The organism is Rhodococcus sp. Eu-32 (assembly GCF_003336925.1).
Classification (GTDB): Bacteria; Actinomycetota; Actinomycetes; order Mycobacteriales; family Mycobacteriaceae; genus Rhodococcoides; species Rhodococcoides kyotonensis_B.
This window is the reverse complement of sequence record NZ_QGNK01000001.1, coordinates 632,646-690,316: the sequence shown is the minus strand read 5'-3', so window position 1 is coordinate 690,316 and position 57,671 is coordinate 632,646. Positions and strand designations below refer to the sequence as shown.

The 57,671-nt window shown below is 65.1% G+C and carries 48 protein-coding genes (2 of these 48 cut by a window edge); 23 read left to right on the top strand and 25 right to left on the bottom strand.

Features of this window, described 5'->3' with window-relative positions:
• Positions 1-1,322: the 5' portion of a carboxylesterase/lipase family protein gene (locus DK926_RS03375; protein WP_114328554.1), read on the bottom strand. 193 nt of this gene lie to the left of the window's left edge; only the first 1,322 of its 1,515 coding nucleotides appear in the window; it begins with the start codon at positions 1,320-1,322; its stop codon lies beyond the left edge, outside the window.
• Positions 1,323-1,430: 108 nt separating this feature from the next.
• Between DK926_RS03375 and DK926_RS03370 the strand changes: the two genes are divergently transcribed.
• Positions 1,431-2,993, top strand: a complete 1,563-nt coding sequence (locus DK926_RS03370) for a trypsin-like peptidase domain-containing protein (RefSeq protein ID WP_114328552.1) — start codon at positions 1,431-1,433, stop codon at positions 2,991-2,993.
• Between the two features lie 576 nt (positions 2,994-3,569).
• Here the strand turns inward: DK926_RS03370 and DK926_RS03365 are convergent.
• Complete coding sequence (locus DK926_RS03365) at positions 3,570-5,345, bottom strand: DEAD/DEAH box helicase (RefSeq protein WP_114328726.1); 1,776 nt, start codon at positions 5,343-5,345, stop codon at positions 3,570-3,572.
• Between the two features lie 127 nt (positions 5,346-5,472).
• Here DK926_RS03365 and DK926_RS03360 point away from each other — a divergent pair, with 127 nt between their 5' ends.
• Both DK926_RS03360 and DK926_RS03355 read left to right on the top strand, forming a co-directional pair.
• On the top strand, positions 5,473-6,090 hold the full coding sequence (locus DK926_RS03360) for a phosphoribosyltransferase family protein (RefSeq protein ID WP_114328550.1): 618 nt from the start codon (positions 5,473-5,475) through the stop codon (positions 6,088-6,090).
• A gap of 177 nt (positions 6,091-6,267) precedes the next feature.
• Positions 6,268-8,058 (top strand): long-chain fatty acid--CoA ligase, encoded by a 1,791-nt coding sequence (locus DK926_RS03355; RefSeq protein ID WP_068428231.1) that lies wholly within the window; start codon positions 6,268-6,270, stop codon positions 8,056-8,058.
• 37 nt (positions 8,059-8,095) lie between these two features.
• Here DK926_RS03355 and DK926_RS03350 read toward each other — a convergent pair whose 3' ends face one another.
• Entirely contained in the window at positions 8,096-8,710 is a 615-nt protein-coding gene (locus tag DK926_RS03350) for an alpha/beta fold hydrolase (RefSeq protein WP_114328548.1), read from the bottom strand.
• A gap of 56 nt (positions 8,711-8,766) precedes the next feature.
• Here DK926_RS03350 and DK926_RS03345 point away from each other — a divergent pair, with 56 nt between their 5' ends.
• Positions 8,767-12,156 (top strand): TM0106 family RecB-like putative nuclease, encoded by a 3,390-nt coding sequence (locus tag DK926_RS03345; RefSeq protein WP_114328546.1) that lies wholly within the window; start codon positions 8,767-8,769, stop codon positions 12,154-12,156.
• Here the strand turns inward: DK926_RS03345 and DK926_RS03340 are convergent.
• Both DK926_RS03340 and DK926_RS03335 read right to left on the bottom strand, forming a co-directional pair.
• On the bottom strand, positions 12,153-13,370 hold the full coding sequence (locus DK926_RS03340; protein ID WP_243636623.1) for an alanine racemase: 1,218 nt from the start codon (positions 13,368-13,370) through the stop codon (positions 12,153-12,155). The two genes, DK926_RS03345 and DK926_RS03340, sit on opposite strands and share 4 nt — an antisense overlap.
• 44 nt (positions 13,371-13,414) lie before the next feature.
• Positions 13,415-14,047, bottom strand: coding sequence for a helix-turn-helix domain-containing protein (locus DK926_RS03335; protein ID WP_068429073.1), 633 nt, complete (start codon positions 14,045-14,047; stop codon positions 13,415-13,417).
• 76 nt (positions 14,048-14,123) lie between these two features.
• Between DK926_RS03335 and DK926_RS03330 the strand changes: the two genes are divergently transcribed.
• Together DK926_RS03330 and DK926_RS03325 are read left to right on the top strand one after the other, a co-directional pair.
• Entirely contained in the window at positions 14,124-15,452 is a 1,329-nt protein-coding gene (locus tag DK926_RS03330) for a D-arabinono-1,4-lactone oxidase (RefSeq protein ID WP_114328544.1), read from the top strand.
• 22 nt (positions 15,453-15,474) lie between these two features.
• Complete coding sequence (locus DK926_RS03325) at positions 15,475-16,944, top strand: molybdopterin-dependent oxidoreductase (RefSeq protein WP_114328541.1); 1,470 nt, start codon at positions 15,475-15,477, stop codon at positions 16,942-16,944.
• Here DK926_RS03325 and DK926_RS03320 read toward each other — a convergent pair.
• Entirely contained in the window at positions 16,931-17,869 is a 939-nt protein-coding gene (locus tag DK926_RS03320; RefSeq protein WP_114328539.1) for an adenosine deaminase, read from the bottom strand. The genes DK926_RS03325 and DK926_RS03320 overlap by 14 nt on opposite strands.
• A gap of 10 nt (positions 17,870-17,879) precedes the next feature.
• Positions 17,880-18,671: an enoyl-CoA hydratase/isomerase family protein gene (locus DK926_RS03315; protein WP_114328536.1), complete on the bottom strand. Its 792-nt coding sequence runs from the start codon at positions 18,669-18,671 to the stop codon at positions 17,880-17,882.
• Positions 18,672-18,755: 84 nt separating this feature from the next.
• Here DK926_RS03315 and DK926_RS03310 point away from each other — a divergent pair, with 84 nt between their 5' ends.
• Positions 18,756-19,901 (top strand): acyl-CoA dehydrogenase family protein, encoded by a 1,146-nt coding sequence (locus DK926_RS03310; protein WP_068428216.1) that lies wholly within the window; start codon positions 18,756-18,758, stop codon positions 19,899-19,901.
• 69 nt (positions 19,902-19,970) lie between these two features.
• On the opposite strand, the gene DK926_RS03305 is transcribed toward DK926_RS03310, so the two are convergent.
• Positions 19,971-23,354 carry a pyruvate carboxylase gene (locus DK926_RS03305; protein WP_114328534.1) on the bottom strand — a complete coding sequence of 1,128 codons (3,384 nt, stop codon included), beginning with the start codon at positions 23,352-23,354 and terminating at the stop codon, positions 19,971-19,973.
• A 260-nt stretch (positions 23,355-23,614) separates the two neighbouring features.
• On the opposite strand from DK926_RS03305, the gene DK926_RS03300 reads away from it, so the two are divergent.
• The 3 genes from DK926_RS03300 to DK926_RS03290 are packed head-to-tail and all read left to right on the top strand — an operon-like array spanning position 23,615 to position 27,095.
• Positions 23,615-25,354 carry a PEP-utilizing enzyme gene (locus DK926_RS03300; protein WP_068428210.1) on the top strand — a complete coding sequence of 580 codons (1,740 nt, stop codon included), beginning with the start codon at positions 23,615-23,617 and terminating at the stop codon, positions 25,352-25,354.
• Positions 25,351-26,301, top strand: a complete 951-nt coding sequence (locus DK926_RS03295) for a TIGR03619 family F420-dependent LLM class oxidoreductase (protein WP_114328532.1) — start codon at positions 25,351-25,353, stop codon at positions 26,299-26,301. Before DK926_RS03300 ends, DK926_RS03295 begins: the two co-directional genes overlap by 4 nt.
• The gene (locus tag DK926_RS03290) at positions 26,298-27,095 is read left to right on the top strand and encodes an SDR family NAD(P)-dependent oxidoreductase (RefSeq protein ID WP_114328531.1); all 798 of its coding nucleotides are present in this window, start codon (positions 26,298-26,300) and stop codon (positions 27,093-27,095) included. The genes DK926_RS03295 and DK926_RS03290 overlap by 4 nt, the downstream gene beginning before the upstream one ends.
• On the opposite strand, the gene DK926_RS03285 is transcribed toward DK926_RS03290, so the two are convergent.
• The 4 genes from DK926_RS03285 to DK926_RS03270 are packed head-to-tail and all read right to left on the bottom strand — an operon-like array spanning position 27,056 to position 31,679.
• Positions 27,056-27,931 (bottom strand): TIM barrel protein, encoded by an 876-nt coding sequence (locus tag DK926_RS03285; RefSeq protein WP_243636609.1) that lies wholly within the window; start codon positions 27,929-27,931, stop codon positions 27,056-27,058. The genes DK926_RS03290 and DK926_RS03285 overlap by 40 nt on opposite strands.
• A 13-nt stretch (positions 27,932-27,944) precedes the next feature.
• Complete coding sequence (locus DK926_RS03280) at positions 27,945-29,072, bottom strand: substrate-binding domain-containing protein (RefSeq protein ID WP_165839487.1); 1,128 nt, start codon at positions 29,070-29,072, stop codon at positions 27,945-27,947.
• A gap of 20 nt (positions 29,073-29,092) precedes the next feature.
• Positions 29,093-30,121, bottom strand: coding sequence for an ABC transporter permease (locus DK926_RS03275; protein WP_068428200.1), 1,029 nt, complete (start codon positions 30,119-30,121; stop codon positions 29,093-29,095).
• 10 nt (positions 30,122-30,131) lie between these two features.
• Positions 30,132-31,679: a sugar ABC transporter ATP-binding protein gene (locus tag DK926_RS03270; RefSeq protein WP_165839486.1), complete on the bottom strand. Its 1,548-nt coding sequence runs from the start codon at positions 31,677-31,679 to the stop codon at positions 30,132-30,134.
• 160 nt (positions 31,680-31,839) lie between these two features.
• Here DK926_RS03270 and DK926_RS03265 point away from each other — a divergent pair, with 160 nt between their 5' ends.
• Complete coding sequence (locus tag DK926_RS03265) at positions 31,840-32,370, top strand: VOC family protein (RefSeq protein ID WP_114328525.1); 531 nt, start codon at positions 31,840-31,842, stop codon at positions 32,368-32,370.
• A gap of 18 nt (positions 32,371-32,388) precedes the next feature.
• On the opposite strand, the gene DK926_RS03260 is transcribed toward DK926_RS03265, so the two are convergent.
• Positions 32,389-32,862, bottom strand: a complete 474-nt coding sequence (locus tag DK926_RS03260; RefSeq protein WP_068429065.1) for a nuclear transport factor 2 family protein — start codon at positions 32,860-32,862, stop codon at positions 32,389-32,391.
• A 13-nt stretch (positions 32,863-32,875) separates the two neighbouring features.
• Complete coding sequence (locus tag DK926_RS03255) at positions 32,876-34,348, bottom strand: aldehyde dehydrogenase family protein (protein WP_206031161.1); 1,473 nt, start codon at positions 34,346-34,348, stop codon at positions 32,876-32,878.
• A gap of 227 nt (positions 34,349-34,575) precedes the next feature.
• Here DK926_RS03255 and DK926_RS03250 point away from each other — a divergent pair, with 227 nt between their 5' ends.
• The gene (locus tag DK926_RS03250; RefSeq protein WP_114328521.1) at positions 34,576-35,202 is read left to right on the top strand and encodes a hypothetical protein; all 627 of its coding nucleotides are present in this window, start codon (positions 34,576-34,578) and stop codon (positions 35,200-35,202) included.
• Entirely contained in the window at positions 35,199-37,742 is a 2,544-nt protein-coding gene (locus DK926_RS03245; protein WP_114328519.1) for a putative PEP-binding protein, read from the top strand. The genes DK926_RS03250 and DK926_RS03245 overlap by 4 nt, the downstream gene beginning before the upstream one ends.
• Positions 37,743-37,806: 64 nt before the next feature.
• On the opposite strand, the gene DK926_RS03240 is transcribed toward DK926_RS03245, so the two are convergent.
• Genes DK926_RS03240 through DK926_RS03230 form a run of 3 tightly spaced genes read right to left on the bottom strand, consistent with a single transcriptional unit; the run spans position 37,807 to position 41,305 of the window.
• Entirely contained in the window at positions 37,807-39,231 is a 1,425-nt protein-coding gene (locus DK926_RS03240; RefSeq protein ID WP_114328517.1) for a 2-oxo acid dehydrogenase subunit E2, read from the bottom strand.
• 3 nt (positions 39,232-39,234) lie between these two features.
• Positions 39,235-40,257 carry an alpha-ketoacid dehydrogenase subunit beta gene (locus DK926_RS03235; RefSeq protein WP_114328515.1) on the bottom strand — a complete coding sequence of 341 codons (1,023 nt, stop codon included), beginning with the start codon at positions 40,255-40,257 and terminating at the stop codon, positions 39,235-39,237.
• Positions 40,258-40,276: 19 nt separating this feature from the next.
• Entirely contained in the window at positions 40,277-41,305 is a 1,029-nt protein-coding gene (locus DK926_RS03230) for a thiamine pyrophosphate-dependent dehydrogenase E1 component subunit alpha (protein ID WP_243636608.1), read from the bottom strand.
• Positions 41,306-41,509: 204 nt separating this feature from the next.
• Between DK926_RS03230 and DK926_RS03225 the strand changes: the two genes are divergently transcribed.
• Positions 41,510-43,054 carry an AMP-binding protein gene (locus tag DK926_RS03225; RefSeq protein WP_114328513.1) on the top strand — a complete coding sequence of 515 codons (1,545 nt, stop codon included), beginning with the start codon at positions 41,510-41,512 and terminating at the stop codon, positions 43,052-43,054.
• Positions 43,055-43,077: 23 nt separating this feature from the next.
• Positions 43,078-43,677 carry a histidine phosphatase family protein gene (locus tag DK926_RS03220; protein ID WP_068428172.1) on the top strand — a complete coding sequence of 200 codons (600 nt, stop codon included), beginning with the start codon at positions 43,078-43,080 and terminating at the stop codon, positions 43,675-43,677.
• Between the two features lie 12 nt (positions 43,678-43,689).
• Here DK926_RS03220 and DK926_RS03215 read toward each other — a convergent pair whose 3' ends face one another.
• Positions 43,690-44,706, bottom strand: coding sequence for an NADP-dependent oxidoreductase (locus DK926_RS03215; protein WP_114328511.1), 1,017 nt, complete (start codon positions 44,704-44,706; stop codon positions 43,690-43,692).
• On the bottom strand, positions 44,703-46,373 hold the full coding sequence (locus DK926_RS03210; RefSeq protein ID WP_243636607.1) for a PEP-utilizing enzyme: 1,671 nt from the start codon (positions 46,371-46,373) through the stop codon (positions 44,703-44,705). The genes DK926_RS03215 and DK926_RS03210 overlap by 4 nt, the downstream gene beginning before the upstream one ends.
• 210 nt (positions 46,374-46,583) lie before the next feature.
• On the opposite strand from DK926_RS03210, the gene DK926_RS03205 reads away from it, so the two are divergent.
• Both DK926_RS03205 and DK926_RS03200 read left to right on the top strand, forming a co-directional pair.
• The gene (locus tag DK926_RS03205; RefSeq protein ID WP_068428168.1) at positions 46,584-47,360 is read left to right on the top strand and encodes an SDR family NAD(P)-dependent oxidoreductase; all 777 of its coding nucleotides are present in this window, start codon (positions 46,584-46,586) and stop codon (positions 47,358-47,360) included.
• Between the two features lie 31 nt (positions 47,361-47,391).
• Positions 47,392-48,186 carry a maleylpyruvate isomerase family mycothiol-dependent enzyme gene (locus DK926_RS03200; protein WP_114328509.1) on the top strand — a complete coding sequence of 265 codons (795 nt, stop codon included), beginning with the start codon at positions 47,392-47,394 and terminating at the stop codon, positions 48,184-48,186.
• On the opposite strand, the gene DK926_RS03195 is transcribed toward DK926_RS03200, so the two are convergent.
• The 5 genes from DK926_RS03195 to DK926_RS03175 form a co-directional block, all read right to left on the bottom strand.
• On the bottom strand, positions 48,179-49,015 hold the full coding sequence (locus DK926_RS03195; RefSeq protein ID WP_114328507.1) for a ThuA domain-containing protein: 837 nt from the start codon (positions 49,013-49,015) through the stop codon (positions 48,179-48,181). The two genes, DK926_RS03200 and DK926_RS03195, sit on opposite strands and share 8 nt — an antisense overlap.
• A 16-nt stretch (positions 49,016-49,031) precedes the next feature.
• The gene (lpdA, locus tag DK926_RS03190; RefSeq protein WP_114328505.1) at positions 49,032-50,432 is read right to left on the bottom strand and encodes a dihydrolipoyl dehydrogenase; all 1,401 of its coding nucleotides are present in this window, start codon (positions 50,430-50,432) and stop codon (positions 49,032-49,034) included.
• A gap of 7 nt (positions 50,433-50,439) precedes the next feature.
• Positions 50,440-51,201, bottom strand: coding sequence for an SDR family oxidoreductase (locus DK926_RS03185; protein ID WP_114328503.1), 762 nt, complete (start codon positions 51,199-51,201; stop codon positions 50,440-50,442).
• 69 nt (positions 51,202-51,270) lie between these two features.
• Positions 51,271-51,978: a histidine phosphatase family protein gene (locus DK926_RS03180; protein ID WP_114328502.1), complete on the bottom strand. Its 708-nt coding sequence runs from the start codon at positions 51,976-51,978 to the stop codon at positions 51,271-51,273.
• A gap of 68 nt (positions 51,979-52,046) precedes the next feature.
• The gene (locus DK926_RS03175; RefSeq protein WP_114328500.1) at positions 52,047-52,688 is read right to left on the bottom strand and encodes a TetR/AcrR family transcriptional regulator; all 642 of its coding nucleotides are present in this window, start codon (positions 52,686-52,688) and stop codon (positions 52,047-52,049) included.
• Positions 52,689-52,824: 136 nt separating this feature from the next.
• Here DK926_RS03175 and DK926_RS03170 point away from each other — a divergent pair, with 136 nt between their 5' ends.
• From DK926_RS03170 to DK926_RS03155, 4 genes are all read left to right on the top strand, one after another.
• Entirely contained in the window at positions 52,825-53,541 is a 717-nt protein-coding gene (locus tag DK926_RS03170) for a TetR/AcrR family transcriptional regulator (protein WP_243636606.1), read from the top strand.
• Positions 53,542-53,617: 76 nt separating this feature from the next.
• The gene (locus DK926_RS03165; RefSeq protein WP_114328498.1) at positions 53,618-54,373 is read left to right on the top strand and encodes a ThuA domain-containing protein; all 756 of its coding nucleotides are present in this window, start codon (positions 53,618-53,620) and stop codon (positions 54,371-54,373) included.
• Between the two features lie 99 nt (positions 54,374-54,472).
• Entirely contained in the window at positions 54,473-54,778 is a 306-nt protein-coding gene (locus tag DK926_RS03160) for a hypothetical protein (protein ID WP_068428148.1), read from the top strand.
• Positions 54,775-56,154, top strand: a complete 1,380-nt coding sequence (locus tag DK926_RS03155) for an aromatic ring-hydroxylating dioxygenase subunit alpha (protein ID WP_068428146.1) — start codon at positions 54,775-54,777, stop codon at positions 56,152-56,154. Before DK926_RS03160 ends, DK926_RS03155 begins: the two co-directional genes overlap by 4 nt.
• A 191-nt stretch (positions 56,155-56,345) precedes the next feature.
• Here the strand turns inward: DK926_RS03155 and DK926_RS03150 are convergent, their stop codons facing one another.
• Complete coding sequence (locus DK926_RS03150; RefSeq protein ID WP_068428143.1) at positions 56,346-56,549, bottom strand: cold-shock protein; 204 nt, start codon at positions 56,547-56,549, stop codon at positions 56,346-56,348.
• A gap of 124 nt (positions 56,550-56,673) precedes the next feature.
• On the opposite strand from DK926_RS03150, the gene DK926_RS03145 reads away from it, so the two are divergent.
• Entirely contained in the window at positions 56,674-57,375 is a 702-nt protein-coding gene (locus tag DK926_RS03145) for a GNAT family N-acetyltransferase (protein WP_114328496.1), read from the top strand.
• A gap of 4 nt (positions 57,376-57,379) precedes the next feature.
• Positions 57,380-57,671: the 5' end (the start) of a glutathione S-transferase C-terminal domain-containing protein gene (locus DK926_RS03140; protein ID WP_114328494.1), read on the top strand. It continues 716 nt past the right edge of the window; only the first 292 of its 1,008 coding nucleotides appear in the window; it begins with the start codon at positions 57,380-57,382; the stop codon falls past the right edge of the window.

Here is a 57,671-nt window from a genome sequence, read left to right as displayed (position 1 = left end):
CGACCGCCGAGTTTGTACGTCGGATCCTTCGGGATGACACCGAAGTTGCCGAACACGCACGGCACCTCGGTACCGTGCGTCGCGCCGATTCCGGTCAGCCTGAACAGCGGCGATGCATGGTCGAACCGATAGACGTACGTCGGAGCGACCCGGCTGTGCGCCTCCGCGATCCACAAGGTCGGCATGCGGAACGCCGCGTCCCGGGAGATCTCCATCGCCGTCTTCTTCGATGGATAGTGCGGGTACGCGAGCGCGATCTCCGCCTCCTCGTCCTCCGGCAACTGTGGGTGATCGGCGGCGATGGCCTGGAACATCTCGTGAATCTTGTCGGGTGTGATCGGCATCAACGGCGACTTCATCAACTTGAACAGCGACGCTTCGTCCCGGTTGGTCCCGATCAGCAGAGGCACCTGCACCTGCCTCCCCTTCTGGAACGACGCCACCGGATAGTGCGGCACGATGTCGCCGTCCACAGTCGGTGCCACCGCCAACGTTCCGGGCACCTTCGACGGAATGTCCCGAACCAGCTCGGCGCCGACCCGAACGAAGTCGTCGACGGACAGCTCGCGCAGCCGGTCCGCCTTCACCTCGGCCAGTTCGAGGAAACGCTCCGCGATCGACGACGCTCGCGCTGCGCCGTAGACCGACGTCGCAGGCGAGCTCTCCGCGATCGCACGATGAAACAAACCGTCGGCAGCAGGCGACGTCAGCAGGGTCGTGACGGCGCCGCCCCCTGCGGATTCACCGAACAGCGTCACGTTCGACGGGTTGCCGCCGAATGCACCGATGTTGTCGCGCACCCATTCGAGCGCAGCGATCTGGTCACGGAGACCCAGGTTCGTCTCGAAATCCCCGAACGACGAGAAGTCCAGGAAACCCAGCGCCCCGAGGCGGTAGTTGATCGTCACGAGCACGACGCCGCCCCGCCGAACCAGGTTGCGGCCGTCGAACATACGTTGCGCAGACGACCCGATGAAGTACGCACCGCCGTGAATCCACACCATGACCGGAAGCCCGCTCGCGCTCTGGCCCACCGGGTCATTCCGCAGGCTCCAGTCCCGCTCCGGTGCCCAGACGTTGAGGGTCAGACAGTCCTCGCCGAGCGTCAACCCCGGATCGATCGGCATCGGACCGCGCGCGCTCTGCGGTGCGATGTGTCCGAACTCGGTCGCCGCCCGCACGCCCGTCCACGGTTCCGGCGGCCGAGGTGCCCGCAGTCGGAGATCACCGACGGGCGGTGCCGCATAGGGCACCCCTTTCCAGATGGCTACCCCGTCGTCGACGACGCCGTCGACCTGGCCGTACCGAGTCTGCGCGATCACCGTGCAATCATCCGTCACCGGACGGCATCATGAGCGGTGTTGCGGGTTCCTCCCGAGTCCAAGTCGCTTACAACCGGTCTCCAAGTGGACCCGGCCACAGTTCCTCCCATGACTACAACAGCCCGCAGAGCCTCTGCATCCGCTCTGGCGTTGATCGCCGGCGCCACCCTCCTGTCCGCATGTTCCTTCTCCATCGGCACCGGTGGCGATGCCGAGGCAGCTCCCGACGGCGCCGTCGAGTTCGACGACCTGCAATCCGCGACGATCCAGCTCGAAGCGCTCGGCACCTTCGTCTCCCCACAGGAAGGTGGATACGAGGCTGCGGGACGCGGTTCGGGATTCCTGATCTCGTCCGACGGTTACGCACTCACCAACAACCACGTCGTCACCGGTGCAGGCACCCTGAAGGTCTGGCGCGGCGGAGACCAGAGCGACACACTCGGCGCCCGCGTCGTCGGCTCGTCGGAATGCCTCGATCTTGCCGTCGTAAAGCTCGAAGGCGACGACTTCCCGTTCGTCGCCTTCCACGAGGGCGAGATCGACACCGCCGACGAAATCTACGCTGCCGGTTACCCTCTCGGCGATCCGACGTTCACGATGACCAAGGGCATCGTGTCCAAGGCCGACACGGCCGGTGACACTCCGTGGGCCTCCCTCGATCACGTCATCGAGCATGACGCGAAGATTCGCAGCGGCAACTCCGGTGGCCCGTTGGTCGACCCGGACGGCCGACTCGTCGGCGTCAACTACGCGGGCAACGACAAGTACGACACCAACATGGCCATCCATCGCGACGAAGTGCAGAACGTCGTCGAGGATCTCAAGGACGGCAAGAACGTCCTCAGCCTGGGCATCAACGGCGAGGCACTGACCGACGACTCCGACACCGGCCTCGGCGTCTGGGTCAACTCGGTCGCGTCGGGATCCGCTGCCGACAAAGCAGGCATCGAAGCCGGCGACCTGCTGACCAGCATGGAAGGGGTCACCCTCGGAACCGACGGCACGATGGCCGACTACTGCAGCGTCCTGCGCACCCACGGTCAGGACGCGACGCTGTCCGTCGAGGTCTACCGCCCCTCGACCGATTCCTACCTACGTGGTCAGATCAACGGCGACGCGATCGAGGAAACGACCACCGTCTCGTCCCGGGTGTCGACTCCGCAGAACGACAGCAGCGTCTCGCGGACCAGCACCGGCGGGTTCACGACGGTCGAGGACAACGACGGTGTCGTCAGCGTCGACGTCCCGGCGGCGTGGAACCAGGTCGACGGCAACAAGTTCGTCGACGACCGGAACAACTACTTCTACGGCGTCGAAGCGAGCTCGAATCTCGAGCAGTACCAGGGCGGGTGGGGCGCGGTCGGCACGTCGGTGATGGCGTCGGACACCGCGGTGTCCAACTCGTCACCGGAGGATCTGCTGAACTGGGCGACGAAGTCTCTGCCGGAGTCGGGATGCGTCTCGACCGGCCGCGAGGACTACAGCGACGCGCTGCACACCGGCCGATTCGAGGTGTGGACCGGATGCGGCGAGACCGCAGCAACGTACATTCTCGTTGCGGCCAAAGCAGATTCGGGTCGCTACCTCACCCTGGTGGCCGTACAGGCCAACAGCGAGGCCGACCTCGACGCGGCGGACCGCGTGATGAACAGTTTCACGGTCGCGCTGTAGACAATTCCGACAGATCGAGGTTGTGCATTCGATTCACGATCGAATGCACAACCTCGAATTCGGCGTCCACGGCATTCTCCGCAATACTGACGTTTCGGTTTTCTTGCTGACTTCGATTTTCAGGAGTCTTTCGTCACCGCCGTGAACGATCGGTGAATTCGACAAAGCGACCTACGCCCCTTTTGTTAAAGCCGGAGGTACTTTTCGTTACACCCTTTTGCGTGGTGGACCGAGCGTCTAGCGTGGGGTGCGGCGCACCGATGCGCCTGCTCCACACCCCTCATTGCAAGGAGTCACCATGTTCGACCTCGCATTCCTGTCCGATTTCTTCGGCGCCTTCTCCGACCTGTTCGGCGCATTGGACTTCTTCAGCGGATCCGCTGAACAGTAAAACGACTGCGCTGTTTCTATTTACAGCTCGGTCCGCGATAAACCGGATGCCTCGGATCGAATTCGATCCGAGGCATTCGTATATCCGGCCGGAAACCGGGCGACCCCGCGCATCGATGAACCATCCACACCGTCTAACAGCTGTGGCGGGCCATCGATGCCGAAAGGGAGGGAACGGCGAACAGATCAGTTGCGCGGACGCTTACCCCGCCGGTCGCCGCCGAACTTGCCACCGCCGCGACCACCGCGGCCTCCTCCGGGAGGACCCTGGTCGGGCTGCAGCTGAATCAACACGCCGCTGATTCTGGTGCGCCGCAAGGCTTCCATGGTCTCGTCGGCCAAATCGGCGGGAAGTTCGACGAGCGAGTGATCGGGCCGAATGCTGATGTGCCCGAAGTCGCTTCGACGCAAGCCGCCCTCGTTCGCGATGGCGCCGACGATCGCACCGGGCACGACGTGATGCCGCTTGCCGACGGCGATGCGGTACGTCGCCATCGCCTGTCCGGTCTTGCGGTGATGCGAGCTGGCCGCATCCTCGTCGAAGCTGCGGAGCGGGCGCGGTTCGCGCTTCTCGCGAGGCGCACGCGGCGGGGCGGGCGGCTCCGGCTTGAGCAGGAACTCCTCACCGTCCCGTGACTGGACGGCCAGCGCGGCGGCGATGTCGGCGAGCGGCACGTCGTGCTCGCGCTCGTAGTCCTCGATGAGCTTGCGGAACAGACCGAGGTTGGGCGAGTTCAGGCTCTCGGTGATCGAGTCGCCGAACTTCTGGACGCGCTGCGCGTTGACGTCGTCGACGCTCGGCAGTTGCATCTCGGTGATGGGCTGACGCGTCGCGCGCTCGATGGCCTTGAGCAGATGCCGCTCCCGCGGCGCGACGAACAGCAGTGCCTGACCGGCGCGGCCCGCGCGACCGGTACGGCCGATGCGGTGCACGTACGACTCGGTGTCGTGCGGGATGTCGTAGTTGATGACGTGCGAGATGCGGTCGACGTCGAGACCACGGGCCGCGACATCGGTGGCGACGAGGACGTCGATCGTGCCGTTCTTCAGCTGACCGATGGTCCGCTCGCGCTGCGCCTGCACGATGTCGCCGTTGATCGCGGCCGCCGAGAATCCCCGTGCGCGCAACTTGTCGGCGAGTTCCTCGGTGGCCTGCTTGGTGCGGACGAACATGATCATCGCTTCGAACTCTTCGACCTCGAAGATCCGAGTGAGCGCCTCGAGCTTGCGCTGATGCGCGACCTGCACGTAGCGCTGCGTGATGTTGGGCGACGTGGTGGTCTTGGTCTTGACGGTGATCTCGACCGGGTCGTGCAAGTACTGCTTCGAGATCTTGCGGATCGCGGGCGGCATGGTGGCCGAGAACAACGCGACCTGCTTGTACTCGGGGGTGTCCGACAGGATGCGCTCGACGTCGTCCTGGAAGCCCATCTTCAGCATCTCGTCGGCCTCGTCGAGGACGAGGTACTCGAGCTGCGACAGATCGAGCGTCCCCTTCTCGAGGTGGTCGATGACGCGTCCCGGCGTTCCGACGATGATCTGCGCGCCCTTGCGCAGCCCCGACAGCTGAATGCCGTAGGCCTGGCCGCCGTAGATCGGGAGGATGTGCAGACCGGGGATGTTGGCGGCGTACTTGCCGAACGCCTCGGCTACCTGCAGCGCAAGCTCACGCGTCGGCGCGAGAACCAGCGCCTGCGGAACCCGACGTTCGACGTCGAGGCGCGACAGGATGGGGATCGCGAACGCTGCGGTCTTACCCGTTCCGGTCTGCGCGAGGCCGACGACGTCACTACCGTTCATCAGCGGCGGAATCGTGGCGGCCTGGATCGGCGACGGAGATTCGTAGCCGACGGCATGCAGAGCCTTCAGGACTCTCTCATCGATACCGAGGTCCGCGAACGTCGCCTGTGCGCTGTCGTCGGACGAAACCGGGCTGGTGGAACTGGACTCGTCAGACGTCACGGCGGCATCCTGATTCGGCTCTGTTGTGCTCATATACAACCGAGTTTAGTCCCTGTCATGAACCGCCGATGACCTCGTGGCTGGATTGTCGAACGAACGGCCGTCCGGCGTTCTAGCGTCGACAGTGATGATGTTCGCCGATCGTATGGAAGCCGGCCGCATCCTGGCCAAGGATCTCGGTCACCTCGCAGGGCAGAATCCGCTGGTACTGGCGCTGCCACGAGGCGGCGTGCCCGTCGCGGCCGAGATCGCCTCCGCGCTCGGGGCCAAACTCGACGTCATTGCTGTCCGCAAGCTGGGAGTACCGGGACAGCCCGAACTCGCGATGGGCGCGATCGGTGAGAACGGCACGCTGATCCTGAACCGCGACGTCATCGATCACCTGAGGATCACGGCCGACGACATCGACCACGTCCGACGTCAGGAAGAGATCGAGCTCGCGCGGCGTGCGCAGCGGTGGCGACGCCACGGCCCACGCTCGCGTCGGGGCAGGCTCGCGGTGATCGTCGACGACGGGATGGCGACCGGTGCCACCGCGGAGGCAGCCTGCCGCGTCGCCGCTGCCGAAGGTGCGGCGGGAATCGTGTTGGCCGTCCCGGTCGCGTCGCCCGACGCGGTTGCCCGCATCCAGCCGCTCGTGAACGAGGTCCGGTGCCGCGTCGACTCCCACCTCGACGGCGTCGGCGCTGCGTACGGCGACTTTCACCAACTGACGGACGACGAGGTCACCGCCCTGCTTCTGTGACCGAACCGACACTCGGTGTCGAGAATGTGACCCGTTACAGTTATTGTGCATTCGAGTCACACCTAACTCCGCAGGACAGGTCGGAAATTCGCAAACCGGACAACCATCGGTAGTGCACTACGGCTCGGAATGTGATGAAATGCACACCTATACGTCAGTTTTTCGGAGGGGATTCAAGTGCGCGAATATTCTGTGCCGGCATCATTCACCATTCCTGATGATGTCTCGATGGCCGATACCGTGTTTCGGTACGAGAAGGAGTCCCCCAACCTGGTGCCGTTCCAGCGTCTCGTGAACGGCTCCTGGGTCGACGTCACCGCGAAGCAGTTCGCGCAGGAAGTGGCAGGCGTCGCCAAAGGCCTCATCGCATCGGGCATCGAACTCGGCGACCGTGTCGCCATCCTGTCGGCCACCCGCTACGAGTGGGTCGTCCTCGACTACGCCATCTGGACCGCAGGTGGCTGCACCGTTGCCATCTACGAGACGTCCGCACCCGATCAGGCGCAGTGGATTCTCGAGGATTCCTCGTCCAAGCTCCTCGTAGTCGAGACTCCTGCCCACGCGGAGGCGTTGAAAGAGGTCACCGAAGGCGCCGCCGAGCTGCGTGAGGTTCTGCAGATCGATGCAGGCGCGCTCGACGAGCTGACCACCCGCGGCGTGGACGTCAGCGACGAGGACCTGCATGCCCGCCGCGGTCAGGTCACCGCGTCGTCGCCCGCGACGCTCATCTACACGTCCGGAACCACCGGTCGGCCCAAGGGTGTGCAGCTCACCCACTCCAACTTCTACGCCGAGACCAAGGCCGTTCAGCTCGCACTCGGCGACGCAATGAAGGAGGGCAGGCGGACGCTGATGTTCCTCCCGATGGCACACGTGTTCGCCCGTGCAATCTCGTTCGGCGCATTCGAGTCCAAGACGACCGTCGGACACACCTCCGACATCTCGACGCTGCTCGACCAGTTCGCCCTCTTCAAGCCCAACTTCATCCTGTCGGTGCCGCGTGTGTTCGAGAAGGTCTACAACTCGGCGAAGCAGAAGGCGCACGACGGCGGCAAGGGCAAGATCTTCGACAAGGCTGCCGCGACCGCGATCGAGTGGAGCGAGGCAAAGGACAAGGGCGGCCCCGGCCTGGTGCTGAACCTCAAGCATGCGCTGTTCGACAAGCTCGTCTACTCGAAGCTCCGCGCTGCACTCGGTGGCGAATGCGACCGCGCGGTGTCCGGTGGCGCAGCACTCGGTGCGCGGCTCGGCCACTTCTTCCGCGGCGTCGGCATTCCGGTCTACGAGGGATACGGACTCACCGAGACGAGCGCGGCCGTCACCGTCAACACCACGAAGGACCAGCGCGTGGGCACCGTCGGTAAGCCGATCAACGGCCACGCGGCGAAGATCGCCGAGGACGGCGAACTGCTCGTCAAGGGACCGGTCGTCTTCGGTGGCTACTGGCACAACGACAAGGCGACCGCCGAATCCATCGTCGACGGCTGGTTCCACACCGGCGACCTCGGCTCGATCGACCAGGACGGCTTCGTCTCGATCACCGGCCGCAAGAAGGAAATCATCGTCACCGCGGGTGGCAAGAACGTCGCACCCGCTGTGCTCGAGGACGCACTACGAGCGCACGCCCTCATCAGCCAGTGCCTCGTCGTCGGCGATGCCAAGCCGTTCATCGGCGCGCTGATCACGCTGGATCCCGAGGCGCTTCCCGGGTGGAAAGAACGCAACAGCATCGCCGACGGCATCGCATTCGACGAACTGTCGAAGCACGCCGACCTCGTCGCCGAGATCGACAAGGCCGTCGCCGACGCAAACAAGAAGGTCTCGAAGGCCGAGCAGATCAAGAAGTACAAGATCCTCGAGGTCGACTTCACCGTCGAGACCGGCGAACTCACGCCGACGATGAAGCTCAAGCGCAACATCATCCACCAGGAGCGTGGCGCCGAGATCGAGGCGATCTACGCCAAGTAGTCCTTTTCGTGTGACGTGCAGGTACCCGGCCTGCACGTCACACGTGAGAGAGCAGGAAATCCGCGGCTTCGAGCGTGACCGTGCGGTGGACCTTCTCGTGCAGGAGATCGTGGCCGGCGTTCTCGAACTCCCTCAGCCGGGCACCGGGGACGGACGGGATCCACTCGCGCACCGCGTCGATCGGGGCCATCCGGTCGTCGACACCGTGCATCGCCAGCAACGGCACGGTCGACGAATTCAGATCCCCGGCCTTACCTGTCGTCGACGTCGGCGTTCCGCACAGCACTGCGGAGACGAAATGATCCGGATCCTTGTGGAGGGCTGCAATCGCCGTCGCCGCGCCGAGGGAATGACCCATCAGAGCCATCGGCACGCCCGCGCGCTCGGACCTGGCGATCTCGGCGAGCTGTAGCGCGTTGTCGGCCAGACCACCGATCTGCGACGCGTCGGACAACTCTCCTTCGGTCAGTCCGTGGCCGACGTGGTCGACGGCCCAGACGTCGATGTTCTCGCCGTTGAGCACACGGGCGAGACGGTGGTAGTGACCGCTGTTCTGTCCAAGACCATGAAGAAACACCAGGACAAGACGTGGATGAGCTGTGGTCCACGAGCGGTAGTGGACAGCACCGGTGACTCCTTCGAAAAACGGCATTCGACTATTTTGCCTGGCTCGGTTCGATGTCGCAGCAGTCCCCTACAGTTGTCCGCGTGTTCCTCCTCGACGACCGGGTGGTCTTCAGCGCGAGCGACCTCTCCGCGGCAGCGGTGTGCGAGTACGCGCTGCTGCGCACGCTCGACGCGCACCTCGGCCGGGTCGAGGCAGGCGTCGCTGCTGCCGACCCGATGCTCGAACGCACATCGGCGCTCGGATTCGCGCACGAACGTCGGCAACTCGAGGCGTTCCAGAAACAGTTCGGCGCCGGTGTGTCGATCATGCCGCGGCCGGAGCGCACGCGTCTCGCCTACGCCGACGCGAACGCGGCCACCGTCGAAACGGCGTTGTGGGGCTACGACGTCCTGTACCAAGCGACGTTCTTCGACGGACGATTCCTCGGATTCTGCGACTTCCTCGTCAAGGAGGATCGTGGCTATTCGGTCTACGACACGAAGTTGTCCCGGCACGCTCGGGTGCCTGCGTTGCTCCAGCTCGCCGCGTACGCCGACGCACTCGAGCGGAACGGCATCGAGGTCGCCGACTCGCTGCACCTGATGCTCGGTGACGGCACCACCACCGATCACGCGCGCAAGGACCTGCTGCCGGTCTATCGTCGTCAGCGCGCACACCTCGAGGACATTCTCGACGAGCACATCGCCGACGACGAACCCGTCGACTGGGCCGATCCGCGGTACACCGCGTGCGGCAGGTGCGACGCGTGCGAAGAAGAAGTGGTCGCGCGCGACGACCTTCTTCTCGTGGCGGGGCTGAGCGGTGGCCATCGAGCACATCTGATCGACGCGGGCATCACGACGACGAGAACACTTGCAGCACACGACGGTTCCGTGGACGGTATCTCGCATCGCATTCTGACCAACCTGCGTTCGCAGGCGGCTCTGCAGCTCGCGCAGGCCGACAGCGGCGTCGCCGAATACGAGATCTTCGACGCCGACGCACTCGGTTCGATCCCGGAACCGGACCCCGGCGACATCTTCTTCGACTTCGAGGGTGACCCGTTGTGGGCAGAGCCGGGTTCCAACGACTGGGGCCTCGAGTACCTGTTCGGCGTGCTCGAAGCCGACGGCACCTTCCTGCCGTTCTGGGCACACGACCGCGCGCAGGAACGCCAGGCGCTCGGAGACTTCCTGGACTACGTCGTCGAACGGCGTCGACGCTTCCCCGGCATGCACGTCTACCACTACGCGGCGTACGAGAAGACGGCCCTGCTTCGACTCGCCGGACGTTACGGCGTCGGCGAGGACGTCGTCGACAATCTGCTGCGGCAGAACGTGCTCGTCGACCTCTACCCGATCGTCCGGTCCTCGATGCGGATCGGCGAACGCTCGTACAGCATCAAGAAACTCGAACCGCTCTACATGCCTGCCGATCGCGACGGCGACGTCACCGACGCGGCCGCGTCGATCGTCGAATACGCCAACTGGTGCGACCTGCGCGACGAAGGCCGCACCGAGGAGGCGGACGCCGTCCTGTCGGCCATCGCCGACTACAACGAGTACGACTGCGTCTCCACCATCCGGCTGCGAGACTGGTTGCTGGAGAGGGCATCCGAGGCAGGCGTCACGCCAGATCCGATCTCCGAGATCCCCCTCGAGATCGACGATCAAGCGTCACCACTCGAACAGTCGCTTCGAGACTTCGCCGGCATCGGCGAACGAGACGCGGTGCAGCAGGCCGTCGCGCTGTACGGCGGATCCATCGGATATCACCGTCGCGAGCGGAAGCCGTTCTGGTGGGCTCATTTCGACCGGCTGCAGAAGCCGATCGACGAATGGGCCGACGCTGCAGACGTTTTCGTGGTCGAGTCGGGAACGATCGAGTCGGAGTGGGCGAAGACGTCCCCACGGCAGAAGTTGCTCCGGCGACGTCTTCGCCTGATCGGCAACGGCGGCGTGGAGAAGTCCGTGCGACTGCTGTACGACCTGCCTGCCCCGGACGGCCTCGAACAACCGCACCCGACGTATCGCTCGTGCAGCCGAGGCGATGTCGTGGAGGTCGGGGACACGTTCGTCGTCGTCGACGAGAAGCTCGCCGCCGGTGCCGACCCGTACGCCGACCTCCCGATGGCCTTGGCTCCGACGTCGCCGATTCCGTCGGCGAGCCTGGAAGCCGCCATCACCGCTGCCGCCGAGGAGGTGCAGCGCGGACTGCCGGACCTTCCGCGGACCGCCGTCGCCGACCTGACCTCCCGAGCGACACCGAGAACACTGTCCGGCAACCCACTTCCGACGCTCGTCGGCAGCGACTACATCGGGGCCATTCGCACCGCCTTGCTCGATCTGGACAACTCGTACCTGGCCGTCCAGGGGCCTCCCGGAACCGGCAAGACGTACACGGCCGCAGCCGTCATCTCGACCCTGGTACGCGAGCATCGGTGGAAGATCGGCGTTGTCGCACAGTCGCATTCGGTCGTCGACAATCTACTGCAGGGCATCGCGAAAGCCGGTGTTCCTGCGCAGCAGATCGGCAAGAAGAAGGCACCCGACGGACTCACCGAACTCCGTGAAGGCGATTACCCGTCGTTCATCGGGGATGCCGTCGACGGCTGCGTCGTCGGCGGCACGGCGTGGGACTTCTCCAACTCGAATCGCGTCGAACCCGGCTCGCTGGATCTTCTCGTCGTCGACGAAGCGGGACAGTATTCACTCGCGAACACGATCGCGGTCGCGCAATCCGCTCGAAATCTGTTGCTGCTCGGCGATCCTCAGCAACTACCACAGGTCAGTCAGGGCACGCACCCCGAACCGGTCGACGAGTCCGCTCTGGGCTGGCTGTCGGCGGGGCACGGCGCACTGCCCGAGGACCGCGGCTACTTTCTCAGTCGCACATGGCGCATGCACCCCGACCTGTGCGCACCCGTGTCGGCTCTGTCGTACGAGGGCAAGCTCTTCTCGAACGAGGCGCACACGCTGCAGCGGAACCTCGTCGGACTCCGCGCGGGCCTGCACACCGTGTACGTCGACCATCACGCGAACACCACCGACTCCCCCGAGGAAGCCGACGAGATCCGTCGACAGATCGAGAAGCTCGTCGGCAAGCAGTGGACCGACCCGAAGAACCACGACGGAAGCCGGGGCCTCGAACCCACCGACTTCATCGTCGTCGCGCCCTACAACGCGCAGGTGGCCCGCATTCGAGAACATCTCGACGACGCCGGTCTTGGGGACGTGCTCGTCGGAACCGTCGACAAGTTCCAGGGCCGTGAGGCACCGATCGCGATCGTGTCGATGACCGCGTCCAACCTGGGTGAATCACCCAGGGGCGCAAGCTTTCTCCTGTCGAAGAACCGACTCAACGTCGCGATCTCGCGCGGACAGTGGGCGGCATTGCTGGTGCAGTCGTCGACGCTGACGCAGTATCTCCCGTCGACACCGCACGGCCTCGAATCGTTGGGCGCTTTCATGGCACTCGGCGAGACCGGCTAGCCGAAGTTCTTCCCCTCGCCCCGGTAGGTCGGCACGGTGGTGACGCTGCCGTCGGACTCGACGATGTGCAGCGCGTCGAACCGCTCGCACACCTCGCCTGCCTTGGCGTGCCGGAACCAGATACGGTCGCCGATCGAGATTCCGGCCCCGGCAACGGGTGTCTGTACCTCGCCTGCACCCTCGTTGCGCAGCAGTTTCAATCCGCCCAGCAGGAGGCCGCGCGCCGCGGACGAGACGGCGACAGGCGTCGGCACCCTCGATTTCGACGCAGGCCCCGACGCGATGTACCCGCCGCCGAACGCCGTCGCCACCGAGCGAGTGGGCGTCCGAACGACCGGAAGTGCGAAGTACAGAGCAGGATTGGGCGCGAACGCCTTGTAGCGGTCGAACAACGTCGGCACGAACAGACCCGAACCTGCAGTCACCTCGGTCACGACCGGGTCCGCACTGCTCACCTCGAGCGAGCCGGTCCCACCGCTGTTGACGAACTCCAGACCTCCGACGACGCCCGTCACTGCGTCGACGACAGCTCCTCTGCGCGTGCGTAACTCGGCGGCCGACGCGCGCTTGACCAGCTCGATGGCCACACTCGAATCGGGCAACCCGGCAATCTGCGCTTCGTAGAACATGATTCCGACGACGCGGAAGCCGCGGTCCTTCGCCCGCGCCGCGAACCGGGCGACCTGGTCGGGCTCACGGAGCGGCGAGCGACGCACCCCGAGATGCAGTGGCCCGATCCGCAGGGACGCGTCGACGTCGATGCAGATTCGCGGCTTGATCCGGTCGGAACCGGCGGCGGCACGGATGATGTCGAGATGGGCCACGTCGTCGACCATCAGGGTGATCCGCCCGGACAGCACTCGGTCGCGGGTGATCTCGGCGATGGAGTCGGCGTCGACCGTCGGATATCCCATCAGTACGTCCTGCGCACCGAGCCGGGCGAGCCAGAGCGCTTCGGCGGGCGAGTAGGTCATTATCCCGCGAAAGCCGCCTCCTGCAGTCAGATTGGGACCGAGGACCCGTTCGAGCACGGCTCGGGTTCGCACCGACTTCGCCGCGACGCGCACCGGCATGCCGCCTGATCGACGGCACAGGTCGGCGGCATTGGCGTCGAGCGCGACGGCGTCGACCGCCGCGAACGGTGGTCGGAGCGACTCGGTGGCGCGTGCGATGCGGTCCAACGCGGTACGGCCGTGCACGGTTCGTGGCAGCAGTGATGTCACGGAGTTCCTCGTCCTGTCGTCCGAAGGCAGTGTCCTCACACTTCTACAGCCTTCGAGGCGATGATGCCGGACAGATCGTCGAGAGCGGCGATGACCGCCACGTCGTCGTGGTCGACCAGCCACCGCAGGATCAGCCCGTCCACCGTCGCCATGCCGAAACGCGCCACGGCCTCGATGGGCTCGATCCACCGCGTGCCGGTGAACTCCGAGCAGCGTTGGAAGAACAGCAGGGTCTCGTCGTCGCGGATGCGGTACTGCCCGGTCGCGATGGACGCGGCCAACTCCGACCCCAACGCACGATGCCGTAGCAGGTAGGTCTTGATCTCGTAGGACAGAAGCTGCCGGTCGGCGGTCTTCTCGACGATCGGCCAGATGGCGCTGAGCCCGCTGTGCACGAGTTCTCGCAGACCCGGAACCCCCGGCAGATTGACGGAGTCGGTGAACGCAGCCTGCAGAGCTCGCGTCACGTCGACGACGAGGCCCTCGCCCATCGCGATGACGAGCGACTCCTTCGATTCGAACAGGTAGTAGACCGCCCCCTGGCTCACCCCCGCTTCGTCGGCGACACCGCGGACGGTCAATGCCTCGATTCCGACCCGTTCGGCGCGATCGAGGGCAGCCGAGACCAGCTGTGCACGCCTCGTGTCCGCCGACAGCCGGGTCTGCATGCCCCGATAGTAAGCGGGCAGCCCCTCTGCGGACTGGCGATTGACCGTGTCGACGGTGCACATTCATAGTTGTGCGATGAACGGAGTCGAGTGGCGGAACTGGGCCGGAAATCAGAGCGCTCGCCCGCAGGAGTCGGTGAGTCCGAAAACCGTCGAGGAAGTGCGACGCACGGTCTTCCATGCCGGCGAGACCGGACTGCGCGTCAAGTGCGTCGGCGCCGGCCATTCGTTCACGTCGATCGCGGTGACCGACGGAATCCTCGTCGACCTCGACCGGTTGCAGGGCATCGAATCCGTCGTGCCGATGCCCGACGGTTCTGCGTCGGTGACGGTGTTCGCCGGGACGCGTCTGCGCGCGCTGACCGCATGGTTGTGGGACCTGGGCCTTGCGATGACGAACCTCGGCGACATCGACGAACAGTCGATCGCGGGTGCCATCTCGACGGGGACGCACGGGACCGGACGACGATTCGGCGGCATCGCGACTCAGGTACAGGCACTGGAGATGGTGACCGCCGACGGCAGCGTCGTGACGTGCTCCCGCGACTCGGAGCCGGACATGTTCGACGCGGCCCGCGTCGGACTCGGCGCGCTGGGCATCATCACGAAGGTCACGTTGCGATGCGAGCCGGCGTTCGCGCTGCATGCCGTCGAGGCGCCGTCGACGTTGACCGGAACGCTGTCGTCGCTGCCGGACGTCGTCGAGCAAACGGATCATTTCGAATTCTACTGGTTTCCGCACACCGACCGGGTGCTGACGAAGACGAATACTCGGTTGCCTGCCGACAGTCCGTTGGCGCCGCTCGGTCGTGTCAGGGCTTTTCTCGACGACGAGTTGTTGGCGAACCGTGCATTCGAGATCGTCAACCGCGCGGTGACGCGTTTCCCGGCTGCGATTCCGCGAGTCAACGCCTTCTCGTCGAGGGCACTGTCGGCGCGCGAGTTCACCGACCGGAGTTATCGCGTGTTCGCGTCGTCGCGCACCGTTCGGTTCCGCGAGATGGAATATGCGGTGCCTGCGGAGTCGATCACGTACGTGGTGCGCGAGGTGGATCGGTGGCTGCAGTCGTCGGGCTTCGCGGTGGCGTTCCCCGTCGAGGTGCGCTTCGCGGCCGCCGACGACATCTGGCTGTCGACGGCGAACGGCCGCGACAGCGCGTACATCGCGGTGCACCAGTATCACCGGCGGGAGCACCGCGAGTACTTCGACGCGGTGGAGAAGATCGCCCGCAGCGTGGGCGGGCGGCCGCACTGGGGAAAGCTGCACTCGCAGACGGCGAACGATTTCGCCGAGATGTACGAGCGTTTCGGTGACTTCGTCGCGATGAGGGACAAACTCGATCCGGGCGGGATGTTCGGGAACGAGTATCTGGCAGCTGCGCTGCATGTGAGCAGAAATGCATAGAGGGCTATACATTTCTGCTCACATGTTGTCCGGACTTCTCGCTGCCGCAGTCGTTCTCGGCGTCGGCGAACTCGTCGCCGTGCCGTTCGGGCCGAACTCGTCACCGTTCTTCGCAGTCGGATCCGCCGTCGTCGACAACACCCCCGAAGCAGTACGGGAGTGGGCGATCGACACGTTCGGCACGTCGGACAAGACTGCCCTGTTCGTCGGGATGGCGGTCGTCATCGCGTCGATCGCCGCTGCGGCCGGCGTGTTGAGACGGCCGTGGGGAGCAGTGCTGTTCGGGGTGCTCGGGGCGGTCGGCGTACTCGCCGCCGTCACACGCAGCACCGCCACTCCCCTGTCCGCGTTGCCGACGATCCTCGGCGTCGCAGCGGGAATCGTCGTACTGAACGCCCTTCTGCGAACCGAAGAACCCGTCGCCGACGGTATGTCGCGGCGTAGTTTCCTCAGCCTTGCCGTCACCGCCGGAGTCGTCGCCGTCGCGGCAGGCACCGCAGGCCGGCTTCTCGGCCAGGCGCGTGACGTCACCGCCAACCGACTCGGCTTCAGGCTCCCGACGCCGACGCGTCAGCCGCCGATCCCCGCGGGCGCGGATCTGCGGATCGACGGGCTGACGTCGTACATCACGCCGAACGACGAGTTCTATCGCATCGACACCGCACTTGTGGTGCCGCAGGTGGCGTCGGAGGACTGGTCGCTGCGCATCCACGGGATGGTGGACCGAGAACTCGAGATCACGTTCGCCGACCTCGCGACGAGGCAGGCCGTCGAACGCACCGTCACGCTCACGTGTGTGTCCAACATCGTCGGCGGCGATCTCGTCGGGAACGCCACCTGGATCGGCTACCCGCTGAAGGACCTGCTCGAGGAGGCCGGAATCCAGGACGGCGCGGACATGGTGCTGTCGTCCAGTCACGACGCCTTCACCGCGGGCACGCCGCTCGAGGTGCTGCTGGACGGCCGCTACGCGCTCCTGGCCGTCGGCATGAACGGGCAACCGCTCCCCGTCGAGCACGGCTATCCAGCACGTCTCGTCGTACCCGGCCTGTACGGGTACGTGTCCGCGACGAAGTGGGTCACCGACCTCGAGATCACTCGATTCGACAAGGCCAGCGCCTACTGGACCGACCGCGGCTGGGGTGAGCGCGGCCCGATCAAGACCGCGTCGCGCATCGACACCCCCAAGCCAGGAGCAGCGGTCGACGCGGGAACGGTCGTCGTCGCAGGCGTCGCATGGCATCAACACACCGGAATCTCCGGCGTCGACGTGCAGATCGACGACGGAAACTGGGTGGCAGCAACACTGTCCGAGGAGTACTCGACGGACACGTGGCGACAGTGGACCTACGAGTGGGCCGCAACGCCCGGCCAGCACACCATCCGTGCCCGCGTGACCGACGGGAACGGCGACATCCAGACGTCGATGACGGCCGACACCGTGCCCGACGGGGCAACCGGCTATCCGAAAGCGTTCGTCACCGTCCGATGAAGGACGCCTTGATGCTGTTGTCGTACAGGATCTCTCGCTCACGAGCCGTCAGACCGAGCGCGGTCTCTAGGGCGGCGAAGTTGTCGTCGACATAGCCGCCGAAGTACGCCGGATCGTCCGAGTTGACCGTGACGATCAGACCGCGCTCGATCATCTGCCGGATGGGATGCTCTGACAGATCCTCGTACACCTTCAACCGCACGTTCGACAGAGGGCAGACCGTCAGCGGAATCTCCTCGTCCACAAGACGATTCACGAGAGCGTCGTCCTCCAGACAGCGGACACCGTGATCGACGCGTTCCACACCCAGCAGGTCGAGGGCCTGCCAGATGTACTCCGCCGGGCCCTCCTCCCCCGCGTGCGCGACGACGTGCAAGCCCTCGGCTCGCGCCTTCGCGAACACGTCGACGAACAACGACGGCGGGAAACCGGCCTCCGCGGAATCGAGGCCGAGCCCGATGATCGGGGCCTGCATCGCGAGCAGATTGTCGAGCAGCTTGTTGGCATGCAGCACCGGTTTGTCCCGCAGAATCGACGCGATCAGCCCGCTCTTCACCCCGAATTCCCGCTCGCTCGACGCCACCGCATCGGACAAGCCCTCGACGACGGCCTCGAGCGCGACACCTCGCGCCGTGTGCGCCTGCGGATCGAAGAAGATCTCCGCCTGCGTCACACCACCTGCGGCAGCACGACGGAAATACGCGCGCGCAAGATCACCGAAATCCTCGGCAGTCCTGAGCACCGACATGTTGGCGTAGTACAGATCGAGGAACGACTGCAGATCCGTGAACTCGTACCGGGCCGCCAACTCGTCGATGTCGTTGTACGGCAACGCAATTCCGTTGCGCTCGGCGAGTGCGAAGATCTGCGGAGGCTCCAGCGAACCTTCGATGTGCATGTGCAGTTCGGCGAGCGGGGTAGTCATCGCAGAAAGTCTACTTACCGGTGTACGTCGCCTTTCCCGGGCCGTTCGCCAGGAAACTCTTCACCGCACCTTTCAGGTCCTCGGTCTCGAACAGCGCCCCCGACACGTCCGCGGTGATCTCGTCCGCATGAGCGACACCACCCGAACGCCACGCTGCCACGATCTTCTTGGTGGCAGCGTGAGCCACCGTCGGTCCGGCGGCCAAGCGCTCGACCAGGGTACGGGCAGAGGCGTCGACGTCGTCGTGGATGCTGTTGACCACGCCCCACTCCTTCATGGTGGCCGCGTCGTAGAGGTCGCCCGTCATCACGAACTCGCGCGCACGTCCGGAGCCGGCGCGTTCGGCGAGGCGCTGCGGGCCACCCATGGACGGGGTGAGGCCGACGACGATTTCCACGAGGCCGAACTTGGCCTTCGGTGACGCGACGATGATGTCGCAGGCAAGGGAGATCTCGAACGCGGCCGTCAAGGTCAGTCCGTGAGCCGCGTAGACGACCGGGCACGGCAACGCTTCGAGCGGATGCGCGATCTCGTCGAACAGGCGACGCCACAGATCGGCGCCCTGTTGGGCCGACAAGCCGTCGAAGACATGCACGTCGACGCCCGCCGAGTTGACCTTGCCCTCGGCCCTGAGCAGCACCGCGCGGGGTGGATTCGCCGTCAGATCGGCGATGTTCGCGCACACGGCGTCGAACATCGCTTGATCGAACAGATTGAGGGGCCCGTGGTCGAAGGTCAACACTGCGACCTCCGCACCGGCATCGGTGGTGTACCTGACGAGCGAAGTGGGTTGGTCAGCCATGGTGTCAGAGTGCCATACGCTGCGCGACGCGTAGTTACCGACGAGTATATTGCGTCTCGATTACCGTTACCTGGAGGAACACACATGAGGCGCAGCCTGTTCGAGAAGGACCACGACGCGTTCCGCGAATCCGTCCGCGAGTTCGTGACACGCACCATCACTCCCGTCGAGGAGAAGCTGATCGAGCAGCGCTTCATCGACCGGGAGATCTGGCTCGAAGCAGGGCGCAACGGCTTCCTCGGCCTCGAGGTGCCGGAAGAATACGGCGGCAGCGGCGCCGAGGACTACCGCTTCAATGCGGTCCTCGGTGAGGAACTTGCTCGATCGAGCGCCGCCGTGGCGTCGTGCTTCGGCATTCATTACGACATCGTCGCCCCGTACCTCGTCCAGCTGACGACCGAGGAGCAGAAGAAGCGCTGGCTGCCCGGCTTCTGCAGTGGCGAACTGCTGACGGCGATCGCGATGACCGAGCCGTCGGGCGGATCGGACCTGGCGTCCCTGAAGACCACCGCAGTGAAGGACGGCGACGACTTCATCATCAACGGGTCGAAGACGTTCATCACCAACGGCAACAGCGCCGACCTCGTCATCGTCGCCACCAGGACCACGCCCGAGAAGAAGGCGCGCGGCATCACGCTGTTCGCCGTCGAGAACGGAACCGAAGGCTTCTCGCGCGGACGCAAGCTCGACAAGGTCGGTCAGCCCGAATCGGACACGGCCGAGCTGTTCTTCGAGAACGTGCGGGTGCCGTCGTCCAACATGATCGGCGAGTTCGACGGCGGCTTCATCCACATGATGCAGCTGCTGCCGCAGGAGCGCATCAGTGCGGCGGTGGCGAACCTCGGTCACGTCCGGCCGATCCTCGAGGAGACGCTCCAGTACGCCAAGGACCGCAAGGCATTCGGTCAGGCGATCGGCTCGCTGCAGTGGAACAAGTTCCTGCTCGCCGAGCTGGTCACGAAACTCGATGTGGCACAGGCGTTCGTGGACAACTGCATCGTCGCGCACGGCAACGGTGAACTGACCGCCATCGACGCCGCCAAGGCCAAATGGTGGACGTCGCAGGTGCAGAACGAGATCCTCGACCACTGCGTCCAGCTCCACGGCGGCTACGGCTTCATGAACGAGTACCGCGCTGCCCGAGCCTGGAAGGACGCTCGGGTCACCAAGATCTGGGCAGGATCGAACGAGATCATGAAGGAACTGATCGGCCGGGATCTGGGGCTTTAAGCGCCTTCGGCGCACGTGCGCGCGAATGTATAGCCCTCTATACATTCGCGCGCACGAGGCGAAGCCGCCCTAGCCGACCACCAACAACAGATCGCCGCCATCCACCTGCGCGCCGGCCGCGATCGGCACCCGCGTGATGACACCGGCCCTCGTCGACGTGATGGACGCTTCCATCTTCATGGCCTCGATCGTGCCGACGGTATCGCCCACCTCGACCGTGTCGCCCTCCTTCACGGACAGCGTGACGACGCCGGTGAACGGGGCGGACAGGTGTTTCGGGTCCGCGCGGTCGGCCTTCTCGGCCTGCGTCGTCGACGACTCGACGCCGCGGTCGCGCACTCGAACCGGACGCAACTGCCCGTTCAAGATGCACAGGACGTTCCGCATCCCATCCGTGTCCGGCTCCGAAATCGCCTCGAGGCCGATGATCAACTCGACGCCCTTCTCGAGTTGCACGCGGTGTTCTTCGTCTTGCCTCAGGCCGTAGAAGTACTGATTCGTCGACAACTGAGACGTGTCTCCGTACTCACGTCGATGCTTCTCGAACTCGCCGGCCGGACCGGGAAACAGCAAGTGGTTGAGCGTGTTCCGCCGTCGGTCACCCGGCTCGCCCAATGCAGCGATGTCGCTGTCGGTCAGCTGCGTGACGGCGGGTCTGTCCGGACGACCGACGAGCGCGCGGCTACGAAGCGGCTCGGGCCATCCGCCCGCGGGCTCACCGAGTTCGCCGCGCAGGAAATCGACGACCGAATCCGGGATGTCGAGGCGCTGCGGCTGCTCGGCGAATTCGGCTGCGGTCGTGTCCGAACCGACCAACGCAAGTGCGAGGTCGCCGACCACCTTGGACGACGGCGTCACCTTGATCAGTCGCCCCAGTTCCCGATCGGCACCTGCGTACGCGGTCTCGATGTCCTCGAATCGATGCGACAGTCCCAGCGCAGCTGCCTGCTGACGCAGATTCGACAACTGACCACCGGGAATTTCGTGCGTGTAGACGCGGCCCGTCGGGGCCGGGATGCCGGACTCGAACGGTGCGTACATCGAACGCACTGCCGCCCAATACGGTTCGAGGTCGCACACCGAACTCAGGTCGATACCGGTGTCACGGTCGGTGTGTTCGGTGGCAGCGACGATGGCAGACAACGCAGGCTGGCTGGTGGTTCCCGCCAGCGCGGCGCTCGCACCGTCGACCGCATCGACGCCTGCCTGCCATGCCGCGAGGTACGTCGCCAGCTGACCGCCCGGCGTGTCGTGGGTGTGCAGATGGACCGGCAGGTCGAAGCGCGAACGGAGCGCCCCCACCAACGTCGCTGCAGCCGCGGGGCGGAGCAAGCCTGCCATGTCCTTGATGGCCAGGACGTGCGCGCCTGCGTCGACGATGCTGTCCGCCAGCCGGAGGTAGTAATCGAGCGTGTACAACGTCTCGTTCGGATCGGACAGGTCACCGGTGTACGACATGGCGACTTCCGCCACTGCGACACCGGTGTCACGAACGGCATCGATCGCCGGTCTCATCTGATCGATGTTGTTGAGCGCGTCGAAGATTCGGAAGATGTCCACGCCTGTCGCGGCAGCTTCCTGCACGAATGCGTGCGTGACGCGGTCGGGATACGCCGTGTAGCCGACCGTGTTACGTCCCCGGAGCAACATCTGCAGGCAGATGTTGGGCATCTCCTCGCGCAACCTCGCGAGCCGCTCCCAGGGATCCTCGTGCAGGAATCGAAGGGCGACGTCGTAGGTGGCTCCGCCCCATGCCTCCACCGAGAACAACTGCGGCGTCAACCGGGCGACATGAGGTGCGACGGCAACGAGGTCGCGTGTCCGCACACGCGTCGCCAGCAACGACTGATGAGCATCTCGGAACGTCGTGTCGGTCACCGCCAGCGCCGACGATGCACGAAGATGGGCTGCGAAGGCGTCGGGACCCAGAGCCGCGAGCCGGTCACGTGAACCTGCTCGAGGTGCCGCCGCCAGATCGACAGGTGGGAGTTTGTCGACAGCGTAGATCGACGACGGGCGTTCTCCATGCGGACGATTGACGGTCACATCGGCCAGGTACCGCAGAATCTTCGAACCGCGGTCGGCAGAGACGTTCTGCGTCGACAGTTCAGGGTGTTCCTCGATGAACGTCGTGGTGACGCGCCACACCGCGAAGTCCGGATCACCCAGCACCGCCTGCAGGAAGGGAATGTTGGTCGCCACGCCGCGCACACGGAACTCCGCCAGAGCGCGCCTGGACCGTGCACATGCCGTCGCGAAATCACGTCCGCGACAGGTCAGTTTCACCAACATCGAGTCGAAGTGCGAACCGATCTCGGAACCGACTCCGACGATGCCGTCCAGCCGGATACCCGAGCCGCCCGGAGTGCGGTAGGCGGTCACTTCGCCTGTGTCTGGCCGGAATCCATCGGTCGGGTCCTCGGTCGTGATGCGACATTGCAGAGCAGCACCGTGAATCGAGATGTCGTCCTGCGTCAGTCCCAGATCCGACAGAGTCTCACCCGACGCGATACGCAACTGCGACGCCACGAGATCGACGTCCGTGATCTCCTCCGTCACCGTGTGCTCGACCTGGATGCGGGGATTCATCTCGATGAACACGTACCTGCCGTCGGGGCCCAGAAGGAACTCGACCGTGCCGGCGCACGTGTAGCCGACATGCTTCGCGAAGCGGACGGCGTCGTCGCACATCAACTGTCGCAGAACAGGATCGAGACCGGGCGCGGGAGCGACCTCGACCACCTTCTGATGCCGCCGCTGCAGCGAGCAATCTCGCTCGAACAGATGGACGACCTCGCCCGTCGAGTCGCCGAGGATCTGCACTTCGATGTGGCGTGGGTCGACCACCGCCTGTTCGAGGAAGACGGTTCCGTCCCCGAATGCCGTCTCGGCTTCGCGGGATGCAGCGCCTATCGCATCGCGCAACTGCCCGGGCTCGGCGACGCGTCGCATGCCGCGGCCTCCCCCGCCCGCAACGGCTTTGACGAACAACGGAAACTCGATACGTTCGGCGGCGGCGACCAACTCGTCGACGTCGTCGGACGGAGGGGTGGACGCGAGAACGGGCAGGCCCGCAGCCTTCGCCGCTGCTACCGCACGCGACTTGTCTCCGGTCAACCTCAGAACCTCCGGCGACGGTCCGACGAACGTGATGCCCGCGGACGCACACGCCGCCGCCAAATCCGCGTTCTCGGAGAGGAATCCGTAGCCGGGATAGACGGCGTCCGCACCCGACGTCCTCGCCGCGTCGAGAATCGCGTCGACGGACAGGTACGCGCGCACCGGATGGCCCACTTCACCGATCTGGTACGACTCGAACGCCTTGGCGCGGTGCGCCGACTTACGGTCTTCGAAGGGATAGACGGCGACGGTGGATGCGCCCAGCTCGACCGCTGCACGGAACGCACGGACGGCGATTTCTCCGCGGTTGGCAACGAGGACTTTCTCGAACATGGTGGCCCCTCTCGGGTGAACCTGAGCCGGCGGGCGCCGCGACGACGGCGGCGCGAGCGATCGTCGCTCACCGGGATACGACCCGAGTCTCGCACATCTATCGAATCGATACTAGATCTGAACTAAAGTTACTGAAATCAGATCTTCTCTCGATTTTCCTGGTCAACTTGCCGCGGGAAATCTCTGTACATGGTTTCATTGGCACGAACTTTCTATAGTGTGACTTGAAATACAGTCCAACCCCCTCCGAGGAGGACTCGATGAGCGACGAGCAGACACCCGACCGCTGGATCACCGACTGGGACTTCAGCGAGCGCTACCCCGTGTACACGCGGGCCAACGCCGGTGAAGTTCTTCCCGATCCGTCCAGTCCACTCAACGTGACCCTCGTGTGGAACAAGGGCCTCAACATCGGTTGGCGCGAGGGATACGTCGACCATCTCGGCACGCACCTGGCCTCCGAGATCGACGAGACCATGCCCGAGATCATCGGCAACTTCGGCGGGTACCACTACACGAACTTCTCGATGACCGAGCTCAACGGCGCCCGTCTGCCGGGGCTGACCGTTCCGGTGTGGAACACACTGTGGGTGGGCGATCACCCGGACATCCCCGAGTATGTCGAAAAGCCCTGGCACAACAATGCCGAGCTCACCGAAGGTCTCGAGAAGAAGACTGCGTGGGCGCTCACCACGGACACGTTCCCCGAGGCGGAAGAGGCGAAGAAACGTGCCGACCTCGCACGCGCAAACCGCCCGGACGTCCGCGAGCTGACCGATCAGGCGCTCGTCGACCACGCTCGGTCGTTCGTTCCCGATCTGATCTTCTGCTACGCCTATCACCCGGTGACCACGACGCTGTCCACCATGGGCCCCGCGGTCGCCGGCGCGCTTCTGGAAGCCATCGGCGAAGCCGACAAACTCGGCGATCTCCTGAGCGGACTCGGTGGAGTGGATTCCGCCGCCCCGTCCTACGCCCTGTGGAAGATGGGCCGCCTCGTCGCCGGGTCCGAGGAATTGACCCGACTGTTCGACGACGGTCTCTCGACTCTTCTGGACGCGGTGGACGCGAGCGACTCCTCCGATGCGAAGCAGTTCCGCATCGAGTTCGACGACTTCCTGTACAAGTACGGCTCTCGCGCACCGAACGAGTGGGACATTCGCTCGGACAGTTGGGAATCGAAGCCCGTTCTCGCTCTTCTCGCCGTGAACGGGATGCGCCTCAGCCCCGAAGAGTCGGACCCCGAGAAAATTCGCGAGCGGAACGAGGCCAAGAGGATCGCACTCACCGCCGAACTCGCGGACAAGATGCCGGACGACGCGACGCGACAGAGCTTTCTCGACGCCGCCAAGTCCATCACGAAGTTCATGCCGTGGCGTGAACGCACCAAGACTGCGTGCGTGAAGGTCATGGGGGAAATGCGTACCGCCCTGTACGAATTGGGAGGGCGCATGGTCGCGCGCGGCGTCATGGACGACCACCACGACATCACGATGCTGCTCGACGACGAACTCGACGCCTTCGTCGCCGATCCCGAGTCCTTCGCGTCGACCATCGCCGAACGTCGCGAGCAGTACCTCGCATTGTTCGACCTGGAACCGCCGTTCTTCCTGTTCGAACCACTTCCGTTGTCGCAGTGGCCCAAGCGGAAGGAACACAAGGCACAGGCGGCAGTGCCGGGTGACGCGCTGACGGGCGTCGGCGGCGCGCCCGGCACCGTTCGCGGACGTGCGCGGATTCTCCACGATCCGTACGACGTGGGCGATCTGGCCGAGGGTGACATCATCGTCGCGCCACAGACCGACCCCGCGTGGACCCCACTGTTCGTCTTCGCCGGCGGCGTGGTCGTCAACGTCGGCGCGACGATCACACACTCGTCGATCGTGTGCCGCGAGCTGGGCATTCCGTGTGCCGTCTCCGTGCAGGATGCCACGGCACGCATTCCCGACGGTGCCATGATCGAGGTCGACGGCAACACCGGGACGGTGACCGTCCTGTGAGCCTTCGTATCGGGCTGTCGCTTCCCCAACTCGGCGAGCACGTCGACACCGTCGCAGTACGCGAATTCGCCGTCGCTGCCGAGGAACTCGGCTTTGCCAGCCTGTGGGTCCAGGAACACCTGTTCTATCCCGAGGCCAACGAGTCGGTGTACGGCGGTCGACACACGACGAGCGTCCATCCGGCGTATCGGTCGGTGTTCGGCGCCACGGAACTGATGGCCTTCGTCGCCGCGTGTACCCGAACCGTCTCCATCGGCAGCAGCATCCTGGTCGCCGGCTACCACCGACCGGTGGAGCTGGCACAGCGGCTGGCCACTCTCGACGTGCTGTCCGGCGGCAGGCTCGTCGCCGGACTCGGCGCCGGCTGGTCGGACGAGGAGCATGCTCAGATGGATGTCGATCCACGTACGCGGGGCCGTCGTATGAGCGAACTGGTCGAGGCGGTCCGCGCGTGCTGGGGTCCGGATCCGGTCCAGTTCGACGGCTACTTCTTCACCATTCCGCGATCGGCGGTTCGACCGAAGCCGGTGCAGACACCGCATCCACCGCTGCTGTCGGGTTTGCGCTCCGCAGCAGGCTTGACGAGGACGGCGGCACTGTTCGACATCTGGAACCCCAGCAGCGGAACTCCCGAAGCCCTGCTGGACCAGCTCGACACCATGGCGGGGATGCGGCCGGAGGGAATGAGTCCGGTTCGATTGTTCCTTCGTTCGTACCTCCAACGGCCGACGGACGCGGTCGGATCGGGCGGGCAGGGCATCACCGGCGTCGAGAACGACATTCGAACAGCCCTCGTCACAGGTGCCGAACAGCTGATCGTGGAACTCAACTTCTGGGACGAGATGCGCTCGTCGGCCGACTGGGTCGCGGCGCCCTCTCGACTCGCCCCGCTTCTCGAGAAAGCCGACGAACTGTCCGCGCAGCTCGCGACTGCGGACGCACCGTGACCTCCACCGCGTCACGAGATTCCCGACCGCTCGTCGCCGTCGTCACCGGCGCAGCATCCGGGATCGGCCGCGCGACAACGGAAATCCTCCTCGAACGAGGAGGTTCCGTTGTCGCGTTCGACACCACGCCCGAAGCCATGGAGTGGTTGGCCGGGATCGACCGGGCCGTCCCGTTCGTCGGCGACGTGACGCACCCTGCCGACAACCGCGCAGCCGTCGCCGAGGCGGAGCGTGCGTTCGGCCGACTCGACGCTCTCGTTCTCAACGCCGGTGTGCCCGCGTCCGGTTCGATCGAGACGCTGGACATGGACGTGTTCGACCGGTCCATCGACGTCAACCTACGAGCCGTCGTACTGGGTGTGCGCGAATCCATTCCGGCGTTCCGGCGAGCAGGTGGCGGATCCATCGTCATCACCGCGTCGGCCACGGCGTTGGGTGGCGAACCGAATCGATGGCCCTACGCGGCAGCCAAGGCCGGCGTCGTCAATCTCGCGAAGTCGTTCGCACTCGATCTCGCGAACGACGGCATTCGAGTCAACTCGGTCTGCCCGGGACCGATCGGCACGGGGATGACCGAACGCATCGCAGTCGGCACCCCCGAACGGTACGAGGCCTTGAAAGCCATGGTGCCGCTTCATCGTTGGGGGACCGCACGTGAGGTCGGGGAAGTGATCGCGTTCCTCGCGTCACCGCTGGCGTCGTTCGTCACCGGTGCCGCGATTCCGGTCGACGGTGGCGCCACGTGCGGCAGCGGTCAAACGGTACCGTTGCCCGCCCCTGCCTCGGTGGGATGAACGAACACCGATTGGTCGACGTCATCGTCCGCGCGTGTCAGCAGCGCACGTGTCGACGCGCCTAGATGACTTGTCCAGCCGCCGGGGTCCTCGATGCCTCGTGTCGACGGGGCCTCGACACTGACCGCAGCAGTTCTCGGAAGTGCCCGCACGATATCCAGCAGCGGCAGTACGCCGTCCCCCGGCGCCAACCGGTCCGTCCGCGCTTCCGAGAGGGCCTCGTGTGGATCGGCCGCCGGCCCCGCGAACGACGCGTCGCAGATCTGAAAGTACGGAAAGCGCTGTCTCGACACAGGATTCAGATCGCTCGGCGTCGATCCTGCGCGTGCGAAATGCAGAGTGTCGACCAACAGACCGGCATCGATACCGTCGAGTACTTTCGTGGCTGCCCGTACGTCACGAACGGACGAGAACACCATCGGTTCCAGACAGCACCGAAGGCCGTATTCCGAGGCCGACGCTGCCAGGTGTGAGAGAACAGCAGCGGCACGAGGCAGATCGTCGTCCAGCACCGTGACGAGGAGATACTCCGCGCCGAGCTCCGCCCCGGCCTCCATCACGGCCGTCCAGTCGTCGCTCGTGCTCCCGGCATGCAGCTTCACCACTTCGACGTCCAACACTCGTAACCCGTTGTCGGACAACGCACTCCTGGTGTCACGCAATGCCGCCGATCCTGACGGGAGCGCGTACCCTCTGCTCTCCCCCGACTGCGCGACGCGGACGCCCACGGCGTCGAACCCGCCCGCGGCGGCGAGTTCGACGAACCGATGGGGCGGTACGTGTAGAGCCGACAGATGCGACAGCGACATGACGCGTCGACCGGCTGCCTCGTTCACGTATCGCGGCCTGTCACTTCTGCCAGAGAGTCTCGAACTGTTGCTGATAGTCGGCAACCCCCGCGTAGTATCCGGTGGCCTCGTCGAGAACCGCCGAGTCGATGTTGTCCGCGTTCAACAGTTGAGTGGGCAGGAATGCGGCGTCGGCCACTGCGATGTCGTCGCCGTTGAACTGTCGGGCAAGCGTGTCGAGAACGCGCCAGCCGAGAATCTGGACCGGAAAACCGACCCACACGCTGTTGTCGCCGTCCTTCAACGACTGGAGGTTGTCGGGAGTGGGTGTCTGACCGGCGAACGTCACCTGGTCCTGCAGACTTGCACCTCGCAGAGCTGCGTCGACGCCGAGCACGAGGTCACCGAACGAGAACAGCGCGTAGTTGATCGTCGGATCACGCTGCAACGTACTGACGACGCTCTGAGGAGTCTTCGTCCCGAGATCGGTGACCTGCTGATTGACGAGCTGGACCTTGCAGTCCGGGCACTGTTCCTTCAGCTGCGCGGTGAAGGCGTCGGTGAACACGTTCAGGATCGAGTAGTCCGTGATGGAGAAGATCGCGACGTTCGCGTCGCCGTCACTGTCCGCGATCACCTGGCTGGCCACCATCTTGCCCCACTCCTGCACCTGGGCGTCACCGTCGAGCGCGGTGGAGATCACCCCGGGCACCGGTGGTCCGGCGATACTGTCCGCGATCACGGGAATGCCTGCCGCTCGGGCCGATTCGATCTGCTTGGACAACATGGTCAGCGGAGTGCCCGAGACGTGAATGGCGTCCGGCCGGAGCGCGATGGCCTGGTCGACGGCCTTGGGCGCAGCTTCGGCGTCGGTGCCCATCAAGATGCGCTGGTAACGCCAACCGAGTACGTCGGCCGCCTGCTGGATCGCGTCGTTCTTGGCACTCGAAATCGGTTGCGGCGTCTCGATACTGATGACGTATTTTCCTGAGTCGGGCGCTCTGCTGAGGGGCGTGTCGAGAACGAGATCGGTCGGCGCCGCCTCGTACCGATCGGCGACCGCCTGCGCACCGGCCACGTCGGCCGCTTGCCCGGTACCTTCGTCGGCCGAACTGCTGCTGCAGGCCGATGCCAGCAGGCATGCGGAGACGACGGCGACGAAGGCCCTGGTCCTGGTTCCAGTGAACACACGCGTTCCTTTCGAGGAGTTCATTTGCGACGAGCCGTGCGCGCGGCGAGTGCCACGGCGACGATGAGTGCCAGACCGTTGAAGAGGTCGTTGACGAAGCTGGGCGAGCCGGCGAGCTGCAGCCCTTTGACGCCGGTCGCGAGTAGATAGATGGCGATGAGCGTGCCGAGGACGTTGACCCGTCCGGCACGAATCTGAGTGGAACCGAGGAAGACTGCCGAGAACGCCGGAAGTAGGTAGGACGGGCCGATGTCGGGAGCCGCCGTACCGAGCTTGGCCGCGAGCACCACACCCGTCAGTGCGGCCACCGTGGCGGATGTGACCAACGCGCCGAACATTATTCGTTCGACACGAAGACCGGCCAGGCGTGCCGCCTGGCGGTTGCCACCGGTTGCGTACAGGTACCGCCCCAAGGGGGTCTTCTCCAGAACGACGTACATCACAGCGGCCACGACGATCATGTAGAAGAACGGCAACGGCAGCCCGAGGAACGGCTTGCTGCCCATGTCGAGGAATCCATCGGTGAATCCCTCCGTGATCTGCTTTCCGTCCGTGACCCAGTAGGTTCCGGCCAGCAGAATGCTCGACATACCGAGGGTCGCGATGAACGAATCGACGCCCAGCTTCACCACCACGAAGCCGTTGACGGCACCGATCAGCGCGCCACACAACAGCGTCGTGACGACGGCTACCGGTGCACCGATGCCCTGCGACAGCTGATAGGACACCATCGCGACCGAGAAACCCATCACTCCCGCGATGGACAGATCGAACACACCTGCAGCCAACGGGACGATGAGACCGATCGCGAGCATGGCCGTGATCGCCTGGTCGCCCGCGATGATCCTGAAGTTCCCCTCGGTCAGAAAGGTGTCGGGAATCCATATCGCGAACAACACGATGATGGCAACCCAAACGTAGAGGCCGCTGAAACGATCGAGTCCGAGCTTGGGCAGACGCTTGCGGTCACGGGTCGGCGTCGGAGTACCGCCACCCGACGGAGAGCTGTGCGGCGCGGCCGACGTTCCCTCGTGCGATTGTGTTGTCATGGTGATCCTTTCACCGGTTGTCCGCGGACGCGGTCGAACTCGCCGTCGATGCAGGCTTCTTCAAAGTCGATGCGGTCAGCCGATCCGGGTCGATCCGTGGCCGCGTGAACTCGTCCACGACCCGTCCACCCGCCAGGACGATCACCCTGTCGCACAGGCGGGTCAGCTCCCCGTGGTCGGTCGAAACGACGAGGACGGCGGCGCCGCTGTGCGCTGCCGAGTCGACGAGGGTGTGAATGTCGGCTTTCGCTCCGACGTCCACGCCCTGGGTGGGTTCGTCGAGCAGCAGCACTCGCGGGTTACGTCGAAGCCACCGTGCCAGAACGACTTTCTGCTGGTTCCCACCGCTGAGGGTGCCGAGCGTGCGCTCCGTGTCGCCGGCCGGTCGTACACCGAGCCGCTCCAACCAGTGTGCGACATCGGACTTCTCCCGCCTCGTCCGCGAGAATCCGTATCGCGAATAGGCCCACGGGTCGGCGACCGACACGTTCTCACGTAGCGATGCGGTGACGAACGCCGCATTTGAAACACGTTCGGCGGGTACGCATCCGACGCCGGCCGACATCGCGAGATCCGGACGACCCTGCTCGACGACGCGGCCCTCGACCGCCACGACCCCGGCGCGAGCCTCCGCCCCGAACAATGCGGGCACTACTTGTTCACGTCCGGAACCGGTGATTCCGGCGATGCCGAGTACTTCGCCCGAGCGAACCGAGAAATCGAGGTCCGCGAGCGCCCCACAGGACAGTCCGCTGACCTCGAACACCGGCGAGCCGACACCAGTCGTCGTCGCTTCCGGCTCGGCCAGGAATTCCTCCACGCGACGGCCGATCATGAGGTCGACCAACCCTGCCTCGTCGAGTCCGTCGAGATCTCGCGTGGTGACGATCTTTCCGTCCCGCATGACGGTGACGCTGTCGCACAACGAGAACACTTCCGTCAGGTGGTGCGAGACGAACAGCACCGCGACTCCGCGGTCCCTGATGCGACGAACCAGATCGAAGAGGCGAACCGCCTCTGCAGCAGGCAGATTCGCAGTCGGTTCGTCGAGCACGAGGACAGTCGTCGCCCCGGACCGGTCCTGGACGGCTCGTGCGACTGCCAGCATCGTGCGTTCGCTCATGCTGAGCGTGCCGGCGAGCTTGTCGAGCGGTAAGTCGAACCCCAATTCGGCCAGCGCCGCACGTGCCCGCGCGCGCTCGGCTCGGGAGTCGATGGTTTTGAAGGCCGTGGTCGCGTAGCCGTGCCCGAGAGCGAGGTTGTCGACGATGTCGAGGCTTTCGACCAATCCGAGATCCTGATGTACGAAGCGCAGTCCTGCGGCCTCGCCGCTGCCGGGAACACCCAGGTGCAACTCGGCCCCGCCGACCTCGATGCGCGCCCCGTCGTCCGGGTCGTGATAGCCCGCAAGCACTTTGATGAGCGTCGACTTGCCGCAGCCGTTCTGTCCGACCAATCCACGGATTTCTCCCGGCGCGAGCGATAGATCGATACCGTCGAGAGCACGCTGGCCCACGAAAGTCTTCGAGAGCCCGGTGATACAGAGCGCGTCTGCCATGACACCTACCCCTGTGAGGTGGGTTACTTTAACCCAGCATTTGTTACCTAGGTCATACTCAACTATGTACAGAGATAAGTCCAGCACGAGTTTTCGGCTCGAACCTCGGGCCGCGAACGCGTCTCTATCAGTAGGCATCGACAAGAAACGGATGGACAACATGGTGAGAGCCGACGAGTTCCAGTTGGGCACGGTCGTCCAGACCGCGTACCTCGTGGACGACGTACGCACGGCCGCTGCACGATTCGCGGCGGCCACCGGCGCCGGGCCGTTTCTGGTGCGTCGCAACCGAATCACCGACGCAGTCGGTCCGGACGGTCGCCCCGCGATGTTCGATCACAGCTCGGCGTACGGCCAATGGGGTCGCACGCAGATCGAACTGGTGCAGACGCATGCGGCAGCGCCGACCGAATTCGCCGACGCCACGACAGAAATCGGACGTGTCCACCACGTTGCGATGATGGTCGAATCCTTCGCCGAACAGCAGAAGAAGTTCAGCGACCTGGGCTGGCGGGCGTTGCTGACGGCAACGACATCGAACGGCAACGCCTTCGCATTCCACGACGCACGCGCCGAGCTCGGGCACCTCGTCGAGATCTACGAGGCTCGCCCGAGCATCCTGGCGCTGTACCGACGGGTCGCCGAGGCCGCCGTGGACTGGGACGGCTACGAACCGGTGCGGGAGATGTGATTGCCGGCGAAGCCCGAATCAGGCGGACCGAAGCAACTCCGCCGCCCGTTCGCGCGCCATCGTGAGAACCTGCGGGTTGCCCGTGTTCCACAGAACCGTCAACTGCTTGCGGCAGATCTTCCACTCCCCACCGACTCGTACGACCGAATCGGTGTAGTAACCGCCGATCGTGAAGACGGCGTCGCCCGCCGTGTTCGGAAGCACGTGTTCGGCCCGGACGTAGGACACGACAGTGCCGTCGTCGCCGTCGACCGTGATGTCCAGGTTGGACAGAAAATGTTGCGACGCAGCGAGACCGGGAAACAGCATGCGTCCCCGCTGAACCCAGTCCTCGGCTTTGAACAGGCCTCCGTTGCCCGGGCGGTAGCTCGTGTAGTCGATCTCGATCTCGTCGGTGAAGACCGATCGATACAGCTCCCAGTCCCGAAGGTCGATAGCCCGGGCGAACCGTGCCATCAGTTTCGTGATGTCCCGATGGGCGTCGCCGGCCATGTCACCGTCCATGTCAGTTCGCTTCCGTACGCAGTTGGAGGGAGATCTTCTCGAAGTACTCGTCGAGACCTTCCGGCCCCAACTCGCGGCCGATGCCCGACTTCTTCATCCCACCGAACGGGGCCGACGCGTTGAAGCGACCGCCGTTGATGGAGACCTGGCCCGTCCTGAGCCGACGTGCGATCGCGATGGCCGCGTCGTCGTCGCCCGCGAACACCGCTCCCGACAGGCCGTAATCGGAATCGTTCGCGATAGCGACGGCGTCGTCGATCCCGTCGTACGCCAGAACGGCGAGCACCGGTCCGAACACCTCCTCACGTGCGATCGACGAGTTGTTGTCGATGCGGCTGACCACGGTGGGCCTGACGTAGAACCCGGACCGCAGGTCGTCCGGCAGGTTCGCGACCTCACCCGGTCCCCCGACGACGAACTTCGCCTCTGCCGGCACCTCCGACAGGTACCGCAGCACGGACTGTCGTTGCTCGGCCGACGCCATGGGCCCGATGTCGGTGGATTCGTCGAGCGGGTCTCCGACCTTCTGCGACCCCACGAGTTGCGCCAACTTCTCTTCGACGTAGTCGAGCCGGTCGAGAGGAACGAGCAAACGCGTCGTGGCCGTACACGTCTGCCCGTTGTTGACATAGCAGCCGCGGACGGCTGCGCTGAGGGCTGCGTCGACGTCCGCATCCGGGGCGACGACGAACGCGGACTTACCCCCGAGCTCCAGCGTCACTTTCTTGATACCAGCTGCGGCGACCTGACCTACTCGGGCGCCGGCCGCCGTGGAACCGGTGAGGCTGACGAGGTCGACGTCCGGATGGCCGGCCAGCCGTTCTCCGACCCGTCCTCCCGGCCCGGTGACGACGTTGAAGACACCCGGCGTCAGACCGATCGACTCGACGATCTCCGCGACTGCGAACGCGGCCAGCGGCGCAACGCTACTGGGCTTGACCACCGTCGTGCAGCCCGCCGCGATCGCAGGCGCCACCTTGGCCGCCAGCTGGTAGAGCGGATAGTTCCACGGCGTGATCGCACCGACGACACCGACACCGACCTTGAGGATCAGCGAGGTCCCCCGGCGCTCCTCGAGCGTGGTGTTCTCGAGGATGTCCGCCATGGATCGGAAGATCGTCACACCGAGACCCACCTGGACCGAGCGCGACCGGGCGATCGGCGTACCGACTTCTCGAGTCATCGTCTCGGCGAGCTCCGTCTCGCGCGCGACCAACCCGTCGGCGATCTGTCGCAGAACCGACACTCGCTCCTCGATCGGCGACTCGGACCAGGAGCCGAACGCGGCACGAGCCGCGGCAACCGCGTCGTCGACGTCCTGCTCCGTCCCGGACGGAACGCGGGCGAACACGGTGCCCGTCGCCGCCTCGAGCACGTCGATCGTGCCGCCGTCGACGGAGGGGACCCACTTACCGCCGATGTAGAGCTCGTGCCGATCGTCCATCCCGCGCCTCGCTTCGTCCGTCCATGCCATGCCCCGTTCGTGGAGTGGCAACCATCACATCGAGCGTAAACGACTTTACGTACTCGATGTCAAGAAACGAGACATTCCAAAGTCTGTACATATTTAGCTGTTTCTTTCTTGACAACTACTCCTGATCGGCTAGGTTATGAGCACCGTCACAGTTCCGTCGACGGTGTGAACACACCACACGATCACGTCGGTCCCGAACCGGGACCGGAAATGCCCCGAGGAGCACCATGAACGACCTCGCGACCAACACGTCCGCTCCCACCGCAGCGCCGAGCGAGGTGGTCGATCTGGTGATCAAGGGAATGATTCGTGGCCCCGTCACTCCGGAACTACAAGCGGTGATCGACGCGGGCGACGCAGTGGCCAAGGGTCCGGTGGTCATGCCGACCCAAGCGGGCATCGACAATGCCCATGCACTCGTTCGGCTTCCCGACGCTTCGGCCGAGCGCACCGTCGTCGACGATCTTCTGCATGTGTTTCTTCCCGTCAATCGCCGCCTTCGCGAGCTGTGCACCGCATGGCAGTGCCGTCCCGACGGCTCCCCGAACGACCACTCGGACGCGCAGTACGACGCCAAATTGCGTGACCAACTCGAGGACATTCATTCCGACGTGTCCAAGATGCTGCGCCGCGCGGGCAAGCAGTGCCCCGTGCTCCTCGACTACCGAGAGCGTCTGATCGGCGCCCTGACGCGTTTCGACGACGGCGACACCGCGTCGCTGACGTCACCCCTGACCGACGGCTATCACACCGTTTGGATGTGGCTCCACCAGCACCTGCTGATGATGCTGGGTCTCACCCGCGCCGAGGACGAGGCACTCGAGGAGAAGCTCGTCTCCGGTAGCACCGAATGACCGTGTCGGACACAACCGTTCAGGCGCTGACTCGATCGGCCGTTCCGTACGGACAGGGCCGCGCTCGCGGACTCGGTGCCGACGTCATGGGCGTCCACGGCGTCGAGATGGACAATTTGGTCGCCCTCGGCCTTCCGGTGGTTCCCGGTCTCACCGTACCGATCGGGTCCGGCGCCGGACTGCAGAATCGCGAGACTGCCGACACCGTCATCGACCTGCTGGAGAAACTCGCGGTGCGCGGCATCTGGCCTGCGGTTCGACAAGAGCGCAGACCGATGCTGATGCATCTGCGCTGCAGCGCGCCGGTTCCGGTCTCCGCTCTCCCGCCCGCAATTTCCGTCATCGGGCTGTCGAACCGCAACATCGACGCGTTGGTCGACGTGATCGGACGCGACCGTGACATCTACGACTCGTGGGCCGCGAATCTGCGGTTCGTCGCCGAAGAGGCTCTCGACGTCGACGCCGACGACCTCGACGACGTGGAAGACGATCATCCGGACAGCAGGACGCGTGTGCCCGCACTCCTCGATCTGATCGAGAACTCCACGGGCGCAGCGTTTCCCGTCGATCCCGCCGAACAGCTCGGTCTCGCGGCGAAGGCCATGCTGAATCGCTGGGCGTCACCTCGTGGCCGTCGAGCCCGAAGCGCGCTGTCGCTACCCGAGGACACGGGAATCGCATTGCACGTCCGAGCTCTCCGGCTCGGGTCCTGGAACGAATCGGGCTACGGCTCCGCCATCAGCCGAGACCTGGAGACCGGTAGATACGCGCCGCACGGCGTCTTCCATCTCGGAGTTCGCCGTGCCGACCCCAACCCCGGGCCCGGCGATCCGCTCACCCAAACTCCCGGCGGCACCCAGATACTCGATCAGATCTTCGCCACCCTGGAACCGCATCTGCGGGCTGTCGCCGAAGTGGAGTTCGAGGTCCGCGACCGGCAACTCGCCCTGCTCAGCGCAGGGCCGCTGGAACATCCGGGTCCCCGCGCCATCACGCACCTGGCCGTCGATCTCGCGAACGCGGGCTCGATGGAACGAAGCGATGCCGTGCGGATGTTGAAGCCGGACCTCATGCAGGACCTGCTGCACGCTCAACTTACCCTGACAGGACGGGAACAGCTTCTCGCGCACGGGCTTCCGGCGTCGCCAGGTGCTGCCGTCGGCGAAATAGCTCTGTCGAGCGACGCCGCACTACGGCTCGCCGCCGAGGGACGGAACGTCGTACTCGTCTCGGCGGAGACCACACCCGCGGACGTACCGGCGCTGCTCGCCGCCACCGCGGTCATCACGTCGAACGGCGGTCTGGCATCGCACGCGGCGGTCGTGGCACGTGGTGCAGGCCGACCTGCGGTCTGCGGAGCGACGACGCTACGAATCGACACGGCGTCGAGCACGGTCACCGCAGGCGACTTCACGCTGCACGAAGGCGACGTCGTCTCGGTGAACGGCCGTACCGGCGACGTCTACATCGGTTCCGTTCCGATCCGGCCTGCGGAACCGTCCGACGAGCTGGAGGTTCTACTCGGCTGGGCCGACGACATTCGCCGGCTTCGCGTACGGACGAACGCGGACAACGCGGAGGACGCGGCAACCGCGTTTCGCCTCGGTGCCGAAGGAATCGGTCTGTGCCGCACCGAACATCAGTTCCTCGGAGACCAGCTTCCTCTGGTGCAGAGACTCGTCCTGGCCGACGACGAAGCCGAAGAGATCGAGGCGATCGCGGCGCTGACCGCCGCCCAGGAGTCGGACTTCACGGCACTGCTTCGGGTCGTCGGCGATCGGCCCATCACCGTGCGTCTGCTCGACGCTCCCCTGCACGAATTCCTGCCGTCGGACGGTAGTTACGGTGACCCTGCTCGAGCAGAACGTGCCGCGGCAGCACACGAATCGAACCCGATGCTCGGTCTGCGCGGAGTGCGCTTCGCGATGGTGCAGACCCGCTTGTACCCCGCGCAGGCGGAGGCCTTGTTCCGGGCGTGGGTGACCGTGAACGCCGAGGGCCGATCTCCGAAACTCGAGGTCATGATCCCGCTGGTCTCGCTGCCCGGGGAACTGGCGGAAGCCATCGCGCAGGTCGATCGTGCCGCCCGAACCGTGTTCGAGGACACCGGGATTCAGGTTCCGTACGATGTCGGCAGCATGGTCGAGACTCCGCGCGCGGCCTTGCTCGCAGGCCACCTGACGGCCGACGCACAGTTCCTCTCCTTCGGCACCAACGATCTGACGCAGCTCACCTACGGCTTCTCACGGGACGACGTCGAGAAAGCCATGCTTGCTCACTACCTCGACCACGGACTGGTGACGGACAGCCCGTTCGCCGTTCTGGACCGCGACGGCGTCGGTGCCCTCGTCTCCATGGCTGCCGACGCGGCGCGCGCTGCGCGCCCGAACGTCAAGCTGGGAGTGTGTGGTGAGCACGGCGGTGACCCCCGGTCGATCTCGTTCATCGACTCGGTGGGACTGCACTACGTATCGTGCTCGCCGCGACGTGTCCCGGTCGCGCGGCTGGCTGCCGCCCACGCGACGCTCGAACACCGCTGACACGCAGCAGATACAGAACATCGGCCGAGTCCTCTCGAGGACTCGGCCGATGTTCTGTGTTCGGCTACCCTGCGAGCAGAGCGTACGGCCGAGACAGGATCGACGCGATCGTGCGCAGGAACTCCGCAGCGGGCGCCCCGTCCACTGCCCTGTGGTCGAACGTCAGGCTCAACGTGAGTACCTGGGTGCGGACCGGAGTCTCACCCTCCCAGCGGAATCCGTCCTTCACCCGACCGACTCCGAGAATGGCGACGTTGCCGGGATTGACGACGGGTGTGAAGAAGTCGACGCCGTAAGCACCGAGAGTGCTGACCGAGAACGTCGCACCTTCCATGTCGCTCAGCCCGAGGGTGTTACCCCGCGCCGCGGCAGCGAGAGCGCTGGTTCGTCCGGAAATTTCGCCGACGGACAGCGAGTTCGCGCCTCGAACGACAGGAACCACCAGTCCGCCCGGAACTGCCACCGCGACACCGATGTCGATCGTGTCGAACAAACGGATCTCGTCACCTACGATGCCCGCATTGAGGATCGGGTGCTGGACCAACGCCAGAGCTGCGGCCTTGACGACGAAGTCGTTGAGACTCGGTGGTCGCGAACCGTTTTCTGCCAGTTCGGCTTTCAGGCTGTCACGCACGGCGACCAACGCCGTCACGTCGACTTCGTATCCGTGCGTCAGCTGCGCCATCGTCTGCAGACTGTCGATCATGTTCCGCGCGATCGCGCCTCGCATGCCCTTCAGCGGGACGACCTCGCCTGCCCGAGGGCCCGCAGGCGCTGTGGATTCCGTCGTGCCGGTGGACAGGTGGCCTGCAGCCCGTTCGACGTCGGCGGTCGTGACGCGTCCGCCGACCCCACTGCCGGCGACGGTGCTCAGATCGACACCCAATTCGTGTGCACGGCGGCGAACGAGCGGGCCGACGAAGTGCGCGCTCGAAGCCTGTGCCGACGAACTCTTCTCGCGCTGCGGAACACCGGGTGCCGGCTCCGGCTCCGGCTCCACGACGGACACAGCCGCGACGTAGTCCTCGACGTCCTCCGATACGATTCGGCCGCCCGGTCCGGTACCCCGCACCTCGGCAAGGTCGACATCGGACTCCGCGGCGACGCGACGCGCGTTCGGCGAGGACTTGATCCGCTCACCCTGTTTCAGCGGGCCGTCGGTCGACGCCGCGGGCGACGCTGCGGTCGTCGAAGAATCCTTCGGGTCCGCCGGAGACGCGCTGGATCCGTCGGCACCCGTCGGTGCGACTTCGCCGTCGGCGAGCAACCACCCGATCACGGCACCGACCGGCAACACCTCGCCGACTTTCGCCGTCGTCGCCAAGATCCCGCTCGCCTCGGCTTCGACGTCGACCTCGACCTTGTCGGTTTCGAGCCGCAACAGCACGTCGCCCGTTCCGATGTGCTGACCGGCCTGGGCCAACCATTCACCGATGACGCCTTCCTGCATCGTGAGCCCCAACTTCGGCAGCACGATCTCCTGAGCCACGGGTCAGTTCCTTTCGAGCAGACGACGAACCCCGGCGACGATACGGTCGGCGTCGGGTACGTACGCGTTTTCGAGTGGGGTGCTGAACGGCACCGGCGTGAACGGGGCACCGAGTCGCAGGACCGGCGCGTCGAGGTAGTCGAACGCCTCCTCTTGGATCTGCGCGGCAACTTCGGCGCCGATTCCACCGAACGTCACGGCTTCGTGCACGACCAGGATGCGGTTGGTCTTCGACGCCGACCTCACGATGGTGGCAGTGTCGAGCGGCTGCACGGTACGCGGATCGACCACCTCGACCGACACTCCGGACTCGGCAAGGGCATCCGCGGCGGCGAGAGCTTCGGTGACCATGCGTCCGAACGCCACGATGGTGACGTCGTCTCCCTCTCGCGGAACCGCGGCCTGCCCGAGAGGTATCGAGTACGACTCTTCCGGCACCTCGCCGCGCGCCCCGAGCAGCACCTTGTTGAGCATGAACACGACGGGGTTGTCGTCGCGGACCGCCGACACGAGAAGACCCTTGGCGTCGTACGCGTTCGACGGCATGACGACCTTGAGGCCCGGCGTGTGGGCGAGCCAACTCTCGAGACTCTGCGAATGCTGTGCACCGGCGCTGACGCCGGCACCGTAGGCCACCGTGATCACCATCGGCACCTTGACGTCGCCGCCGTACATGAACTTCATCTTGGCGGCTTGGTTCACGACCTGATCGAGAGCGACGGCCAGGAAGTCCATGAACATGATGTCGACGATGGGGCGGAGACCACGCGCGGCGGCGCCGACGCCGAGGCCGATGAGCCCCATCTCGGCGATCGGCGTGTCGACCATGCGTCGCTTGCCGAACTCGGCCAACAGCCCGTCGTACATGTGAAACACGCCGCCGTACGCAGCGACGTCCTCACCGATGACGAACACGTCGTCGTCCTCGCGCATCGTCTGCGCCACAGCCTCGTTGAAGGCTTTGACGTACGTGGTGACCCGGGGCGCGTCGACCGGGTCGGTATTCGGAGCTAGTGCAGTGGACATCGGTGTCGGCTCTTTCGGGTCAGTCGCTGTAGACATTGAGTGCGAAGTCGGCCACGTCCGGGAACGGACTGGCCTCGGCGAAGGCAACGGATTCGGCGATGTCGGCATCGACCTCGGCCCAGACCGTCGCGAACTCGGCCTCGGTCACGATGCCTTCCGCCACGGCGCGGGCCTCGAGCAGCTTGATCGCGTCCTTCTCACGCCAGGCCGCGACCTCTTCCTGTGTTCGATAGGTCTTGCGCAGACCTTTCACTCCCTGGTGGTCGTAGTACCGGTACGTCTTTGCCTCGACGAGCGTCGGACCGCCTCCGGCGCGAGCGCGTTCGACCGCGCGCCCGACGGCGGCGCGGACGGCGATCGCATCCATGCCGTCACAGATCTCGCTGGGAAACCCGTACGCGGCCGCACGGTCTGCGACGTTCTCGAGCTTCATGTGATCGCGCAGCGCGGTGAACTCGGCATAGCCGTTGTTCTCGCAGACGAACACGACCGGAAGTTCCAGGATGCCCGCCATGTTCGCGGCCTCGTGGAACGCGCCGATGTTGCTGGCGCCGTCGCCGAAGAACGGAATCGCCACGGAGTCCTCGCCGCGGTATTTCGCTGCGAACGCGGCTCCGACCGCGATCGGAATACCGCCACCGACGATGCCGTTGGCGCCGAGCATGCCGATCGACAGGTCGTTGATGTGCATCGATCCGCCGCGGCCCTTGCAGTACCCGTCGACGCGTCCGAACAACTCCGCGAACATCTGACGGAACTGTGCACCTTTGGCGACGGCATGGCCGTGCCCGCGGTGCGTCGACGAAATCTGATCGGAGTCGCGCAGATTGCTCATCGCGCCCGCCGCTACGGCCTCCTGCCCGACGTACAGGTGAAGGAAGCCGGGGAGCTTGCCGCCCTCCATGAGCCGGCCCGCCTCGGTCTCGAACTGTCGGATGCGGACCATGCGCCTGTGCAGGTCCAGCACCACCTCTTTGCTCGGCGTCGGATCGTCGGAGCCGACCGGCTCCACGGCCTCGTGGCCGGCGTTGGTCGCGGTTGCGGTCACCACGTGCACCTCATTCTGGCTCTCGGAGCGAGTTTGTTGATTCCACGTTCAGTATCACCGACAGACTAGCTCAGTGTAAGTAGAATCACTATCGAGTTAGTTGCTCGGTTCTTCTCACGCCTCTTACTTGACTTGACGTTCAGTAAATCGCACGATGAGCGCGAGCACGCGCACTTTCGACGACCTACCTGTGGAGGACGGCAGATGCTCGACCGCATACGAGATCGCGCGACCGAGGACCCGAACGGTCTCGCCCTGGTCGACGACCGTCGCACCATGACGTGGGCGGAGGTCGTGACCAGCCTCGACGCCCTTGCGGAGCGGTTCGTCGACGTCGCCCCACGGCCGGACGATCGCATCGCCGTGGTCGGCGAGAACTCCATCGAGACTCTGCTGACGCACGTCGCGTGCATCGGGGCAGGAGTGGGGACCGTTGCTGTGTCACGGCAGCTCAAGTCGAACGAGATGGCCGATCAGTTGGTCGATTCGGGGAGCGTCGCCGTCGTGACGGGCCCGGTCGGTCTGGAGTCCGCGACGGGCGCCGCGAACGAGTCCGGATCGAAGACGGTCGTGGTTCACGGTCACACTGCGGTACCCGGCACCGTGGCGTGGGCGGACTTCACTCGGCCGGCGGACGGACGCATTTCGGCGGCGCCCGAATCCCGTCCGGCACGGCCGCCGCTGGTCTACACGTCCGGCACCACCGGTAGGGCACGGGGCACCCAGGTGCGGTGGTTGCCTCACTCCGTCGACACCGCCCGCGAGTTCGCCGACGCGGTGTCCGCGCGTTCCGGCTACCCCGACGGCGTGCACCTCGTCGTCGGGCCGCTGCAACACAACGGACCGTTGACGTCGGTGCGTCACCTGCTGTCCGGTCGGCCCGTGGTGATCATGGGCCGGTTCGACGCCGAACGCACGCTGGCAGCCATCGAGTCTCACTCGGTGACGTCGACGCTGATGGTTCCCACCCACTTTCAGCGGCTGTTGGCCCTCCCCCACGACGTGCGATCCCGGTACGACACGACGAGCTTGAAGTACGTGGCGCACACGGGATCTGCGTGCCCACCCGACGTGAAGCGGTCGATGATCGACTGGTTCGGCCCCGTTCTGATCGAGTCCTACGGCGGGAGCGAGATCGGTACCGTCTGCAGAATCGACTCGACCGAATGGCTCGAACATCCGCGTTCGGTGGGGCGGGCCATACCGCCGTTCGACGCCGTCGTGGTCGGATCCGACGGCACGGAACTGGGACGCGGCGAGGTCGGAGTCCTGGGATTCCGAACGCCGCCCGAACGTCGCATCGAGTATCACGCGGACCCCGAGAAGACCGCAGCGGCGTACATCCTCCCGAACGTCGCCACACTCGGCGACGTCGGTTACGTGGACGACGACGGCTACGTGTTCATCACAGACCGTGTCGCCGACATGGTCGTCTCCGGCGGCGTCAACCTGTATCCCGCGGAGAGCGAACGCGTGCTGTCGACCCATCCGGACGTCGCCGAGGTCGCCGTGATCGGGGTCCCCGACGACGACCTGGGCGAAGCGCTTCTGGCGCTCGTCGTTCCCTGCACCGACAGCCACGTGAACGTCGACGATCTCGCACAGTTCGCCAAGAGGTCGATGGCGTCCTACAAATGCCCGAAGAAGTACGTCGTCGTCGACGAACTGACGCGCAACGCCATGGGCAAGCTGGACAAGAAAGCGCTGAGAGCACCGTTCTGGAGCACCGCTCGCACCATTGCAGGCTGACGCCCGCCACACGAAAGGCACCCATGATCGAAGTACTGTTCGTCCGGCACGGCCAGCCCGTCTCGCGAGTACGCAATCCGTCGCTCGCGCCCGAGGGAATCGCCGATGCCCGTCGACTCGCCACGTGGTTGCGTCACGAACAGATCGACGCCGTGGTCTCGAGTCCGTTGGTGCGCGCCCGCGAGACTGCCGACGAACTTGCCGCAGGCATGGGCCGCAGCGTCGACCTCGTGCTGGAGGACCTCCGGGAGTGGGACGACGACATCGATCCCGAGCACTACATGGCCGTCGAGGACATGGCGTCCGACGACCCACGCCTCACTGCCGTCACGACGGGCAATTTCGAGGCGTACGTCCCTGGCCTCGATCTCCCGAAGTTCAGGGCGAGGGCACGGTCAGGACTCGAGCAGATCTTCGACCGCTACCCGTCCGGACGCGTCGTCGCGGTTGCGCACGGCGGAGTGATCAATGCAGCGGTAGCCGACGTTCTGGACATGCCGAAGACGTTCTGGCACAACCCCGCCTACACCTCGGTGGCCCGCGTGCAGAAATTGGATTCGGGCGTGGTCGTGGTGGCGTCGATCAACGACACCGCACACTTGCGTGGCACGGTGAACGCCTGACGGACTCCGCCGTCACGACAGCCGGACGAGGGCCTTGCCGACGTTGCCGCCTTCCAGCATGGACAGGAATGCGTCGACCGCGTTGTCCAGGCCGTCGTGCACCGTCGATTCCGCGACGAGAGCGCCCGACGACAGCCAGTCGGTCACACGGTTCTCGAACTCCACACGAAGGTCTTCGTGATCGCGAACGATGAACCCGCGAATCGTGATTCGCTTCAGGATCGCGTTCATCAAATGATCGATGGGAGGACTGTCCGGTCCACCGTTCGAGATCATGCCGCACAGTGCGACCCGTCCACGCTGCCGTAGCGACGACAACGCGGCAACCAGGTGATCACCGCCGACGTTGTCGAAGTACAGGTCGATACCCTTCGGCGCAGCTGCGCGGAGAGCCGACCCGATCGGTCCGTCTCGATAATCGATACCCACGTCGAAGCCGAAGCGATCGGTCAACATCGCTGCCTTGTCCGGTCCCCCAGCGCTACCGATGACGTTCGACGCACCGAGCAACCTGGCGAACTGTCCAGCAGCGCTGCCGACCGCGCCGGCCGCAGCAGACACGAAAACGGTGTCACCGTCGTGCATTTCGCCCGCTCGAACGAGTCCGCAGTACGCGGTGAAACCCGTCTGCCCGAGAATGCCGAGCCAGTGATGGAGCTCGATTCCGCGCGGGTCGATCACCGTGGCGCCCGCGAGGTCGACGACAGCGTGTTCTCTCCACCCGAGTCGGTGTCGCACGTACGAGCCGGCCGGGACCTCGTCGGTACCCTCGACGACCACGCCGAGTGCCGATCCGTCGAGCGGTGCATCGACGACGAAGTTGCTGGTGTAGTGCATCGCCGACGTACCCAGCCTGCCCCGCATCGACGGATCCACGCTCATGAACACGTTGCGGACCAGAACCTGTCCCGGGCCGGGCCGGGGCAATGCCAGCTCTCGAACTTCGAAGTGCTCGGGCCGAGGGCAGTTCGGCGTCGGCCGTTCGCTCAGGAAAACGGCGCGGGTCGTGCTCGCGACACCCGTGGTCATGGCAGCTCCACGATCGTCACGGTGCCCCTCGATCCGTCGATCTCGACCAGCGCACCGTCGGGAATGCGGCGCGTGGCTCCCGGAACACCTGCCGCACAGGGGATCCCGAGCTCGCGACTGACGATCATCGCGTGAGAACCCATGGCGCCGACGTCGGTGACCGCTCCTGCGGACACCATGAACAACGGCGTCCACGAGGGGTCCGTCTGCGGAGCGACCAGAACCTCCCCGACCTGGAACTCGCCGAGATCCGCCATCGACGTGACCACGCGTGTACGGCCCCGGACGACACCCGACGACGCACCCGACCCCTGCAGGACGTCTCCGACCTCGACGGGCTCCACAGCCGTCTCTCCCCGACGGGCCAGCGTCGACAGTGCAGGCAACGGTTCACGAGTGTCGAGGAACGTCGGCAGCTCGAGCCCGAACAGCTGTTTCCACTCGCGGTGACGCTCTGCCAGGGTTGTCTTCAACGAGTGCGGCGCACTGGCGAGAACGTCGAGTTCCTCGTCCACGGCCATGAAGACGTGGTCCGCCGACTCCAGATCACCGTCCGCGTACAGACGGCGCCCCAGCTCGACCAACGGAACCCGCGCCTCGTGAAGCACCTTGATGCAGTTGGTCTTCGCGCGCTCACGCCACGCCGCGAACCGCCGCGCCGACGCAAGCGCCGTCATGAGCGTCGCGCGCCCGTCGTCATCCGTGACCGCGGCGCGTGCCAGCTCGAGCGCCTCCGCCGAGTCCGACGCGTGATCCGACGAGCGGACCGTCGGCGACGCCGAATCGTCCTGCAGTCGCAGGCGGTCGACCAGGCCCAGGACGAGTTCGGGATGCGTTTCCCACGACGGAGAGCCGAGGTCCCATTCGTTGGGACCTCGATAGCCGTAGTCGAGCAGAAAACGCTCGAGAGTGGCGTCGAACTTGCTGTCGATGCCCGAGACGGACGCGTCGGCACCCCCGGTGCGGGCATCGAAGGCGTCCATCAATTCGGTGTTGCTCCGGACGAGCCGACTCAGTTCCCACAACGCGTACGACGGCAGTGCCGAATCGACATCGCCCGCCGCCCCGACCAACGACACGATCAGGTCTTGTCGGTCGGCGCCGAGAAGTTGACCGAGAACGGCCGGGCCGACGGCAGCGCCGTTGGTCGCGATCACCTCGCCGCGCCATGCCACCCGCTCCAGCGGCATCACCGATCGTGCGCGCGCGACGAGAGCTGCAGGCGTCAGAGCCGTGAGGTCGGGCCGCTCGGCGCGAAGCCGATCTGCGAGCACCCGGTCTTCTTCCAACTCGGGAAACGTCTCGGTCGACAGGACCCAGGCGTTGCGTGCCGTCAATCGCTCGGTGGCGTCGGCGTTCTCGTCGTCCGGATGCCCGACGTACGCGGGAATGTTCGGATCCCCGCCGTAGAAGAGCTGGTCGACGAGCTCGACCGGGAGTCCGCCGCGGATGCCCACCAACCGGGACATCGACAGGTTGATGTACAGGTGTCCGTAGAAGATCCCGGACGACGCGGCCACGTCGGGCTTCTCGGCCAGCGAATAGCTGCCGAGGCTGGCGTAACCGAAGTTCCACCCGGGCAGAATGTTCTGGATCCACCCGAGGTCGGCCCCGAGTGGCGTGATGGGATCGGACAACACGTCACTGGCATTGAGACGTGTGTACACCGGAAGTCTCGTGCTGGGAACGGTATCGACCAACCAACGCTGTTCGGCCACTGCGCTTCTCGTCTCTGTCGTCACCGGATGCGGTGAAACCAGTTTCTAGACATCGAATTCACAAAAGACTGTGATGCACGACACTCTACATGTAAGACTGCACTCGGAAGCAAGTTACTTGCCGAATTCCCCGACCGAATCCGCAGAGGGAGACCTTCGATGAAATTGCAGGACAAAGTTGTCGCCATCACCGGCGGAACCCAGGGCATCGGTCGCGGAATCGCCGCCGCCGCCCTCGCAGAAGGAGCCACGGTGTCACTCAACGGCCGTTCGAAGGAGAAAGGCGACAAAGCGCTCGCCGATTTCGGGGTCGGCGAGCGTGCCGCGTTCTTCGCAGGCGACGTCACGTCCCAAGCGGACGTCGAGGACTTCATCGAGCAGACCGTCGCCACCTTCGGCCGCATCGACGTCCTCGTGAACAACGCAGGCGGTGCACGAGATCTGCAGCCGACAGCGCAACTCAGCGACGAGGAGTGGACGCTCGTCATGAACTGGAACCTCAACTCCAACTTCTGGGCCACGCGTCGCGCGCTGCAACACATGCTGCCGCGCAAGTACGGACGCATCATCAACATCTCGTCCGTCGAGGGCAAGCACGGCAAACCCGTGTTCACCGCCTACGTCGCAGCCAAGCACGCGATCAACGGCATGACGAAGTCGATCGCCCGCGAGGTGGGCACCGAAGGCATCACCGTCAACTCGATCTGTCCGGGTCTCGTCATCACCGACATCATCAAGAACAACGGTCCGGACACGGCGAAAGCCATGGGTTTGACGTTCGACGAGATGGTCGCGATGTTCGCCGAGGAATCGTCGATCAAACGTCCCAACACCGTGGAAGAGGTCGCGGCGATGGCGATGCTTCTCGCGTCCGACGCCGGTGCGGGGATCACCGGGGCGATCCTCTCGGTCGACGGCGGCACGGCGTCGTACTGAGCGACGACGCCGACGAACGGGAAGGATTTCGATGAGCACATCCGGCCTGGAAGCCAGCCGCGAACTCGCCGAACGATATTCGGTGGTCGTCCGCAGCCTCACACCCGACGAGTGGTCGGCGCCCAGTCGGTGCGCCGGCTGGTCCGTCAAGGACCTCGTCGCCCACACCGGTTCGAACTTCGCGGCGTTGACCGACCCGCCCGAACCCGACCCGGCGGTACCGCCGCCGACCACTGCCGAGGAATTGCAGAATCGACTCGTGGACGCGCGGCGTGACTGGACGTACACGCAGGTGGCGGACGAGTTCCTCGCCCATCTCGACGGTGCGGTCGGTGTGCTCGGGGCGATGCAACGAGACGATCTCGCGGAGCAACCCATGGTGCTGACCGACCTGGGAACCTACCGCACCCATCAGCTGTCGGACGCCTTCGCATTCGACATGTGGTGCCACATGTACGTGGATCTACTCGGTCCCGACGGTCCGGTGGTGCGTCCGATTCCCGACCCGGAGGACGATCTGGTTCGCGTCGCGGTCGAGTGGATGTGGACGGGCCTGCCTCAGATGTGTACGCCGGTATCGGCCGTGCTCGACCGTCCGATCGGAGTGAAGTTGACCGGCGCCGGAGGCGGCGAGTGGACACTCGTTCCCGGTTCCGAGCTCCTGACCGTGGAGACGGGTCTTTCTCGAACGGACACCATGATCACCTCGCGCGCAACGGACTTCGTTCTGTGGGGTACCACCAGAAGCTCGTGGCGGGATCACGTGTCGATCGACGGCGACAGATCCTACGCAGAGAAGATTCTGGACACGGTCGACATCATCTGACCTGTCCGGCCGACGCGGGTCGTGGACGTGGGTCACTCCGCAGGCTCCGCTCCTGCTGCGCCGTCATTTCCCCGGAGACGGCCCACGACACGCATCGCGAGAGAATCTCTCGGTACTGCGGGACGACCCAACTTCCCCGATCCACTCGGCCCAGGTCGTCGATGCCCAGATCCTGCACGTCGAATCGCCCGCGGCAGTGTCCCAAGGTGAAGTAACAGACCGTACCCCTACCGTGATCCTTGGTGTAGAGCACCGGCCGCGGCTCGTCCACCGTGGTGTGCCCCTCCTGGAATCCCGTGGACTCCCCGACGAATCGTGTATGTGCGAGAACACGAATCGGCGGATGCAGCTCGCTGACGTACAGCTCGTCGACGGCATCGAACGGGCCGATACCGGCCACGAGCGGATGCTCCGGTTCCGTGATCTCGACCCGGTACGGCGCGATCGGCGGATGCCCGAGGAACTGGCTCCCCAACACGGCGGGAAGTACCCCGAGCGTTCGAGGTGTGACGTACTTGCTCGGCGAACCGGCCGGAGTTCGTTCGATTGCCGAATTGGTTCCGTGCAGAGCCAACCAACGGCCTCCGCGAGAAACGAAGTCGGCGAGCGTCTTCTGCTGCGTCGCGTCGGGAATTCGGTTGCAGGTATACGTGATCAGCACATCTGCCGCAGCCAGGGCATCAGCGCAGTCGTAGTCCTCGAACACCCTGGTGCGCACGTTCTCGTACCGGGCCAGTTCCGACAGCAATTCCACACGCGCATAGTCGAAGTCGTGCCACTGCCCGCCGCACACCAACACCGCGTCGATCCGACCTGCCGGTCCCGACATCGTTCCTCCTGTGGCTTCAATCGTGCGCGTGCAACGCCTTGCCCGCGAGGGCGAGGTGCGCTTCACCCAGCGCCTCTGCCTGCGTGGGATGTGCATGGACGTGCTGAGCGACGTCGCCTGCCGTGGCTTCCCAGTTGTAGATGAGCTGCGCCTCTCCGATCAGCTCACCGACGCGAGCACCGACCAGGTGTATGCCGACGACCGGTCCGTCGTCGCCCGCACGAACGAGCTTGACACCGCCGGATGTGCGCAGGATGCGGCTCTTACCGTTTCCACCGAGGTCGTACACCACAGTCGACACGTCCGAGTACTGCTCGCGCGCCTCGGCCTCGGTCAGCCCGACCGAAGCCACTTCCGGGTTCGAGTACGTCACCCGCGGAATACCCCTGTCGTTCACGGGCATACAGTCGAGCCCGGCCAGCTGTTCGGCCACGAGAATTCCCTGAGCGAATCCCCGATGGGCCAGCTGTGGTCCGGCCACGATGTCTCCGACGGCGAAGACCCCGGGCACGGACGTCTGCAGCCACTCGTCGGTGACCACGAACCCGCGATCGAGGTCGATTCCAGCTTCGACGAAACCCATGCCGTCGGTGCGGGGACCTCGTCCGACGGCGACGAGCAGCAGGTCGGCGTCGAGACGGCTTCCGTCCGCCATCTCCAGGTCGACGCCACCGCCCGAACGCTGTGCCGCACTCGCGAAAGAACTTCCGGTGCGCAGCGTCAGACCACGCTTGCGGAATGCTCGTTCGACCTGCTTCGACACCCACACGTCTTCCGTGGGGAGCAGGCGAGGGGCGGCCTCGACGATCGTCACGTCGGCACCGAGCGACGACCACACACTCGCGAATTCGCATCCGATGACCCCACCGCCGAGCACGATGACGCGGCCGGGCACGTCGCCCAGCTGGAGTGCGCCGTCACTCGTCACGACCGACCCACCGATGTCCAGGCCGGGCAAGGACTTCGACTGCGAGCCCGTCGCGAGCACGAGCGCGTCGCCGCGGTAGGTGCTGGTGCCGCCGCCGTCGTGCGTCACTTCGACGGTACGTTCGCCGACGACACGCCCGTGGCCGACGACGACGTCGATGGACCGCGACGCGATCAAGCCCTGCAGACCGCGGTACAAGCCGGCGATCACGTCGTCCTTGTAGCTGTTCACCGCGCTCATGTCGACACCATGGAGAGTCGCCTTGATCCCGAAACTCGTTGCTTCCTTTACGGAGTCGGCGATCTCGGCGGCGTGCAGCAGCGCTTTCGTCGGAATGCACCCGTTGTGCAGACAGGTACCCCCGAGCTTGCCCGCCTCGATCAGGACGACCGACATTCCGAGCTGCGCGGCGCGAAGCGCACACGCGTACCCTCCCGATCCGCCGCCCAGAATCACCACGTCCGCGGCGGTGGTCACGTCGTCACCCATCGCGAACTCAGAAATCGAAGCGGTTGGTGAACCCGCCATCGACCACCAGATTGGTCCCGGTGATGTGCCCGGCTGCGGGCGATGCCAGGAAGGACACCGCGTTCGCGACGTCCTCGGCGGCACCGAGCTTGCCCAGAGACGCGGACGCGAGCGCAGCCTCGTACAAGGCCGGGCGGCTGCTCTGAATGGTGTCCCACGCCCCGCCCTCGAAGAAGATCGGACCGGGCGACACTGCGTTGACTCGGATTCCCTTCGGACCGAGCGCTCGGGCCTGAGCCGACGAGTGCTGCAGCACAGCTGCTTTGAGCGCAGCGTAACTGTTGGCCGTCGTGATCGGCCCGGCTTCGAGAGCGGACGTGGTACTGATGGTGACCACCGACGCGGCGTCGCTCGTCTCGAGGTGCGGCGTCGCCGCCTCGATGAAGTTGACCAGACTCATCAGGTCGACGTTGAAGCTGTTCAGCCAAGCCTGCGGGCCCTTGCCGGTGGCAGCGGAGGCGTTCACGACGACGATGTCGATTCCGCCCAGCGCTGCCGCGGCGTCGTCCACGAACGACGCGACGGCAGCGGCGTCGCCGACATCGACCGCCTTGTGGAAAACCGTTCCAGCCCCGGACAATTCGGCGGCGACGTCGGAAAGGTGTTCTTCTCCGCGCGCGCAGATTCCGACCGACGCACCTTCGGCAAGCAAAGTGCGTGCGATCGACAGGCCGATTCCACGGCTCGCGCCGCTGACGAGCGCTCGTTTTCCGGCGAGACCGAGATCCATGTGATGACTCCTTGGCTGCTGTGGGCGCTGGGCGCCGGTGTCGAAAGTTCGTGTGCGGTGTTGCGGCGGTTACTGATTCATGATTCCGACATGGGTCTGGAAGTCGAGCACGTGCGTGAAGTCGTTGACCGACTGGACGGCGCGACGAGTGTCGGCGCCGCGAACGACGCTCAACGACGTGTGGTGGACCCGCACCGGCATGTCGAGACCGCTGCCGAGCGCGTGGGCGAGCACCGCGTTGATGACGCCTCCGTGACACGTCACCACGACACGTTCACCGAGGTGATCGTTCACGATCGTTTCCACGACGCCGAGCACACGCTCGCGGAACGCCTGGGCGTCCTCGGCGTACGGGAAGACCTCGTACCGCCGCGTTCGAATGTGGTCACGGAATATCGCGGCGATCTCGTCGTGCGGCAGGACCTCGAACGGGGATCGGTCGGCCGGAAATCTTTGCCACGCTTCGTATTCCACGAGTTCGGAGCGGACGACCGGGGTCAGCCCGTGACGTTCCGCAATCGCGGTTCCGGTGCGCAGTGCACGACTCAACGGTGAACTGTAGACGGCGTCCACACGGGCTGCAGCCAATCGCTCGGCCACGGCGTCGACCTGACGCTCACCGAGCTCGGACAGCGGCGGGTCGACGGTCTCGCCTGCGCTGAGATCCTTGCTCAACTTCTGCTCGCCGTGACGCACGAGCACCAGCTCGCACAGACCGTTCAACGGGGCGAACGGGTTGTCGAGGTCGATGGACCGAGCGCGCGGCTGACTGAGCATGGTCCGAGTCAACCACAAACTATCGTCGGTCTAAAGATACTTGGGAGAAATTTTCTGCGCCGGCCCCGTCACAGGCTTGCGATGTCGGCCGCCACGTCGCGCACTTCGTCCGAGAACCGTCTGCGCCCGAGGTTGGCCAGTACCGCGTCCTCGGTGAGCCAGGACGACATCGACACTTCCAACAGACTCGACAACGCGGTCGCGGCTGCAGCCTGTTTCGCCCGAACCGTGATCCCGTGCCGGGTGCGCAGTTCTGCCATGAACAAATTCAGCACAGTCAAACGAACACTCCGACGAAGAGACTCGATGGACAAGCTCCACCCGGGTGAGTGCACGAAGTACACGAGCGACGCCGGGCGATGTTGATCCGTCCATTCGAGCAGCCCGACGATGACGTCGCCCAGAGAAGCCGAGTCATCGCTGTCGATCCGACGGCGTACTTCGTCGAGCAGACCCTCCGAATACAGGCGAAGCCCACCGAGAAGGACGTCGTCCTTCGACGGGTAGTGGTAGTAGACAGCGGCCGAGGTCATCTGCGCCTCGGCAGCGATGTCGGCCACCGTCACGTCCTCGATGGACCGCACCGAATACAGATGCATGGCAGCGTCGATCACCATCTCGCGACGCGACGGCCGGTGGGCGGCACGTTTGACGCTCCCGTCCTCCGAGGCCTTACCGGTGCTCCTCGCCGTCCCCTTCTTGCCTGTCATGACCTAGATCATGACAGGCAGGGTGTCGGCCCGGCGGTGGGCGACCCGCTTCTCGTCGCGAACAGGTCGCCCGACCCGTGGACGTGGTGTGTGAGGATGGACCCACCCGAGGGGCCGACGAGAACGGGAGCACGCTGTGGCGCGACGGAAAGCTGTCGACGAGGATCTCGCGACGCAGGTCGACGACGAATCCGGCGGCGAACCGATGCCTGCCGACCCCGCGCCTGCTGCATCGACCAAGAATTCCGCACATCGGCCGTCCCGTCGGCATCTCATCGTCCAGGCCGCCGTTCGAGTGTTCTCGACGAAAGGGTTCGCCGAGGCGTCGATCCAGGAGATTGCCGAAGCAGCAGGCATGGTGGCGACCGCGGTCTACTACCACTTCTCGAGCAAGGAAGAACTGTTCGAGAGCGCTCTCGGCTACGCGATGGACGCGAGCTCGGCCGCCGCACAGAACACCAGGCCCGACGACGTGGACGCCGACGCGGATTCGTTCCGTGCCGTCATCGATGCGGTGTGGGACTGGACCGCGGAACATCCGAACGCGTCGCGCATGCTGTTTCTCCAGATCGCGGGCGGAGCCACTCCCGGGACACGCCTGCTGACCAAGGAGTACATGGAGCGCCATATCCGACGGGCGTTCGACTACTTCCCTGCCGTCGAGATCCCGTCGAACAAGCGGGCAGCGGCCGCCCAGCAGGCCGCGCGATCGTTGCGAGTTCGGACGATGATCGGAACCACGATCGCCATTCAGCCTCTGCGCATCGAGGGCGGACCACTGTCGAACATCTCCACACCGCGTCTGCGCGCCGCGATCAACGACGTGTGTTCGAAGATGATCGTGGGTCGCTGAAACAGCCGCTCACGCCGGTGCATTCGAGTAACTTGACTGCAACCACAGTTGTTCTGTCGAGTTCTGGAGTGTGTCCATGCGCATCGCCGCGTTCACCGGAGGGCATTCGTTCGACCGCGACGCCTTCGCTTCCCTGCTGGAGTCTCTGCCCGGTGACGTCACCTGGTTCGAACATCCCGACGTCGACCTCGGGCCCACCGAGCTGACGACTTTCGACGTCTGCCTGCACTACGACATGCCGGGGACGCTGCCCGAACCGTCCGATCCCCCCGCTGCGTTACGCGACGCGATCGCGTCGGCACCGACGACGGGACTGGGATACGTGGTCCTGCACCACGCCATCGCGTCGTGGGCGACCTGGGAAGGGTGGTCGGAATTCGTGGGGGGCAAATATCTCTATCGACCGGGCGTCGTTCGCGGAATCGACGAACCCGATTCCGGCTACCGACTCGACGTACCCCAACGAATTTCGGTTGCGGATGCGTCGCACCCGGTCGTCGAGGGGATCCCCCCGACCTTCGACATCGTCGACGAGACGTACCTGTGCCAGGTGTTCGAAGACGACGTGACGCCCCTGCTGCGTAGTGACGCCGAGATGACCGACGCCGTGCACTGGTCCACCGCCCTCGCCATGGCCGGCAGGCGCGGCGAACGCGAGGGGTGGCATCACGAGCCCGGCTCGTCGCTGTGCGGGTGGACTAAAACCAATGGTCGAAGCCGTCTGGTCTACCTGCAGCCCGGAGACTCGGCGGCCACCCTCGGCGATCCGGTGTACCGACGCCTGGTGGCAGGTGCCGTGCACTGGGCCGCTCGACCGCAGGGCTTTATGTAGTCCAATTCAAGAAATATGTGTCTGCCGTCACGTGCCACTGTTACAGTAAGTGCATTCGACGTTAAGTAAGGCCTCAGCCCCGCTTCAAGGAGAACCGCGATGCGACAGATCAAGCATCCGATGAGCCACGCGATCTACGAATTCGACGACGATTTCAACGTCTTGGTGACCACTCGCGACGGACGAACCGGAACGTTCGACCCCGAGGGCAGGTACCTGCACGGTGAGGTGAAAGCCGTCGATCCCGAACTGGCGCGCTGGGTGGGACTCGGTCCGCGAGAACCTATTCCGATCACCCAGAACCGGCGCTTCATGGGAGCCGCGAAGCTACTGGAGAAGATGCAAGCCGACAAACTCGCCGAGGAAGCCCGCGCCGCGGCGCTGGACAAAGGAGGCAAGCTGTGACCGATATCGAGGATCGCCCGCCGTCGGGGACCGACGACGGATTCATCGAGAACGGAATGGGCTACCAACGCCTTCTCGACACCGACACCCACCCGGTTCCGCCCATCCTGCGTGAGGAAAGCCACGACCTCTACGAGGACCAGAATTTCGTACCGGTCTCGCGCTACATCAGCCGCAGATATCACGAGCTCGAACGAGACCGCGTGTGGTACAAGGTGTGGCAGATGGCGTGCCGCGAGGAGGAGATTCCCGAGCCCGGCGACACACTCGTCTACGAGATCTGCGAGAAGTCCATCCTCATCGTGCGCGGCAAGGACATGAGCATCCGCGCGTTCTACAACTCGTGCCTGCACCGCGGACGAACGCTACGCGAGGAGGCCGGACCTGCAGGTAACGAAATACGTTGTCCCTTCCACGGTTTCGCGTGGAACTTCGACGGGACCCTGAAGTCGATGACGTGCGCCTGGGACTTTCCACAGGTCGATCAGGGGAAGATGGACCTTCCGCAGGTGAAGGTCGGCACCTGGGGCGGCTTCGTGTTCATCAACATGGACCCCGAATCCGAATCGCTCGACAGCTTTCTCGGGGATCTCGGTAAGCACTTCGAGGCGTGGCCACTCGAGGATCGGTACATCCAAGCCCACGTCGCTCAGGTCATCCAAGCGAACTGGAAGATCGCGCAGGAGGCATTCTCCGAAGCGTTTCACGTGATCACGACGCATCCACAACGCGTCGTCGGGACCGGGGACTCCAACAGCCAGTACGACAGCTGGGGAAACTTCAACCGCGGCATCACCGCCAACGGAGTCCCGAGCCCCCACATCAACTTCGTCCCCACCGAGCAGGAAATGTTCGACTCGATGGTCGACGCCCGTATCGACGAAGATCCCATGGTGACGCTTCCGGACGGCGTGACCGCTCGCGAGATGTCGGGCATGCTCGCCCGCGAAGGACTGCGCGATGTCATCGGAGATGTCAAGGCGGACAACATGTCCGACGCCGAGTCACTGGACAGCATCTACTACACGGTGTTCCCGAACTTTCATCCGTGGGGCGCCTACCAGCGAATCGTGTACCGGTTTCGGCCCAACGGCGACGACCACGAAACGTCGATCATGGACGTTTACCTCCTCGGGCCGTTCAAGGGTGAACGGCCGAAGCCGGCCAAGACCCAATGGCTCGACCCCGACCAATCATGGTTGGAGGCAACGATTCTCGGAAGTTCGGCCCGGGTGTTCGACCAGGATGCCTACAACATGCCGAAGGTCCAGCGAGGGCTGAAGACGACGCAGGCGAAGACGATCCCCCTCGCCCGGTACCAGGAATTGAAGATCAGACACATTCATCACCTTCTCGCGGAGTGGATCGGCGAGTAGGCGCCTTCGGCGCACGTGCGCGCGAATGTGTATCCCTCTATACATTCGCGCGCACGTGCGGCGACGCCGCCTGACGAACGAGAGGCCGGACACTCGGAGATCTCTCTCCGTGTGTCCGGCCTCTCGTCACCGGTAGTGGGACAGCGTAGAGCCGTCAGCAAAACCCGGGTTTGGCGATCCCTGAAAGGGGATCAGATAGCGCGAACGCCCGTTGCCTGGGGGCCCTTCTGACCCTGGCCGACCTCGAACTCCACGCGCTGACCCTCGTCGAGCGTCTTGAAGCCAGTTCCCTGGATCTCGGAGTAGTGAACGAACACGTCAGGTCCGCCACCGTCCTGCTCGATGAAGCCGAAGCCCTTTTCGCCGTTGAACCACTTAACACTGCCCTGCGTCATACCGTAAACCTTCTGTAGCGAGCTGGACCTTCACGTCGAAGCTCCAATCTCATCCGTGATCATGCCATTGTTCTGAGTCATGCGAAACGTCGGGGGCGAAAAACTTCGAGATAGCGTGGACCCGGTGGATTCGCATCATCACGACATCATCCGCCTTGCATGGTCCAGACACCTGGGGCTCGCCGACTCTGCGCTGCGTGACGGACGCCGTCACATCCTTGTCGTCCCGGAGGCGACGTCGGTCACATTCCTTCGTCTCGGCGACGCCACCGCCCTGGTCGGGCCGGAAGCAGCTGTCTCCGAGGCGGCCGACAGGTCGGACGACGAGCTTGCCCGACGCGGCGCCCTGGCGTCGTCGTGCGGGGCACCCGGCCGGACCCACGGGCCGATCGTGCTGTCGTTCGCGGGCGACATCGGCACCGAGCTGGATCGACACGACCCTCTGATCTCCCACGACCTCGGCCACGTGCTCGACCTCGAAGGCCGATGCGCACCCGACGACGTCATCGCCGCCGATCTGACCCGCAAACGGTCCTGGTTCACCCTGCTCGACGACGACAGGCCCGCAGAATCCGCCGCGCCACTCGCTGCGGCCGCGTATCTCGAATGGGAGGGCGTACTCGCGGACGTCGGCGTGTTGACGGCACCGACGGCGCGCCGCCGCGGCAACGCTCAGGTGGTGGCTCGTCTTGCGACGAACGACGCGTTCGACGAGGGCATGATTCCGCAATGGCGATGCGACGTGGAGAACACGACGGCCCGTCGCCTCGGCGCGAGGCTCGGGTACGAAGAGTGGGGCGTGCTCGTCTCGGTCGACGTACGTTGAATTCATGAGCTACGTCGAGAACGGCAAGGAATTCGTACGCGACACCAACTACATCGAAACCCGCATCACCGCGGACGGCCGCGACGGGTATCCCGTCGAAGCGGGCCGCTACCGCCTCGTCGCGGCACGGGCATGCCCGTGGGCGCATCGATCCATCATCGTGCGTCGCCTGCTCGGGCTCGAGGACGCCATCTCCCTGGCCATCCCTGGCCCGACGCACGACCAACGCAGCTGGAACTTCGATGAGGAACCGGGTGGCGTCGACTCGGTCCTGAAGATTCCGCGACTGCAGGACG

Excerpts from the sequence above, each read along its gene's own strand:
- DK926_RS03370 (WP_114328552.1), top strand. The coding sequence starts at position 1,431 with ATGACTACAACAGCCCGCAGAGCCTCTGCATCCGCTCTGGCGTTGATC.
- DK926_RS03360 (WP_114328550.1), top strand. The coding sequence starts at position 5,473 with ATGATGTTCGCCGATCGTATGGAAGCCGGCCGCATCCTGGCCAAGGAT.
- DK926_RS03350 (WP_114328548.1), bottom strand. The coding sequence starts at position 8,710 with ATGCCGTTTTTCGAAGGAGTCACCGGTGCTGTCCACTACCGCTCGTGG.
- DK926_RS03335 (WP_068429073.1), bottom strand. The coding sequence starts at position 14,047 with ATGCAGACCCGGCTGTCGGCGGACACGAGGCGTGCACAGCTGGTCTCG.
- DK926_RS03330 (WP_114328544.1), top strand. The coding sequence starts at position 14,124 with ATGAACGGAGTCGAGTGGCGGAACTGGGCCGGAAATCAGAGCGCTCGC.
- DK926_RS03325 (WP_114328541.1), top strand. The coding sequence starts at position 15,475 with ATGTTGTCCGGACTTCTCGCTGCCGCAGTCGTTCTCGGCGTCGGCGAA.
- DK926_RS03320 (WP_114328539.1), bottom strand. The coding sequence starts at position 17,869 with ATGACTACCCCGCTCGCCGAACTGCACATGCACATCGAAGGTTCGCTG.
- DK926_RS03315 (WP_114328536.1), bottom strand. The coding sequence starts at position 18,671 with ATGGCTGACCAACCCACTTCGCTCGTCAGGTACACCACCGATGCCGGT.
- DK926_RS03310 (WP_068428216.1), top strand. The coding sequence starts at position 18,756 with ATGAGGCGCAGCCTGTTCGAGAAGGACCACGACGCGTTCCGCGAATCC.
- DK926_RS03305 (WP_114328534.1), bottom strand. The coding sequence starts at position 23,354 with ATGTTCGAGAAAGTCCTCGTTGCCAACCGCGGAGAAATCGCCGTCCGT.
- DK926_RS03300 (WP_068428210.1), top strand. The coding sequence starts at position 23,615 with ATGAGCGACGAGCAGACACCCGACCGCTGGATCACCGACTGGGACTTC.
- DK926_RS03275 (WP_068428200.1), bottom strand. The coding sequence starts at position 30,121 with ATGACAACACAATCGCACGAGGGAACGTCGGCCGCGCCGCACAGCTCT.
- DK926_RS03270 (WP_165839486.1), bottom strand. The coding sequence starts at position 31,679 with ATGGCAGACGCGCTCTGTATCACCGGGCTCTCGAAGACTTTCGTGGGC.
- DK926_RS03265 (WP_114328525.1), top strand. The coding sequence starts at position 31,840 with ATGGTGAGAGCCGACGAGTTCCAGTTGGGCACGGTCGTCCAGACCGCG.
- DK926_RS03260 (WP_068429065.1), bottom strand. The coding sequence starts at position 32,862 with ATGGCCGGCGACGCCCATCGGGACATCACGAAACTGATGGCACGGTTC.
- DK926_RS03255 (WP_206031161.1), bottom strand. The coding sequence starts at position 34,348 with ATGGCATGGACGGACGAAGCGAGGCGCGGGATGGACGATCGGCACGAG.
- DK926_RS03250 (WP_114328521.1), top strand. The coding sequence starts at position 34,576 with ATGAACGACCTCGCGACCAACACGTCCGCTCCCACCGCAGCGCCGAGC.
- DK926_RS03245 (WP_114328519.1), top strand. The coding sequence starts at position 35,199 with ATGACCGTGTCGGACACAACCGTTCAGGCGCTGACTCGATCGGCCGTT.
- DK926_RS03235 (WP_114328515.1), bottom strand. The coding sequence starts at position 40,257 with ATGTCCACTGCACTAGCTCCGAATACCGACCCGGTCGACGCGCCCCGG.
- DK926_RS03225 (WP_114328513.1), top strand. The coding sequence starts at position 41,510 with ATGCTCGACCGCATACGAGATCGCGCGACCGAGGACCCGAACGGTCTC.
- DK926_RS03220 (WP_068428172.1), top strand. The coding sequence starts at position 43,078 with ATGATCGAAGTACTGTTCGTCCGGCACGGCCAGCCCGTCTCGCGAGTA.
- DK926_RS03215 (WP_114328511.1), bottom strand. The coding sequence starts at position 44,706 with ATGACCACGGGTGTCGCGAGCACGACCCGCGCCGTTTTCCTGAGCGAA.
- DK926_RS03205 (WP_068428168.1), top strand. The coding sequence starts at position 46,584 with ATGAAATTGCAGGACAAAGTTGTCGCCATCACCGGCGGAACCCAGGGC.
- DK926_RS03200 (WP_114328509.1), top strand. The coding sequence starts at position 47,392 with ATGAGCACATCCGGCCTGGAAGCCAGCCGCGAACTCGCCGAACGATAT.
- DK926_RS03195 (WP_114328507.1), bottom strand. The coding sequence starts at position 49,015 with ATGTCGGGACCGGCAGGTCGGATCGACGCGGTGTTGGTGTGCGGCGGG.
- lpdA (WP_114328505.1), bottom strand. The coding sequence starts at position 50,432 with ATGGGTGACGACGTGACCACCGCCGCGGACGTGGTGATTCTGGGCGGC.
- DK926_RS03185 (WP_114328503.1), bottom strand. The coding sequence starts at position 51,201 with ATGGATCTCGGTCTCGCCGGAAAACGAGCGCTCGTCAGCGGCGCGAGC.
- DK926_RS03180 (WP_114328502.1), bottom strand. The coding sequence starts at position 51,978 with ATGCTCAGTCAGCCGCGCGCTCGGTCCATCGACCTCGACAACCCGTTC.
- DK926_RS03175 (WP_114328500.1), bottom strand. The coding sequence starts at position 52,688 with ATGACAGGCAAGAAGGGGACGGCGAGGAGCACCGGTAAGGCCTCGGAG.
- DK926_RS03165 (WP_114328498.1), top strand. The coding sequence starts at position 53,618 with ATGCGCATCGCCGCGTTCACCGGAGGGCATTCGTTCGACCGCGACGCC.
- DK926_RS03160 (WP_068428148.1), top strand. The coding sequence starts at position 54,473 with ATGCGACAGATCAAGCATCCGATGAGCCACGCGATCTACGAATTCGAC.
- DK926_RS03150 (WP_068428143.1), bottom strand. The coding sequence starts at position 56,549 with ATGACGCAGGGCAGTGTTAAGTGGTTCAACGGCGAAAAGGGCTTCGGC.